Origin of the sequence: Sulfuricurvum sp. MLSB, assembly GCF_000747095.1 — a bacterium.
Lineage (GTDB): Bacteria > Campylobacterota > Campylobacteria > Campylobacterales > Sulfurimonadaceae > Sulfuricurvum.
Window position 1 is genome coordinate 1 of the sequence record NZ_JQGL01000041.1, and the last position, 55109, is coordinate 55109.

The 55109-nt window shown below is 48.7% G+C and carries 67 protein-coding genes and 6 tRNA genes (1 of these 73 running past the window's edge); 49 read left to right on the top strand and 24 right to left on the bottom strand.

The genetic code is table 11. The annotated features are described in order from the left end of the window. From era to JU82_RS04370, 9 genes are all read right to left on the bottom strand, one after another. Window positions 1-779, bottom strand: a 779-nt coding sequence (gene era, locus JU82_RS04330; RefSeq protein WP_037946954.1) for a GTPase Era, incomplete at its 3' end; no start/stop codon positions are given. A 9-nt stretch (window positions 780-788) separates the two neighbouring features. Then, window positions 789-2117, bottom strand: a complete 1329-nt coding sequence (gene hslU, locus JU82_RS04335; protein WP_294892123.1) for an HslU--HslV peptidase ATPase subunit — start codon at window positions 2115-2117, stop codon at window positions 789-791. A gap of 5 nt (window positions 2118-2122) precedes the next feature. Continuing rightward, a complete protein-coding gene (hslV, locus tag JU82_RS04340; RefSeq protein WP_037946956.1) occupies window positions 2123-2656 on the bottom strand; it encodes an ATP-dependent protease subunit HslV in 534 nt (177 codons plus the stop codon). A gap of 3 nt (window positions 2657-2659) precedes the next feature. Further along, on the bottom strand, window positions 2660-3106 hold the full coding sequence (gene rplI / locus JU82_RS04345) for a 50S ribosomal protein L9 (protein ID WP_037946957.1): 447 nt from the start codon (window positions 3104-3106) through the stop codon (window positions 2660-2662). 13 nt (window positions 3107-3119) lie between these two features. After that, on the bottom strand, window positions 3120-3851 hold the full coding sequence (locus JU82_RS04350) for a ferredoxin-thioredoxin reductase catalytic domain-containing protein (protein ID WP_037946959.1): 732 nt from the start codon (window positions 3849-3851) through the stop codon (window positions 3120-3122). 9 nt (window positions 3852-3860) lie between these two features. Further along, window positions 3861-5078, bottom strand: coding sequence for an argininosuccinate synthase (locus tag JU82_RS04355; protein WP_037946966.1), 1218 nt, complete (start codon window positions 5076-5078; stop codon window positions 3861-3863). A 91-nt stretch (window positions 5079-5169) separates the two neighbouring features. Continuing rightward, window positions 5170-5424 carry a hypothetical protein gene (locus JU82_RS04360; protein ID WP_037946976.1) on the bottom strand — a complete coding sequence of 85 codons (255 nt, stop codon included), beginning with the start codon at window positions 5422-5424 and terminating at the stop codon, window positions 5170-5172. Continuing rightward, window positions 5414-5788 (bottom strand): flagellar export chaperone FliS, encoded by a 375-nt coding sequence (gene fliS / locus JU82_RS04365; RefSeq protein ID WP_037946978.1) that lies wholly within the window; start codon window positions 5786-5788, stop codon window positions 5414-5416. The genes JU82_RS04360 and fliS overlap by 11 nt, the downstream gene beginning before the upstream one ends. A gap of 48 nt (window positions 5789-5836) precedes the next feature. Then, window positions 5837-6220 (bottom strand): flagellar protein FlaG, encoded by a 384-nt coding sequence (locus JU82_RS04370; protein WP_037946980.1) that lies wholly within the window; start codon window positions 6218-6220, stop codon window positions 5837-5839. Window positions 6221-6326: 106 nt separating this feature from the next. On the opposite strand from JU82_RS04370, the gene JU82_RS04375 reads away from it, so the two are divergent. Genes JU82_RS04375 through JU82_RS04385 form a run of 3 tightly spaced genes read left to right on the top strand, consistent with a single transcriptional unit; the run spans window position 6327 to window position 9130 of the window. Then, a complete protein-coding gene (locus JU82_RS04375; RefSeq protein WP_037946982.1) occupies window positions 6327-7532 on the top strand; it encodes an MFS transporter in 1206 nt (401 codons plus the stop codon). Then, window positions 7529-7813: a hypothetical protein gene (locus tag JU82_RS04380; RefSeq protein ID WP_294892124.1), complete on the top strand. Its 285-nt coding sequence runs from the start codon at window positions 7529-7531 to the stop codon at window positions 7811-7813. Before JU82_RS04375 ends, JU82_RS04380 begins: the two co-directional genes overlap by 4 nt. A 12-nt stretch (window positions 7814-7825) precedes the next feature. Further along, window positions 7826-9130 carry an MATE family efflux transporter gene (locus tag JU82_RS04385; protein WP_294892125.1) on the top strand — a complete coding sequence of 435 codons (1305 nt, stop codon included), beginning with the start codon at window positions 7826-7828 and terminating at the stop codon, window positions 9128-9130. Window positions 9131-9134: 4 nt separating this feature from the next. Here the strand turns inward: JU82_RS04385 and JU82_RS04390 are convergent, their stop codons facing one another. Then, the gene (locus JU82_RS04390; RefSeq protein ID WP_037946984.1) at window positions 9135-9548 is read right to left on the bottom strand and encodes a PAS sensor domain-containing protein; all 414 of its coding nucleotides are present in this window, start codon (window positions 9546-9548) and stop codon (window positions 9135-9137) included. Window positions 9549-9687: 139 nt separating this feature from the next. Between JU82_RS04390 and JU82_RS11730 the strand changes: the two genes are divergently transcribed. The 31 genes from JU82_RS11730 (at window position 9688) to JU82_RS04545 (ending at window position 34296) form a co-directional block, all read left to right on the top strand. Continuing rightward, complete coding sequence (locus tag JU82_RS11730; protein WP_294892126.1) at window positions 9688-11715, top strand: hypothetical protein; 2028 nt, start codon at window positions 9688-9690, stop codon at window positions 11713-11715. 10 nt (window positions 11716-11725) lie between these two features. Beyond that, a complete protein-coding gene (dapE, locus tag JU82_RS04400; protein ID WP_037946986.1) occupies window positions 11726-12826 on the top strand; it encodes a succinyl-diaminopimelate desuccinylase in 1101 nt (366 codons plus the stop codon). A gap of 29 nt (window positions 12827-12855) precedes the next feature. Further along, on the top strand, window positions 12856-13251 hold the full coding sequence (locus JU82_RS04405) for a DUF255 domain-containing protein (RefSeq protein WP_037946988.1): 396 nt from the start codon (window positions 12856-12858) through the stop codon (window positions 13249-13251). A gap of 31 nt (window positions 13252-13282) precedes the next feature. Continuing rightward, entirely contained in the window at window positions 13283-13654 is a 372-nt protein-coding gene (locus tag JU82_RS04410; protein WP_037946991.1) for a RidA family protein, read from the top strand. Window positions 13655-13716: 62 nt separating this feature from the next. After that, window positions 13717-14025 (top strand): 50S ribosomal protein L21, encoded by a 309-nt coding sequence (gene rplU / locus JU82_RS04415; protein WP_037946993.1) that lies wholly within the window; start codon window positions 13717-13719, stop codon window positions 14023-14025. A 38-nt stretch (window positions 14026-14063) separates the two neighbouring features. Continuing rightward, window positions 14064-14321, top strand: coding sequence for a 50S ribosomal protein L27 (gene rpmA, locus JU82_RS04420; protein WP_037946995.1), 258 nt, complete (start codon window positions 14064-14066; stop codon window positions 14319-14321). Between the two features lie 191 nt (window positions 14322-14512). Next, window positions 14513-15607, top strand: coding sequence for a GTPase ObgE (gene obgE / locus JU82_RS04425; protein WP_037946998.1), 1095 nt, complete (start codon window positions 14513-14515; stop codon window positions 15605-15607). Next, window positions 15608-16381, top strand: coding sequence for a glutamate 5-kinase (gene proB, locus JU82_RS04430; RefSeq protein WP_037947001.1), 774 nt, complete (start codon window positions 15608-15610; stop codon window positions 16379-16381). After that, window positions 16378-17289 carry a methionyl-tRNA formyltransferase gene (gene fmt / locus JU82_RS04435; protein WP_037947003.1) on the top strand — a complete coding sequence of 304 codons (912 nt, stop codon included), beginning with the start codon at window positions 16378-16380 and terminating at the stop codon, window positions 17287-17289. Before proB ends, fmt begins: the two co-directional genes overlap by 4 nt. Beyond that, on the top strand, window positions 17270-17905 hold the full coding sequence (locus JU82_RS04440) for a biotin--[acetyl-CoA-carboxylase] ligase (RefSeq protein ID WP_037947006.1): 636 nt from the start codon (window positions 17270-17272) through the stop codon (window positions 17903-17905). The genes fmt and JU82_RS04440 overlap by 20 nt, the downstream gene beginning before the upstream one ends. Next, the gene (locus tag JU82_RS04445; RefSeq protein WP_037947008.1) at window positions 17902-18684 is read left to right on the top strand and encodes an AAA family ATPase; all 783 of its coding nucleotides are present in this window, start codon (window positions 17902-17904) and stop codon (window positions 18682-18684) included. Before JU82_RS04440 ends, JU82_RS04445 begins: the two co-directional genes overlap by 4 nt. A gap of 9 nt (window positions 18685-18693) precedes the next feature. Further along, a complete protein-coding gene (locus tag JU82_RS04450; protein WP_037947009.1) occupies window positions 18694-19536 on the top strand; it encodes a ParB/RepB/Spo0J family partition protein in 843 nt (280 codons plus the stop codon). Window positions 19537-19604: 68 nt separating this feature from the next. Further along, window positions 19605-20027, top strand: a complete 423-nt coding sequence (locus JU82_RS04455) for an ATP synthase F0F1 subunit B' (protein WP_037947011.1) — start codon at window positions 19605-19607, stop codon at window positions 20025-20027. Between the two features lie 10 nt (window positions 20028-20037). Then, a complete protein-coding gene (locus JU82_RS04460; protein WP_294892127.1) occupies window positions 20038-20367 on the top strand; it encodes a hypothetical protein in 330 nt (109 codons plus the stop codon). A 109-nt stretch (window positions 20368-20476) separates the two neighbouring features. Further along, window positions 20477-21013: a F0F1 ATP synthase subunit delta gene (locus JU82_RS04465; protein WP_037947012.1), complete on the top strand. Its 537-nt coding sequence runs from the start codon at window positions 20477-20479 to the stop codon at window positions 21011-21013. A gap of 21 nt (window positions 21014-21034) precedes the next feature. After that, window positions 21035-22552: a F0F1 ATP synthase subunit alpha gene (atpA, locus tag JU82_RS04470; protein WP_037947014.1), complete on the top strand. Its 1518-nt coding sequence runs from the start codon at window positions 21035-21037 to the stop codon at window positions 22550-22552. Between the two features lie 8 nt (window positions 22553-22560). Continuing rightward, window positions 22561-23448, top strand: a complete 888-nt coding sequence (atpG, locus tag JU82_RS04475) for an ATP synthase F1 subunit gamma (protein ID WP_037947016.1) — start codon at window positions 22561-22563, stop codon at window positions 23446-23448. A gap of 14 nt (window positions 23449-23462) precedes the next feature. Then, entirely contained in the window at window positions 23463-24863 is a 1401-nt protein-coding gene (gene atpD, locus JU82_RS04480) for a F0F1 ATP synthase subunit beta (protein WP_037947019.1), read from the top strand. A 26-nt stretch (window positions 24864-24889) separates the two neighbouring features. After that, window positions 24890-25282, top strand: a complete 393-nt coding sequence (gene atpC / locus JU82_RS04485) for an ATP synthase F1 subunit epsilon (RefSeq protein WP_037947020.1) — start codon at window positions 24890-24892, stop codon at window positions 25280-25282. 4 nt (window positions 25283-25286) lie between these two features. Continuing rightward, window positions 25287-25850, top strand: a complete 564-nt coding sequence (locus JU82_RS04490) for a MotA/TolQ/ExbB proton channel family protein (RefSeq protein WP_037947021.1) — start codon at window positions 25287-25289, stop codon at window positions 25848-25850. A gap of 2 nt (window positions 25851-25852) precedes the next feature. After that, window positions 25853-26242: a biopolymer transporter ExbD gene (locus tag JU82_RS04495; protein ID WP_037947023.1), complete on the top strand. Its 390-nt coding sequence runs from the start codon at window positions 25853-25855 to the stop codon at window positions 26240-26242. A gap of 35 nt (window positions 26243-26277) precedes the next feature. After that, entirely contained in the window at window positions 26278-27027 is a 750-nt protein-coding gene (locus tag JU82_RS04500; RefSeq protein ID WP_037947029.1) for a TonB C-terminal domain-containing protein, read from the top strand. A 4-nt stretch (window positions 27028-27031) separates the two neighbouring features. Continuing rightward, a complete protein-coding gene (tolB, locus tag JU82_RS04505) occupies window positions 27032-28279 on the top strand; it encodes a Tol-Pal system protein TolB (protein ID WP_037947030.1) in 1248 nt (415 codons plus the stop codon). 54 nt (window positions 28280-28333) lie between these two features. Further along, on the top strand, window positions 28334-28888 hold the full coding sequence (locus JU82_RS04510; RefSeq protein WP_294892128.1) for an OmpA family protein: 555 nt from the start codon (window positions 28334-28336) through the stop codon (window positions 28886-28888). Continuing rightward, on the top strand, window positions 28889-29767 hold the full coding sequence (locus JU82_RS11735) for a tetratricopeptide repeat protein (RefSeq protein WP_294892129.1): 879 nt from the start codon (window positions 28889-28891) through the stop codon (window positions 29765-29767). A 73-nt stretch (window positions 29768-29840) separates the two neighbouring features. Further along, window positions 29841-30362, top strand: a complete 522-nt coding sequence (locus tag JU82_RS04520) for a peptidylprolyl isomerase (RefSeq protein WP_037947033.1) — start codon at window positions 29841-29843, stop codon at window positions 30360-30362. Then, window positions 30349-31119, top strand: a complete 771-nt coding sequence (locus tag JU82_RS04525) for a helix-turn-helix domain-containing protein (protein WP_037947037.1) — start codon at window positions 30349-30351, stop codon at window positions 31117-31119. The genes JU82_RS04520 and JU82_RS04525 overlap by 14 nt, the downstream gene beginning before the upstream one ends. After that, a complete protein-coding gene (fabD, locus tag JU82_RS04530; RefSeq protein ID WP_037947039.1) occupies window positions 31119-32054 on the top strand; it encodes an ACP S-malonyltransferase in 936 nt (311 codons plus the stop codon). Before JU82_RS04525 ends, fabD begins: the two co-directional genes overlap by 1 nt. Further along, window positions 32051-32809, top strand: a complete 759-nt coding sequence (locus JU82_RS04535; protein WP_037947041.1) for a nitrilase-related carbon-nitrogen hydrolase — start codon at window positions 32051-32053, stop codon at window positions 32807-32809. The genes fabD and JU82_RS04535 overlap by 4 nt, the downstream gene beginning before the upstream one ends. A gap of 16 nt (window positions 32810-32825) precedes the next feature. Next, window positions 32826-33557, top strand: a complete 732-nt coding sequence (locus JU82_RS04540) for a 5'-methylthioadenosine/adenosylhomocysteine nucleosidase (protein ID WP_037947049.1) — start codon at window positions 32826-32828, stop codon at window positions 33555-33557. Then, window positions 33541-34296 carry an ATP-binding protein gene (locus JU82_RS04545; protein WP_037947051.1) on the top strand — a complete coding sequence of 252 codons (756 nt, stop codon included), beginning with the start codon at window positions 33541-33543 and terminating at the stop codon, window positions 34294-34296. The genes JU82_RS04540 and JU82_RS04545 overlap by 17 nt, the downstream gene beginning before the upstream one ends. On the opposite strand, the gene JU82_RS04550 is transcribed toward JU82_RS04545, so the two are convergent. Both JU82_RS04550 and mutY read right to left on the bottom strand, forming a co-directional pair. Then, the gene (locus JU82_RS04550; RefSeq protein ID WP_294892130.1) at window positions 34286-34735 is read right to left on the bottom strand and encodes a hypothetical protein; all 450 of its coding nucleotides are present in this window, start codon (window positions 34733-34735) and stop codon (window positions 34286-34288) included. The two genes, JU82_RS04545 and JU82_RS04550, sit on opposite strands and share 11 nt — an antisense overlap. Next, window positions 34720-35706 carry an A/G-specific adenine glycosylase gene (mutY, locus tag JU82_RS04555; RefSeq protein WP_037947055.1) on the bottom strand — a complete coding sequence of 329 codons (987 nt, stop codon included), beginning with the start codon at window positions 35704-35706 and terminating at the stop codon, window positions 34720-34722. The genes JU82_RS04550 and mutY overlap by 16 nt, the downstream gene beginning before the upstream one ends. Window positions 35707-35744: 38 nt before the next feature. Between mutY and JU82_RS04560 the strand changes: the two genes are divergently transcribed. The 6 genes from JU82_RS04560 (at window position 35745) to JU82_RS04585 (ending at window position 40022) form a co-directional block, all read left to right on the top strand. Further along, window positions 35745-36320, top strand: a complete 576-nt coding sequence (locus JU82_RS04560; RefSeq protein WP_037947058.1) for a YigZ family protein — start codon at window positions 35745-35747, stop codon at window positions 36318-36320. Between the two features lie 76 nt (window positions 36321-36396). Further along, window positions 36397-36708: a hypothetical protein gene (locus tag JU82_RS04565; protein ID WP_037947061.1), complete on the top strand. Its 312-nt coding sequence runs from the start codon at window positions 36397-36399 to the stop codon at window positions 36706-36708. Between the two features lie 72 nt (window positions 36709-36780). Beyond that, complete coding sequence (locus JU82_RS04570; RefSeq protein WP_294892131.1) at window positions 36781-37116, top strand: copper-binding protein; 336 nt, start codon at window positions 36781-36783, stop codon at window positions 37114-37116. Next, window positions 37113-37367 carry a hypothetical protein gene (locus JU82_RS04575; protein ID WP_037947064.1) on the top strand — a complete coding sequence of 85 codons (255 nt, stop codon included), beginning with the start codon at window positions 37113-37115 and terminating at the stop codon, window positions 37365-37367. The genes JU82_RS04570 and JU82_RS04575 overlap by 4 nt, the downstream gene beginning before the upstream one ends. Then, window positions 37364-38713, top strand: a complete 1350-nt coding sequence (locus JU82_RS04580; RefSeq protein ID WP_037947067.1) for a TolC family protein — start codon at window positions 37364-37366, stop codon at window positions 38711-38713. The genes JU82_RS04575 and JU82_RS04580 overlap by 4 nt, the downstream gene beginning before the upstream one ends. After that, window positions 38700-40022 carry a copper oxidase gene (locus tag JU82_RS04585; protein WP_037947071.1) on the top strand — a complete coding sequence of 441 codons (1323 nt, stop codon included), beginning with the start codon at window positions 38700-38702 and terminating at the stop codon, window positions 40020-40022. The genes JU82_RS04580 and JU82_RS04585 overlap by 14 nt, the downstream gene beginning before the upstream one ends. Here JU82_RS04585 and JU82_RS04590 read toward each other — a convergent pair. From JU82_RS04590 to JU82_RS04625, 8 genes are all read right to left on the bottom strand, one after another. Next, window positions 40019-40603 carry a DUF2238 domain-containing protein gene (locus JU82_RS04590; protein ID WP_037947156.1) on the bottom strand — a complete coding sequence of 195 codons (585 nt, stop codon included), beginning with the start codon at window positions 40601-40603 and terminating at the stop codon, window positions 40019-40021. The two genes, JU82_RS04585 and JU82_RS04590, sit on opposite strands and share 4 nt — an antisense overlap. A gap of 41 nt (window positions 40604-40644) precedes the next feature. Beyond that, window positions 40645-40721: transfer RNA gene (locus JU82_RS04595), tRNA-Asp, on the bottom strand. A gap of 12 nt (window positions 40722-40733) precedes the next feature. Continuing rightward, window positions 40734-40809: transfer RNA gene (locus JU82_RS04600), tRNA-Val, on the bottom strand. Between the two features lie 31 nt (window positions 40810-40840). Further along, window positions 40841-40917: transfer RNA gene (locus tag JU82_RS04605), tRNA-Asp, on the bottom strand. A gap of 13 nt (window positions 40918-40930) precedes the next feature. Beyond that, window positions 40931-41006: transfer RNA gene (locus JU82_RS04610), tRNA-Val, on the bottom strand. 24 nt (window positions 41007-41030) lie between these two features. Then, window positions 41031-41106, bottom strand: a tRNA-Glu gene (locus tag JU82_RS04615). Window positions 41107-41119: 13 nt separating this feature from the next. Beyond that, window positions 41120-41195 (bottom strand) — tRNA-Lys (locus JU82_RS04620). An 80-nt stretch (window positions 41196-41275) separates the two neighbouring features. Beyond that, window positions 41276-42367 (bottom strand): CinA family protein, encoded by a 1092-nt coding sequence (locus tag JU82_RS04625; protein WP_037947074.1) that lies wholly within the window; start codon window positions 42365-42367, stop codon window positions 41276-41278. 109 nt (window positions 42368-42476) lie between these two features. On the opposite strand from JU82_RS04625, the gene ileS reads away from it, so the two are divergent. From ileS to JU82_RS04665, 9 genes are all read left to right on the top strand, one after another. Continuing rightward, window positions 42477-45251 (top strand): isoleucine--tRNA ligase, encoded by a 2775-nt coding sequence (ileS, locus tag JU82_RS04630; protein ID WP_037947077.1) that lies wholly within the window; start codon window positions 42477-42479, stop codon window positions 45249-45251. Next, entirely contained in the window at window positions 45248-45373 is a 126-nt protein-coding gene (locus JU82_RS11740) for a hypothetical protein (protein ID WP_294892132.1), read from the top strand. The genes ileS and JU82_RS11740 overlap by 4 nt, the downstream gene beginning before the upstream one ends. After that, on the top strand, window positions 45370-46710 hold the full coding sequence (gatA, locus tag JU82_RS04635) for an Asp-tRNA(Asn)/Glu-tRNA(Gln) amidotransferase subunit GatA (protein ID WP_037947080.1): 1341 nt from the start codon (window positions 45370-45372) through the stop codon (window positions 46708-46710). Before JU82_RS11740 ends, gatA begins: the two co-directional genes overlap by 4 nt. 2 nt (window positions 46711-46712) lie before the next feature. Further along, entirely contained in the window at window positions 46713-48158 is a 1446-nt protein-coding gene (gene guaB / locus JU82_RS04640) for an IMP dehydrogenase (RefSeq protein WP_037947083.1), read from the top strand. A 102-nt stretch (window positions 48159-48260) separates the two neighbouring features. Continuing rightward, window positions 48261-49526 (top strand): O-acetylhomoserine aminocarboxypropyltransferase/cysteine synthase family protein, encoded by a 1266-nt coding sequence (locus JU82_RS04645; protein ID WP_037947086.1) that lies wholly within the window; start codon window positions 48261-48263, stop codon window positions 49524-49526. A gap of 8 nt (window positions 49527-49534) precedes the next feature. Then, entirely contained in the window at window positions 49535-50632 is a 1098-nt protein-coding gene (locus JU82_RS04650; RefSeq protein WP_037947089.1) for a homoserine O-acetyltransferase, read from the top strand. Continuing rightward, window positions 50629-50823, top strand: a complete 195-nt coding sequence (gene xseB / locus JU82_RS04655; RefSeq protein ID WP_037947092.1) for an exodeoxyribonuclease VII small subunit — start codon at window positions 50629-50631, stop codon at window positions 50821-50823. Before JU82_RS04650 ends, xseB begins: the two co-directional genes overlap by 4 nt. Continuing rightward, window positions 50823-51632 (top strand): carbon-nitrogen hydrolase family protein, encoded by an 810-nt coding sequence (locus JU82_RS04660; protein ID WP_037947095.1) that lies wholly within the window; start codon window positions 50823-50825, stop codon window positions 51630-51632. Before xseB ends, JU82_RS04660 begins: the two co-directional genes overlap by 1 nt. Before the next feature lie 76 nt (window positions 51633-51708). After that, the gene (locus JU82_RS04665; protein ID WP_037947098.1) at window positions 51709-52386 is read left to right on the top strand and encodes a HesA/MoeB/ThiF family protein; all 678 of its coding nucleotides are present in this window, start codon (window positions 51709-51711) and stop codon (window positions 52384-52386) included. Between the two features lie 4 nt (window positions 52387-52390). Here JU82_RS04665 and JU82_RS12210 read toward each other — a convergent pair whose 3' ends face one another. The 4 genes from JU82_RS12210 to JU82_RS04680 form a co-directional block, all read right to left on the bottom strand. Next, window positions 52391-52885, bottom strand: a complete 495-nt coding sequence (locus JU82_RS12210; RefSeq protein WP_349678317.1) for a c-type cytochrome — start codon at window positions 52883-52885, stop codon at window positions 52391-52393. 124 nt (window positions 52886-53009) lie between these two features. Next, window positions 53010-53186, bottom strand: coding sequence for a hypothetical protein (locus JU82_RS11745; RefSeq protein WP_294892133.1), 177 nt, complete (start codon window positions 53184-53186; stop codon window positions 53010-53012). A gap of 314 nt (window positions 53187-53500) precedes the next feature. Continuing rightward, window positions 53501-54922 carry an efflux transporter outer membrane subunit gene (locus JU82_RS04675; RefSeq protein WP_294892134.1) on the bottom strand — a complete coding sequence of 474 codons (1422 nt, stop codon included), beginning with the start codon at window positions 54920-54922 and terminating at the stop codon, window positions 53501-53503. Further along, window positions 54915-55109 carry the 3' portion of an efflux RND transporter permease subunit gene (locus tag JU82_RS04680; protein ID WP_037947100.1) on the bottom strand. It continues 2937 nt past the right edge of the window, so only the last 195 of its 3132 coding nucleotides appear in the window; its start codon lies beyond the right edge, outside the window; its stop codon occupies window positions 54915-54917. The genes JU82_RS04675 and JU82_RS04680 overlap by 8 nt, the downstream gene beginning before the upstream one ends.

The following is a 55109-nucleotide window of genomic DNA, read 5'->3' on the forward strand; positions in this document are numbered from 1 at the left end:
CGTTCGATCTTTTCTCGGGCATTCCGGCCGATTCGTTTGATGGCGCTTCCGGCTTTGCCGATAATGATCCCCTTTTGGGTCTCTTTTTCAACGATAATCGTGGCACGTATATGTTCTACCGGACCGTCTTCGTCAATTTTATCGACTATGACATCCGATTCGTAGGGGATTTCATCGCTAATATTGTCGAAAATGGCTTCGCGAATGAACTCTTTGTAAATATCGCGCATCATTTCGGTTGTGAGGTTATCGGGATCGTAGAGGTAGGGTGATTCGTCAAGCTGTTTGGCTATAGCATTGAGAAGGTCGTTTTTTCCCACATTTTTGGTAACCGAAACCGGGATAAGGGCTTCGAAACGGTCGCTGAAACGGTTGTATTCGCCGATTTTTTTGAGGAGATCTCCTTGCGAGACCTGATCGATTTTACTGAGGACGATAATGTGTTTACGTTTTTGGTCATTCAATTCCAAAAAATTTTCGTAATGGACGGTCTTGTCTGAAGCCGGGGCGAGATAGACGACAAGATCACAATCACCGATCGCTTTAAGCGCTTCTTCGAGCATATACTGGTTGAGAAGTTTTTCGGCTTTGTGCAGCCCGGGGGTATCGACAAAAATGATTTGATCGTCGTTGTGCATGACGATGGCATTCGAACGTTTGCGGGTAGCGTTGGCTTTTTGGCTTACTAGGGCGATCTTTTCTCCAAGCAACCAGTTCATCATCGTGCTTTTGCCCGCATTGGGGCGTCCTACCAGTGCGACAAATCCGGCTTTACTCATGAAAATCCTTTAGAGAATGTAACGTGCGAGATCTTCATCTTCGACGACAGGCGATAGAATCGTGTTGACCGTGTCTTCGGTCACGGTCACGGTAGTGTTTTTGTACTTAAGGGCATTGAAACTGATCTCTTCGAGGACTTTTTCAACAACGGTATGGAGCCGTCTGGCCCCGATGTCTTCGGTTTTTTCGTTTGCTTTTTGAGAATAGCGTGCCATAGCCCGTACAGCGTTGTCTTCAAACTTGAGAGTAACTTGTTCGGTTGAAAGCAGTGCTTTGTACTGCTCCAATAATGAGTTCTTCGGTTTGGTCAGAATCTGGTAAAGCGCTTGCTCGTCGAGCGGTTCGAGTTCGACCCGCAGAGGAAAACGTCCTTGCAGTTCAGGGATCAAATCGCTGGGTTTGGTCAAGTGGAAGGCGCCTGCGGCAATGAAAAGGATATGGTCGGTTTTGATCGAGCCGAACTTTGTCGAGACGATGCTCCCTTCCACGATGGGAAGAAGATCGCGTTGGACTCCCTCTTTGCTCGGGTCGTTACGTCCGTCACTGCGGGAACTGACGGCAATCTTGTCGATTTCATCCAGAAAAATGATTCCCCCTTCTTCCGCTCTTCGTAGCGCTTCGCGCTTGATCTGATCTTGATTGAGAAGCTGTTCGGAAGCCTCTTGACGCAATATTTCTTTAGCCTCTTTGACGCTCGTCTCTTTTTTGGTCTCTTCTTTTCCCATTACGGAGAACATTTTGGAAAACGATTCCTGAACCCGTGCGATCTCCGGGGGCATGTTCGTATCGTTAAATTCGATATTTCCTTTGGAGATATCGATTTCGATCGTCCGTTCGTCCATTTCACCGAGGATGATGCGTTCTTTCATGCGCTCTTTGGAGAGGTTGTATTCCTCTTTTTTCGCATCGGATGCAAAATGGGACGGTTCTGGGAGGAGCTTTTTAAGGATGTTGTCCAGAATGTATTGATCGATGGCGTCTTTGTTGTTTTCGTTGTGTTCGGCTTTGACCATGGAAAGAGACGTCATCACGAGGTCTCTCACCATCGATTCGACATCCCGGCCGACAAATCCCACTTCGGTATATTTGCTCGCTTCGACTTTGATAAACGGCAGCTGCATCAGTTTTGCCAGACGGCGGGAGATTTCGGTTTTACCTACCCCGGTAGAACCGATCATCAGGATGTTTTTCGGCATGATCTCGTCTTGAATCGACGGATCAAGCTGCAAGCGGCGATAACGGGTGCGTAGGGCCAGCGCAATCGTTTTTTTGGCATTGGTCTGCCCGACAATATGTTGATCGAGGTAATCGACGATCTCTTGAGGGGTCATATCCATGTCATTCATCCGAGGGAAAGAGTTTTGATATTGTGGTTGGTGTAGATGCACAAATCGGCTGCGATGGAGAGGCTTTCTTTTACCAGTGCCTCTTCGTCAAGGCTGGAATGATGTTTTAAAGCCCGTGCCGCGGCAATGGCATAGCTGCCGCCGCTTCCGATGGCGGCAAGCTCTCCGTCTTCGGGTTCGACGACATCACCGTTTCCGGTAAGGATGAAAATATGCTCATTATTGAGGACGATCATCATCGCTTCGAGACGGCGCAGAATTTTGTCTTTGCGCCACGCTTTGGAAAAATCGATAACCGCTTTGATAAGTTCGCCTTTACGATGGGAGAGATGTTCTTCGAACATATCAAAAAGGTTAAAAGCATCTGCCGTGGAGCCTGCAAATCCGGCCAGAATCTCTCCGTTGTGGAGAGTGCGGATTTTGGTTGCATTGTTTTTGAGAACCGTAGTTCCGAACGTCACCTGACCGTCGCCGCCGATAACGGCTTTATTCCGACCTTTATACGCGAGTATGGTGGTGGCGTCAAACATAGGTTATGCCCCTTTGATTTCGACGCGAAGAATCGCGTGGATACCGTGACCGAGCTTGAGATCTAAATCGTGCAAACCGGTCGTTTTGATCCCGTGCTTGGCATCGAGTTCTTTCTTGTCGATTTCAATGCCGTGCTGCTCCAGCAAGGCCTGGGCAATTTCGTCTTTGGTAACGGCGCCGAAAAGATGGCCCGTATCGCCGAGTTTTTTGGCAATAACAACGGTAATATCGGCAAGTTGGGTTTTAATGCCGTTTAACCGTTCGATTTCAGCCGCTTCATTGGCCGCTTTTTTGCGCTGATCGGCTTCATATTTTTTCAATACTTCATTGGTGGCGGCGAGGGCAAGCCCTTTGCCGATCAGGAAGTTTTTGCCGTAGCCGTCGGCGACGTCTTTGATCTCGCCGGCCTTACCGACTCCTTTGACGTCTTTGGTGAGTAGGACTTTCATAATGCTCCCTTGGTTAACCGCGGACGATTTCGCCGCCGTAAGAGACGATACCGTGGGCCAGGTTGGATACTTTGGTGTATCCCATATCGGTTAGAATGCGTTGACAGTGCGCGCTTCGGCTTCCGACATGACAATAGACGATAACGTGCTCGTCTTTGCCGATATTCGCTTCATTGAGGGTCTGGAAGAAACTACTGGTAGGAACCAAAACATCCGCACCTGCGATGCGTCCCATTTTCCATTCCATCCATTCACGGACGTCAACGATTTTAAAGTTGACCATTCCCAGTTCTCGTGCTTCGATCAGTGCAGTAAGCTCGTCGCTGTCGATGTCGCTTTTGTTCAGCAACATTTGGCACTCTTCCGTGCTCAAGCCGCGTGAATGTTGATGCACGACGGCTTCTATCTCTTCATTTTTGAGCTGCGATGCCGCATATGCCGGGGTACAGAAAATCTGGCAATGGCAAACGCCGTCGGTCGGAATTTCATGTTCGAGTGCCGGTTTGCACGGGCAGATACGGTCTTCTTCTTTATTCCCTGTGATGAAAAAACATGGGCAGTAGCGTTTCCCGTGCATCAGTTTATTCCGCGTCAACCCAAACTGAATTCCCTGATTGATCTCAGGATCGGGATTGTAAACAAATCCGAATTGCGCGCATACTTTATCGGTGAATTTGATCGTTTTGTCGAGTTCTTCTTTAAATTCGACCGATTCAGGGTCGATTTTAGTAATCGTTCCGCTCATGAGTATTCCTTATTTGTTTTTACGCGCTTTGCCCGCAATGATAAAGCGCAATGCGTTCAGCTTGATGAATCCGGCCGCATCTTTTTGATCGTAGACGGCATCTTCTTCAAACGTGCAGTAATCGGCATTGAAAAGAGAAATATCAGAACTGCGTCCGACTACCATAACGTTGCCTTTGTAGAGTTTGAGGCGTACCGTTCCGCGGACGTTTTCCTGGGTTTTGTCGATGGCGGCTTGGAGCATTTCGCGCTCCGGTGAAAACCAAAAACCGTTATAAATCAGTTTGGCATAGCGTGGCATCAACTCATCTTTGAGGTGAGCCGCTTCGCGATCCAAAGTAATGGACTCAATCGCACGGTGCGCTCGGATCATGATCGTACCGCCCGGCGTTTCGTAGCATCCGCGGCTTTTCATACCTACATAACGGTTTTCGACGATATCGGCACGTCCGATACCGTGACGGCCTGCGATGATGTTCAGCTGTTCAAGCATTACGGCCGGAGAAAGGGTTTTTCCGTTCAAGCTTACCGGGTCACCTTTTTCGTATCCGATCTCGATGTATTCTGCTTCATCAGGTGCATTTTCCGGTGAAACCGTCCAACGCCACATACTTTCTTCAGGTTCGGCAGCAGGGTCTTCAAGAATCCCCCCTTCGTATGAAATGTGCAAAAGGTTGGCATCCATCGAATACGGGGATTTTTTGCCGCTCATTTCAATTTTGATGCCGTGCTCGGCAGCATAGGCAAGGAGTTTTTCGCGGGAATTGAGATCCCATTCGCGCCATGGAGCAATGATCGTCAGCGAGCTGTTTTGTCCAAGATAGCCCATTTCGAAACGGACCTGATCGTTACCTTTGCCGGTTGCACCGTGACTGACGGCATCGGCACCGGTGATACGGGCAATTTCCGCCTGGCGTTTCGCGATTAGCGGGCGTGCGATAGAGGTACCCAAAAGATATTCTCCCTCGTAAATCGCGTTGGCGCGGAACATAGGGAAAACGTAGTCGCGTACAAATTCTTCACGCAGGTCTTCGATGTAGACGTTCTCAGGCTTGATCCCAAGGCCGAGCGCTTTTGCACGGGCAGGTTCTACTTCTTCGCCCTGACCGATATCAGCGGTAAACGTGACAACTTCACATTTGTATTCATCTTGAAGCCATTTCAAAATAACACTGGTGTCCAATCCGCCTGAATAGGCGAGAACAACTTTTTTAACCTCTTTTTTCATAATCTGTATCCTTCTTAACTGATCCCCGGACTTCATACATCTGAAATGGAGTGAATACCGCGATTCTAGCAAAAAAAGAATGAGAATGGCGTTAAAGTTTGATATTTAATGAGGAGTCTGTGGGAGTCTGGGAGGATTTCAGGTAATCGATCGTACTCTTGAGGTGCTGAAGCGTTTGCGTAGTCTGACGTTTAGTGGATTCTGCCAATTCAGATGCCTGTTGTAGAAGATAGGCAGCCTGCTCTATCTCTTCGAGGGTTTCAAAGTGCGGTATTTCGTCTATTAGGGAAGAAATGGTGTCAATTTGTTCCAAAATAAGTGCGGCTTTGAACTCGTTAAGCCACATTGGTGCTGTCTTTCCATGCTTCGAGTAAACCTTTGATGACATTATTCACTTCGTCAATCTTTGTACTGTCTTGGTGAAGCGCCGCTTCCATCAATAATTGAAGCTGATAGGTGTACAGTCCGGCCAAATAATGGGCAACGTCACCGTGCGAGTAATCCAGAATATTGATCAATTCGGTTACAACCGCGCTGGAACGGTTAATCCAGTACGTTCGTTTCTCGATATCGCCTGTTTCAATACAACGTTTTGCCTGCATGTTGAAACGCAAAATCCCTTCGTACATCATTTGAATCAATTTTGCGGGTGATTCCACGACGATATCGTTTTGTCTATAGGTGTTGTAGGCAAGATTGTTGTTGTACATCGAAAATCCTTTAAATTATTTAAGTTGATAAAGTACTCTGAATGGCGATTATACGCTTTGGTCAAAAAGAAGACCGTTGATTTCCTGAATTTTCGGCAAAATCAATTCAGCTTCTTCTGCCGGAAACCGACGAAGCATACTGTTGTCTTTTGTGTCAATGACGGAAACATAAAATTCATCCGACGAATTGTCAAAACCGAAACGCAATGACGTATTAAACGGATTAAGCGAGCGGTTAAGCTTCATAACCAGGTCTTCCATCTGTTCTTGGTAATCGGCTTGAGAAACTTTTTGACCAGTGGCCGATTCAGAAGGTTTGTTTTCGTTCGTTTGAACTTTCTGCATTTGAGCGCTTTGCATTTCTGCACCGCTGCTCTTTGACATAGGCATCTGACTCTGCTGCATTTTAGCAGTCGTTTGCAAAATTTCCATTTTTCTCTCCTACTTTATTAGGTGGGACTATTGATATTTTCTAAATCGTCCAATGATCTAAAAACTTTAGGGCTTGTCTATAATAATATGTGATACCCTTGCGTTTATGAAACGATACTGGGCCCTTTTACGAGACGAACCGCTGCTTCGTCGTCTTTCTCTTATTCAGCTGATAGCCTATTTCGGGGCATGGTTCAGCAATGTTGCGATCTATACTCTGCTGATTCAGATGGGAGCCGATGCGGCAACGATCGCTTTGGTGGCAGCCTTGCATTTTCTTCCGGGGGTTTTTCAGGCTCCGTTGAGCGGCGTTCTCATTGATCGGATCAATCCGAAACGGCTGATGATTATTCTGACAATCATCGAAATCGTCTGTACCCTTTCTCTGGTAACGATCGATTCGGTCTCGATGTTGTGGCTGCTGTATATTCTGGTATTTATCCGTATGGGAGCATCAAGTTTTCATTTTACGGTGGAGATGTCGCTGCTTCCGCGTATACTGGAAGGGAAATCGCTTCAGACTGCCAATGAGATCCATTCCATTATCTGGTCGCTTTCCTATACCCTCGGGATGGCGCTGAGCGGTTTGGTTGTGTATTGGATCGGCGTGACGCCTGCTTTTTTGCTTGATGCGGGATTATTTGTCATTGTTTTGGTACTGGCATCGGGACTGCAGCTTGAAAAGACGATTGCGGCTCATCCTCCGCGTTTTATGATCATGATGGGCGAAGCGATGGTCTACATCGGTAAAAATAAGATCGTTTTGCATCTGATGATATTGCATGCGGTGCTCGGCTTTACGGCTTTCGATGCATTGGTGGCATTGGCGGCAAAACACTATTATGCCGACATTGTTGCCGTTTCGCTGGGGATCGGATTGCTCAATGCCGCGCGGGCATTAGGACTTGTGATCGGGCCGGTAGTGCTTGGGCATTGGATTAACAATGCACGACTGGGATGGCTCTTCGCGGCTGAAGCAGGCGCTATTGCCTTGTGGGCGGCGGTAATGGAAGACTTTTATGCGTCTCTGGCCGCATCCGTTTTAGTCGGATTCGTAACAACCACATTATGGTCGTATACCTATACTCTGCTTCAACATCATACCCGCAGCGAATTTTACGGTCGTGTTGTCGCCTACAACGATATGATTTTTTTGGGAGTAGGGGCATTTGCTTCTTTGCTGATCGGGCATTTGGCTCAGCAGGCGATCGGGTTGGGAACGATTGCCTTGATTTTAGGAGCCGTTTTTCTTTTGGCATCCATGTATTACCGTTGGATACGGCGTAATTTCAGATTGAAGGAGATCGAATGAAGGGTGAGATATGGTTTGAAGATGACGGAAAGAGGATCGATTTGTCCAAAGTGACTCGTCTTTATCCCGCCGTTATGATTCATGCCGGAGGAGACAGCGCGTCGGTTTCTCTTGAATGGGCCGAGCTCAAAGCGGATGTGGTTACCGTCGAAGCGTATGTGCTGATATGCGATTTTGATCCGGTAGGAGAAATTCCGGTCAATCGGGTTGAACTGCGTTACGCTACCAAAGAGGCGCTTTTTCAGGCGATGCAAGAGATTGCGCAAAAGCTGCAGGATTAAACGGTCTTTCTAATGAAGCAAAACGTTCTGCGGCTGGCGATACCTGCTGCGCTCAAACATCTTCTTGATATTATCCAGATACTTATCGATATGATCATGATCGGAGTGCTTGGGGCCGCAGCGTTGGCGGCAGTAGGGCTTTCAATGCAGTTCATGATGGTCATACAGGCCGTGATGAGCGTGTATGCCGTCGGATCAAGCGCTTTGATTTCCCGTTACATCGGCAGCGCTCGGCGTCACCGTGCATCGGCTGTCGTCTATATCGGCAGTTGGATCGCTTTGCTTGCATCTGCCGTCGTCGGGACGGTAGGATGGATTTATTCGGATGATTTTTTTCGTTGGATGGGTTCCGATGCGGAAGTCATAAGGCTCGGCAGCGATTATTTTCAGATTCTCTGTCTTGGTATGGGGCTTATTTTTCTGGATACGTTAGCGTACAATGCCCTTTCCGCCGCGGGCGACACCAAAAGCTCTTTAGCTATTAAGGTCGTTTCGGCATTTCTTAACGCCGGATTGAATTATTTGTTTATCTTCGGCCACGGGGGCTTTGACGCCATGGGGGTAGAGGGGGCGGCGTATGCGACCGTGTGTGCGTACGGGTTCACGGTTGTCGTGTACGGATGGCTTTTGCTCAAAAAGGGGGGAGTCCTCGGTGTCTATCCGATTCTCATGCTCGCCGATGTACGCCGATTGATCGCTGTCGGCTTGCCGGCCGCATTCGAAAGAGTGCTCGGAGTTTCTTCCTTTTTGCTGTTCGTCGTGATCATCGCTTCGTACGGCACTCAGGCATTGGCCGGGTATCAGATCGCTCTTCGGATTGAAGCGTTGGCCTTCATGCCGGGATTCGGATTTTCGGTTGCGGCGATGGTGCTGGCCGGACAATACATCGGAGCACGGCAATGGGACCATGCGTATCAGGCCGGAGTGCTGAGTTCCAAAATCGCGATTGTTTTTATGGGAAGCGTAGGCATCATTCTGGTGGCATTTCCCGAATATCTGGTGCGGTATTTTACGAATGATGCCGCAACGATCGAATACGCATCGATCTATCTCCGGCTGGTCGGAATTTCTCAGGTTCCTCTGGCTTTGACGTTCGTTCTCAGCGGTGCGTTGCGGGGAGCGGGAGCGACCAAAATGACGATGCGGATTTCGATCCTTTCTTTGTGGATATTCCGTATCATTCCTGCTTATGCGGTGATGAAAATGGGGCTGGGAATTTTCTGGGTTTATGTGGCAATGACGGTTGAAACATTTATCAAAGGGTGGTGGTTTTGGCGGGTTTACCGCCGGAAAGAGTGGCTGGAAACAAAAATTTGAAATGCTATAGTTCCGCCTTCATCATCTCCTCGTATTGCTCCTTGATGATCTTGAGGCGGTTTCGATCCGGCATTTTGCGTGATGCGATGTAGCCGATGACGCTGCCTTCTTCATCCAATTTGGGAACAATATGGACGACTACCCAGTAAAATTTTCCGTCTTTGCGTAAATTTTTGACGTACCCTTCCCAGATTTTTCCGCTTTGGATCACTTTCCACATTCCTTCAAATGCCGCTTTTGGCATGTCCGGATGGCGCAAAAGACTGTGTGGCTGCCCGACAGCTTCGACTGCCGTATATCCGGTCATTTCCGTGAATTTGCGATTGACGTACGTAATGATCCCTTGTGTATCGGTTTCGGAGATCAGACTGCGTCCGTCAAATAAAACTTCTTCATTCACCGGTGTTGGGCGTGTCATCTTCAAGGTTGTCCTAAAACTTAGATTAGTGTATAAGTATGCGATTATAACTCCATTCTTACTAAAATTAAAGTTAAACACCAATCATTCTTTATTGTGAGGGTATAATGGCATTCAATATAGTGTATGCGGTGACAACATGATAACAGAGCCTCAAGCCTCACTTTACCTTGATAACAGCGGCAACAACGGATACGCGATCGGCGTTGCCATGATGGAACCCTACGGGATGAAGGGGTGGCTGTGCGAAATCCCTTTCGAAGCGGCCCACCCGTATGCAGCCATTGACCGTGCGTTGCATTTGCTTTTTGTGATCGGTTGCCGACAAGTGATGATCGGAGCGTCCTCACGCCGTTGTTTTGATGAGATAGAGAGTAACTTTGCCATGTTTGAGTATCGGTACGAAACGTGCCGCTTTGATACGGCCGATCAAAACAGATTGTTCCAAGAAGCATTTGCCATCACGTCGTTATTAAGCCCCATCGAGCATCTGAGTCTGGAGGAGAGGCCGCTGTGCGCACAAGCGCTCTCAATGTTGTCACAAAGGCTTCTTGAAAGCGATAAAGCGCCTTTTGCCCTCCCGACGATTTTGGAAACCGAAACACTGATGGAAACGGGCAATAATGCCCTCGAGCAGCTGGAAGTGACCTCGATCGATCCAAAGCTTCCCAGCATCGCTAAAATCATGTTAATGATGTCGACGCCGATGGGAAAACGGCTGGGGCGCTTTCGTCTTTTCTTACCGATTCAGGATGCCGCCGAGCTGAATCGCCGCTACGATTGGATTCAGGCTGCGAATCCTCATGCGCGATGGCTTCAAAACGAGCTGCAAAACGTAGGGGATATCGAACTGGCCTGGTGGCATTGTCAGAATAATCAGGCATCGGCAGAAAGCATCGCGCAGCTTGCCGACTCTGTCACTCAGGCGGCGCAGATACGCGACTATCTTGCAAAGCATAAAGTCGCATCCCTGCTTCCGCCGGAGACTTTACTGAACGGATGGCCGCAAGAGGTAGCGTCGCGTTGTGCTCACCGCCAGTGGATCGATGAACAGATTCCCCATGTGCGCGAGCTGATAGAGTGGATCGCTAGGATTGACGTTGCCGTGACATCCGCGTTGGTAGCTGAAAAATACGCGCTTACCCGCCCGATGATCGTCGAAGGAGCCAAAGAGCATTTTTTGCAGGCGATGGGATTGCGCCATTTGCTGGTCGAAGCACAGGGGATTGCGTATGTTCCCAATGACATCGTTATGGGTCAGCGCGATTATCTCGATCTGCCGTATCCGACTACGGTCATGCTGGATTCCCGCGTCCATGACGGTGCCGACATCAGCGGGTTATTGCTGTACGGCATCAATTCGAGCGGAAAATCATCCTTAATGAAAAGCATCGGTATCGCCGCCGTACTCGCGCAAGCCGGCTTTTTTGTTCCCGCCAAATCGATGAAGTTTTCCCTTTTTGACGGGGTTTATACCCGTATTATGTCCCGTGACAACGTTGCTAAGTCGCTCTCGACCTTTGGAGTGGAAATGTTGGAACTCAACACGATCTTCAGCCGTGCCACGTCCCGTTCGCTTGTTATCGGGGATGAGATCAGCCATGGTACAGAGACTCTTTCCGCGGTAGCTATTGTCGCTTCGACCATTATAGAACTGGCGCGGAAAGGGGCTTTATTTCTTATGACGACTCATTTGCATCAGTTGTCGATGATTCACGAATTAAGTCGTTTACGCGAAGTCGTCAGCCTCCATTTAAGCGTCCATTATGACGAGAAAAGCGATAAGTTGGTGTATGACCGTATTCTCAAACCGGGGCGCGGGAGCAGCGTATACGGGCTAGAATTCGCCGAATCGCTTCATATGAATCAGCGATTTTTGGATAATGCCAAGCGCCTGCGGGAAAATCTGGCCAAAGAATACGATGTTCTGGAACTGGGACACCAAAAGGAATATATCAAACGCTATCGCGAGATCAGTGCCTGCGAATGTGTCATTTGCGGTTCTCTAATCCGCAACAAAGCGGCGATGCCTTCGGCCAAAGAGCACCATCATCTGATACCGCTTTGTGAAAAGCATCGTACCCAGATCGCTGAAGGCAAAATCAAACCAAGAGGGCTTATAATGACGCCGCAAGGTTTGCGTCTGGAATACGAGACGCAGTTATAGAGGAATACGCTTGAACGTTATCGAACTTTTTAAAAAGCTGCTTGAATCGCACAGTGTCACGCCGGATGACGGAAAAATTTTTGATTTTCTGGAAGGGTATCTGGACGGTTTTACGTTTATTCGCATCGATTATGCGGAGGTGAAAAACGTGTTTGCCTACCGCCGCTTCGGGGAGGGTCCCCATCTGTGTTTTGCAGGGCATGTCGATGTCGTTCCTGCGGGAGAAGGGTGGGAGAGCGATCCGTTTGTCGCAACGGAAAAAGAGGGATATATTTATGCCCGAGGCGCACAGGACATGAAAAGCGGCGTAGCGGCATTCGTTCAGGCGCTCAAAGATGCCGAACATTTTAAGGGAACGCTTTCCGTGCTCCTGACGTCCGATGAAGAGGGGCCGGCCAAACACGGCACCGTTGAAGTCCTTAAATACCTTAAAGAACGCGGTATGCTGCCCGATGCTGTGGTCGTTGCAGAACCCACTTGCGAAACGTCGTTCGGGGATGCAATTAAAGTGGGACGCCGCGGTTCGATCAATGGGGTAATTGAGCTCGTCGGCAAGCAAGGGCATGCCGCGTACCCTGAAAAAGCGGTCAATCCAGTACATCAGATTGCTTCGGTATTGCCGAAAATCGCCGGGGCATTTTTGGATGAAGGGGATGAATATTTCGCTCCAAGCCAGATCGTGATTACCGATATCCGTGCAGGAATAGAGACGACAAACGTCTCTCCGGGCAAACTGAAGATGATGTTCAACGTCCGTAACTCGACCCGAACCGATGTATCGGCGATCGAAGGGTTCATGGCGCAGCACCTTGAGGGATTAAATTATACGCTTCGGCTGGAGCCGTCGGCCATGCCGTTTGTGACCGATGCCGAAACTCCGATTGTGAGAGCGTTATCAGCATCAATCGCCGAAGTGTGCGGCATTACACCCAAGCACTCGACTGCGGGGGGAACATCGGATGCCCGCTTTGTCGCGGCATACGGAATCGATGTGATCGAATTCGGTGTCATCAATGATACGATTCATGCTCCGAATGAGCGGACATCGATTCATGAAGTAGAGCAACTGCATCGTGTTTTCGGACGACTAATCGAACGATTTGGATTATAATTACGTTTTTAGAATGCAAAAGGGTTAACATGAAAAAGATGGTACTGTGGCTTGCAATGCCGTTGTGGCTTATGGGGGCGGAGATCAACTGGAACAGCAGCTTTGCTGAAGCACAAGTCAAAGCGAAAAAAGAATCCAAGCCGATGCTGGTGATCATCACGACCGAACAGTGCCGATGGTGCCGCAAGCTTGAAGCGACAACGCTTGAAGACGATACGATCATCTCTACGATCAATAGCAAATTTTCTGCCGTACATGTGACGCGGGACAAAAGCGTTTATCCGAAAAATCTGACCGCTAAAATGGTTCCGATGAGCTATTTTCTCGATCCGAACGGCAAAGTACTCTACTCGATGCCGGGATATTGGCCGACCGAGGATTATCAATCGATTTTAAACGATGCCTTGAGAAAATACAAGAAATAATTCATTCATCACAAATATCAAAAGGAAAATAATGCAAATAGTTCACACTCCCAATGCTCCTGCGGCCATCGGGCCGTATTCGCAAGCCATGATCGCGGGCGGAATGGTTTTTACTTCCGGACAGATCGCTTTGAAACCTTCGGGTGAGATGGTGGATGGGGACGTCAAAGCCCAATGTGCGCAGGTTTTATCGAACCTTAAAGCCGTTTTGGAAGCTGCGGGAAGTTCGTTGGATAAAGTGGTCAAAACAACCATCTTTTTGGACAGCATGGATGATTTTGCCGCAGTCAATGAACTCTACGGTGCGGCATTCGGAAATCATAAGCCTGCACGTTCTACGGTTGCGGTAAAAACGCTACCGAAAAATGCGCTTGTCGAGATTGACGCGATCGCTTTAATCTAAGCTTAAATAAAGTTCGGCTACAATTCGCCACTTTTTGTAGACTTGTAAAGTAAGGAACAGTAATGTACGCAATTATCAAAAACGGCGGAAAGCAGTACAAAGTTCAAGAGGGTGATATCCTTTTGTTCGATAGAATGGGTCTTGAACCTAAAGCAACCGTCGAAATCAAAGAAGTTCTTGCCGTAAACAACGGTGAACTTAAAACCGGTACTCCATTTGTAGAGGGTGCTGTCGTCACTGCAGAAGTTATCAATGAAGGTCGTGACCGTAAAGTCGTGATCTACAAAAAACGTCGCCGTAAAGACAGCAAACTCAAACGTGGTTTCCGTAGAGATCACACACGCGTTCGTATCACTAAGATCGCCGCGTAAATTCTTTTAGAAATCTTAGAAGGTAAGAGGAGAATACAATGGCTCATAAGAAAGGTCAGGGTAGTACACAGAATAACCGCGATTCAGCGGGACGTAGACTTGGTGTCAAAAAATACGGCGGAGAATTCGTAAGAGCGGGTAACATCATTATCCGTCAACGTGGTACGAAAGTTCACCCGGGTAAAAATATCGGTATGGGTAAAGACCACACTTTGTATGCGTTGGTTGACGGCGTCGTTGCGTTCGAGCGCAAAGACAAAAAACGCAAACAAGTTTCTATTATCCCTGCTGCTTAATTTCTTTTATCGGGCTCACGCCCGATCCCTGGTAATTTTTCCCCAATCCTAGTAAAATTTATTTTCTTAACGGTGTGCTTTTTTGAGTGCTATGAGATGCTGTAAAAGTATAGTTTTAAGTAAATATAATTTGACAATACCGTCAAAGGGACTATGCCCTTTGACTTTTTTTAATGTGAAAAGGAACATCCATGTTTAGCGATAGCGTAGAACTTACCGTCTCATCCGGAAAAGGGGGAGCAGGGTGTGTTGCTTTCCGCAGGGAAAAATTCGTCATTCAAGGCGGTCCCAACGGCGGCGACGGCGGTCGCGGCGGGGATGTCTATTTCAAAGTCGATAACAATACGCACACGCTGGCTCATTTCCAGGGGAATAAAAACCTCAAAGCCGAAAAAGGGCAGCAGGGCATGGGGTCAAATATGGCCGGCAAAGCGGGTAAACGGCTCGTTGTCATTGTTCCGCCGGGGACGCAGGTCGTGGATGTCGAAACGGGCGAAGTACTGCTGGATCTGGTAGAAGACGGCAAAGAGGTTTTATTTCTTACCGGCGGACGCGGCGGACTGGGGAATGTCCACTTCAAATCCTCAACGAACCAAAAACCGATGTATGCCCAACCGGGCGAACCGGGTGTGACCCGTGTAGTCAGACTTGATCTGAAGCTGATTGCCGATGTCGGTCTGGTCGGATTTCCGAATGTCGGAAAATCGACCCTTATATCGACCGTCTCCAATGCACGTCCCGAAGTCGCAAACTACGAATTTACGACATTGACCCCAAAGCTTGGACAAATCAATATCGGCGATTATGATTCGTACATCATGGCCGATATTCCGGGAATTATCGGCGGGGCATCGGAAGGAAAAGGGCTGGGGCTCAAGTTCCTGCGTCATATCGAGCGTACCAAAACCCTCCTTTTCATGATCGATCTGGCATCGTATCTCGAACTGGATTACCAGTATGAGACACTGAAAAAAGAGCTCGAAGCATTTTCGGCGCTTTTGTCCGAGCGCAATTACGCGATTGCGCTGACACGGGCTGACGCTATGAGTCCTGAAGAAGCGGTTGAGAAAACCAATGCCTTCTTGAAGATGCTCGATCTTGCTCCCGTTGCGAAAAGCCGGTTCGGTTTTGACGAGGGGTATCCTGTTTACGAGCAGGAACACTTTGAAAAAGAGTTTTACGATCCATCAAAGCCGGCCTTCGTCGCACCGATCTCATCGGCTATTCATCTGAATATCAAGCCTCTTACGTATGCACTTTATCATTTGATCGTCACGGAGCGCTAAATGAAACGGATTGTCGTCAAAGTCGGCAGTGCGGTTTTAAGCGAACAAAACCGTATAGCCAAAGACCGGATGAAAAATCTTGTCGACTTGATCGCTGAACTGAAAACCAGATACGAAATCATCCTCGTCTCTTCCGGTGCGGTTGCTGCCGGGTATACCGAACTTAAACTCGATAAAAAAGTATTGGCGAACAAGCAGGCGCTTGCATCGATCGGCCAGCCGATTCTGATGAATAAATACCGTAAAATGTTTGATCAATACGGACTTCTCCCCTCGCAGGTGTTGGTAACGGCAGCCAATTTTAATACGCTTGAAGAATCCCAGAAAGCAAAAGATACGATCGAAACCTTGCTTCAGCACAATGTCGTCCCCATCATCAACGAAAACGATGCAACGGCAACGGAAGAATTGATCCTTGGGGATAACGATCAGCTCTCTGCCTATGCGGCATACCATTTTGGCGCCGATTTGTTGGTGATTTTGTCCGATATCGACGCGTATTACGATAAAGACCCCCGTAACTATGAAGATGCGTCCGTCCGGACGCGTATCGAGTTTATTACCCCCCAGGAATTGGCCATGGAAGTAAATCCAAACCACAATTTCGCCACGGGGGGGATCGTTACGAAACTTAAAGCGGCCGATTTTCTCCTCAAGCGGGGCGGAGCGATGTTTCTAGCCAGCGGGTTTGACCTAAATGACGTACGCAGTTTTTTGATGGAAGGCAAACATCTGGGCGGAAGTCTATTTAAAGCTGATGAAGGGCAGGTATGACCCGCATTGTTTTTATGGGGACACCCGATTATGCCGCTTCCATTTTGCACGGATTGATTGACGCGGAAGACATTGATGTTTGTGCCGTATATACTCAGCCTGACAAACCGGTAGGGCGCAAAGCGGTGTTGACGCCGCCGCCGGTGAAGGTACTGGCAGAAGAATCGGGGATCCGGGTTATTCAGCCTTCGCGTTTGAGAGATTCTGATGCCATTGAAGAACTATTGTCGATTGAATGCGATTTGATCATCGTAGCCGCATACGGGCAGATTTTGCCCAAAGCGGTTTTGGAACACGCTCCGTGCATTAATCTGCACGCCTCGATTCTCCCTCAGTACCGAGGGGCGAGCCCGATTCAGCAGAGTCTGCTGAATAACGATGCAAAAACAGGTGTCACGGCGATGAGGATGAATGAGGGGCTTGATACGGGCGCCGTCATTCAAATCCGCGAAATTCCGATCGGGCCGGATGAGATGGTGGAATCGTTGTATAAAAGGTTGACGGATACGGCTGTCGATCTGACGCTGGACGTTGTCCGCCAGTGGGACCGCCGCACCGCAATACCTCAGGATGATGCCGAAGCGACACTTTGCCGAAAGATAACCAAAGCGGAAGGTTTGATCGATTTTGCCGATGCACGGGAGATTTATAACCGCTATCGGGCATTTACCCCATGGCCGGGAATCTATCTCGAATCCGGATTAAAACTAAAAAGCATGATCCTTGAAGACGAAGAGAGCACCGGCACACCCGGAGAAATAACCCGTATTGATAAAGATAGCATCGTGGTACAGTGCTCCAAAGGTTCATTGAAGGTATTGAAAGTACAGGCGCCTTCGAAACAGGAATCATCGGTCATTGATTATCTTAACGGCAAACGGATAGGGTGTGGAAATACACTGGTTTGATTCGATCGAATCGACACAAGCCTATTTGATGGATGAGCTGAAAGCCTCCCGATTGCAAGCGCCGGTGTGCGTCGGTGCGGGTATTCAGATGACGGGGACAGGTTCACGGGGAAACCGATGGATTGGAACGGAAGGAAACCTTTTTATTTCGGTAGCGTTTCCGCGCAACCGTTTCCCGTCGGATCTGAAAATCGAATCGGCATCGATCTACATGGCTTTTCTTATGAAGAATATTTTGAGTTCACTTGGCTCAGCCGTATGGCTCAAATGGCCCAACGATTTTTATATGAGTGAGAAAAAGATCGGCGGCGTCATCACCAATCTGGTTGGGGATACGCTTGTATGCGGGATCGGGCTTAACCTGTGCAGCGCACCTGAAGGATTCGGCAAAATGGACATTAGCGTTTCGCCATATGATTTAACAAAAAGGTATTGCGAAATGTTTAAAAATTTGCCTTCATGGAAGCAGATTTTTAGTAAATACCAGTTAGAATTTGAGCAGAGTAGAGCTTTCTTTACGCATCATCAAGATGCAAAAATCGCATTGGACGAAGCTGTTTTGCTTGAAGACGGTTCGTTAATGTGCAAAGGTCAAAGGATATTTAGTTTACGATGAATGAAGTTATTGTAATTGCCAATCAAAAAGGGGGGGTGGGTAAAACCACTACCGCGGTCAATCTAGCTGCTTCTTTAGCCGTTGCCGAAAAAAAAGTTCTTTTGATCGATGCCGATCCGCAAGCCAATGCGACAACATCGCTCGGGTACCACCGCAACAACTATGAGTTCAATATTTACCATGTTTTGATCGGTGCCAAAAAACTGCGGGAAATCATTCTCAAAACATCATTGCCCAAACTTTTTCTGGCCCCTTCGAATATCGGTTTGGTCGGAGTCGAAAAAGAGTACTACGATGCAGGCAACGCCAAGGGGCGCGAATTGATCCTCAAACGCGCTATTGCTCAGGTAAAAGACGATTACGATTACATCATTATCGATTCGCCTCCCGCGCTTGGACCGATGACAATCAATGCATTGTCGGCATCCAATTCGGTCATTATCCCGATTCAATGCGAGTTTTTTGCATTGGAAGGGCTTGCACAGTTGCTCAATACGGTCAAACTGGTGCGCAAAACAATCAATCCGAAATTGACAATCAAAGGATTCCTGCCGACGATGTACAGCGCACAGAATAATCTTTCGCGTCAGGTTTTTGCCGATTTGCGTCAGCATTTTCAAGGGAAACTTTTTAAATCGCTTACCGATGACTTCATTGTCATCCCGCGTAACGTCAAACTTGCGGAATCACCGAGTTTCGGGAAACCGGCGATTCTTTACGATGTAAAATCGAGCGGTTCGGTAGCATACCAAGAATTGGCGCACGCCATTATCGCTTAAAGGAGCATCATGGCGAAAGCATCTGCACTCGGTCGAGGTCTTGGAGCGCTGCTCAGCGAAATCGAAGAAGCGTATGAAAACGAACTCCCCAAAAAAGGCGGGGTTGAAGAAATCCCTCTCGTCAAAATACGCCCCAATCCGTATCAGCCCCGTAAACATTTTGATCCCGAATCACTAGCAGAACTCAGTGAATCGATCAAAACGCACGGATTGCTTCAGCCGATTGTCGTCAAGGAAGATCTCGACGGCTATATTTTGATTGCCGGTGAACGCCGTTTACGGGCCAGCAAACTTGCCAAAACAAAAACGATCAAAGCAATCGTCGTTTCGGTCAGTGACGATCAGATGCGTCAGCATGCGCTGATCGAGAATATTCAACGCGACGAACTTAATCCGATCGATTTGGCGCAAGCGTATCAGGAGCTGATCGAGATTCATGAACTGACGCACGATCAGCTCTCGCATACCGTCCATAAAAGCCGGGCACAGATCACGAACACTCTTCGTTTGCTCCAATTGGGAGATAAAGGACGCAAAGCGCTGGCTGATGGCAAGATCACCGCAGGACACGCCAAAGTGATCGTTGGTCTTGAGCCTTCCGAACAGGCGTTGATGATCGATTCGATTATCGGGCAGAAGCTGAGCGTCCGGGATGTCGAGAGCATGGTCAAAAAGATTAAACTTCCTTCGGCTTCCGTTTCGCCGCAGGTGCCTGTGAATGAATTAAATTTTGCTTCGTTGAAAAAGCGTTTGAATGAGTTTGGTTATAAATGTGGCACCAAAGGTGACAAGTTAACCATCGAATTTGAAAATAATGCCCAAATTGAATCATTTTTAGACCTACTTTCCTAATATCTGCCCGCGTTTAACTGTCCCTTCAATTTACTAGTTGTATAATCACGCAACTTTTAGGAGGTGGTATGTTAGATATAAGTCCGATGCTGCTTGGCAGCACACTGATTGTCTTCCTTGTCCTTATTGCCGTACTAAACAGTTTGCTTTACAATCCTCTTTTCAATTATATGGAAAAACGGGATGCGGATATTAAACACGATTTGGAGCAAGTTGGAAACAACGACTCTGAAATCGCCGCATTTCACGCCAAAGCCGAAAAGATTATGAGTGATGCCAAACTGGAGGCCGCGGCTTTAAGAGAAAAAGTTATTGCTGAGGCCAAAGCGCTGGCAAATAGCAAAATCGAGGCAAAGCGTGCTGAACTGGCACTTGAGTACACGAAGTTCGAAGAGGCACTCTCGGAAGAACGTGCACGATTGAAGGAAGCACTGATGAGTGATGTTCCTTCATTCCAATCTGCTGTATCAGCAAAACTAAATCAAATTTGAGGGGGACGCCATGAGTAAAATTATCGTAACGGTATTGATGCTGGGCGCCTATCTTTTTGGATCGGAAGCTGGAGCAGAGGGTTCGACGGATATCGTTCAAAGAACGGTCAACTTCCTTATTTTTGCCGGAATTCTTTATTACATTTTAGCGGAGCCGGTCAAAAATTATTTTAGCGGGCGAAGTGCGGAAATTGCCGATGAACTGGATAAAGTTCAAGAGCGTCTTCGTGAATCAAAACGTCTTAAAGAAGCGGCTGAGCATAAAGTAGAAGAAGCTGTACGTTTCGCAAATGAACTGAGCGAAATGGCTAAAAAAGAGAACAAAATTTTGAGAGCGTAAAATGGTTCGTGAAGTCGTTACAGAAGTGATGAATGACGTCATGAACAGCAGCAGTGATGCTCTTGGCAAAGAGGCTATGACCGAAATCTTGAAAAAGAAGGTGGCCTAAATGCAGTATGAGCTAATTGCCAAACGCTATGCCAAGCCGTTGATCGACATGTGCGATCAAAGCGCTTTGGAAAATCTTTCTGAGCTTTTGAACGGAGTTGCTGAATCATTCAAGAATGAAAAATTGATTCGAATCATGAACAGCGGCGATGTCAAAAGCGAAGCAAAGACGCAATTGATCCTGGATATGGTTGCTCCGGCAAAAAGCCAGACCGTCAATAACCTGATCAAATTGCTGGCTGAAAACGGCCGCCTTCCACTTATTCCTGCTCTGGCAGCTGAATTGAAGCGGGAAATCGCACGTTCAAAACGGATGTACAAAGGACGAATTTACAGCGACAGCGCAATCGATCAAGCATCGGTTGACGCCATCGCGCGTGATCTTGGAAACAAAGTCGGTGCAACCATCGCTTTGGAATACGTTCCTGCACAATACGACGGCATCCGTGTCGAAGTGGATGAGCTGAATGTTGAGATCAATTTTTCAAAAAGCCGCCTCAACGCTCAGTTGGTTGAGCACATTTTAAAAGCAATTTAACCCTCGCGAAAGGAGAAACTAGTGGTAGCAAAAGTACAAGCAGATGAAATCAGTTCGATTATTAAAGAGCGGATTGAGAATTTCGAACTTAACGTAGATATTAATGAAACCGGTAAAATCGTCTCATATGGAGACGGAATTGCTCAGGTATACGGCCTAAACGACGTTATGGCTGGTGAAATGGTAGAATTTGAAGACGGTACACGCGGTTTGGCAATGAACCTCGAAGAGAGCAGCGTAGGGATTGTTGTTCTTGGTAAAGGTAAAGAACTCCGTGAAGGAATGTCAGTCAAACGTCTTGGACGTTTGTTGCGTGTTCCTGTTGGCGATGCACTTCTTGGACGTGTAGTCAACGCCCTCGGTGAGCCTATCGACGGTAAAGGTCCTATCGAAACAACGGAAGTTCGTTTCGTAGAAGAAAAAGCACCTGGTATTATGGCGCGTAAATCGGTTCATGAACCGATGGCAACCGGTATTAAAGCGATCGACGCCCTTGTTCCGATCGGCCGTGGACAGCGTGAGCTTATCATCGGTGACCGCCAAACCGGTAAAACAACGGTAGCACTCGACACCATTATCAACCAAAAAGGTAACGGTGTTGTTTGTATCTACGTTGCAGTAGGTCAAAAAGAATCGACAGTGGCTCAGGTTATCCGCCGTCTTGAAGAGCATGGCGCCCTTGAGTACACGATCATTGTATCGGCTACTGCTTCTGAAGCGGCAGCACTTCAATTCCTTGCCCCGTATACCGGTGTAACGATGGGTGAATACTTCCGTGACAATGCTCGCCACGGTCTTATCATTTACGATGACCTCTCTAAACATGCGGTAGCATACCGTGAAATGTCATTGATCCTTCGCCGCCCTCCGGGCCGTGAAGCGTATCCGGGTGACGTTTTCTATCTACACTCTCGTTTGCTCGAGCGTGCAGCGAAACTCAATGATGAAATGGGTGCGGGTTCATTGACGGCTCTTCCAATCATTGAAACACAAGCGGGTGACGTTGCGGCGTACATCCCAACCAACGTTATTTCGATCACAGACGGTCAGATTTTCTTGGAAACAGACCTGTTCAACTCAGGTATCCGCCCTGCGATCAACGTCGGTCTTTCAGTATCACGCGTCGGTGGTGCCGCTCAAATCAAAGCGACCAAGCAAGTTGCCGGAACACTCCGTCTTGACCTTGCACAATACCGCGAACTTCAAGCATTTGCTCAGTTTGCTTCTGATTTGGACGAAGTAAGCCGCAAACAGCTTGAGCGTGGACAAAGAATGGTAGAAGTTCTCAAACAACCTCCATACTCTCCGCTCGGTGCTGAAAAACAAGCGTTGGTTATTTTTGCGGGTAACGAAGGGTATCTTGATGATATCTCTGCTTCTTCAGTTGTAAAATTTGAAGCAGATCTTTATCCGTTCGTAGAGGCGTCATATCCTCAAATTCTTGAAAATATCCGTAGCTCTTCTAAAATCGACGACGAGACTATGGCTCTGATGAAAAAAGCGCTCGAAGAGTTTAAATCTACTTTCGTTGCTGAATAAGGATCTTTATGGCTAACTTGAAAGAGATTCAAAGACAGATCAAGAGTGTTTCGAACACGCAAAAAACTACGCGTGCCATGAAGCTCGTTTCGACGGCGAAACTTCGCCGTGCGGAAGAGCTTGCGAAACGTTCTCGTCTGTTTGCACAAAAAACGAATCAAGTAATAGCTGAAATCGCGGCACGCATCCAATGCAATAAAATCGGCGGAATTGAAAACCGCTGCTTTCTTGAAAACGATGCGCCCGAAATGATCGACATTATTTTTGTCACTGCTGACAAAGGTCTGTGTGGCGGTTTTAATATTCAAACCATCAAAGCGGTTAAACGCGTAATGGCAGAATACAAAAATAAAAAAGTCAAAATTCGCCTTCGCGGTATCGGGAAAAAAGGGATCGAGTTTTTTAACTACAATGAAGTAGAAATGCTTGACGAAGTTAAAAACCTTAGCTCTGCACCTGATATGCAGCGTTCCAGCGAATTCATGGCACGCTCGATCAACGATTTCAAAGAGGGGAAAATTGATGCCGTTTACATCATCTATAATGGATATTTGAACGTTATCACCCAACAGTTGCATGTCAACCGCGTGTTGCCGGTCGATATCTCTGCGTATCAATGCGAAGTTGAAAAAGACACGATGCTTGATCTTGAAGCACAAGATGAAGAAAAAATGCTCGATTCACTCGTCAGCAAATACGCCGAGTATAACATGTACTATGCATTGATCGATTCGTTAGCAGCCGAGCACAGCGCCCGTATGCAGGCAATGGATGCTGCAACGAACAATGCAAAAGAGATGGTTAACTCGTTGAAAGTCAAGTTTAACAAAGCACGTCAAGAGGCTATCACGACTGAACTTATCGAGATTATCAGCGGCGTCGAGTCGATGAAATAATTATGGAGGAAAGAATGATTGGTAAAATTGCTCAAGTAATTGGTCCGGTTGTTGACGTTGATTTCCAAGGGTATTTGCCTGCTATCAACGAAGCGATCGAAGTAAATGTAAGTGTTGAAGGGAATACGACTCGTCTTATTCTTGAAGTAGCATCTCACCTCGGAAACGGTCGTGTGAGAACGATCGCTATGGATATGTCAGAAGGTCTTGTTCGCGGTATGGATGCTCGCGCAACAGGCGCACCGATCAAAGTTCCGGTTGGTGAAAAAGTTCTCGGACGTATCTTCAACGTTATCGGTGAAACCATCGACGGCGGAGACCAAATCACTGATTGTGACACATGGTCTATTCACCGTGATCCTCCAGCACTGGTTGATCAAAGCACTAAAACGGAAATGTTCGAAACAGGTATCAAAGTTGTTGACCTTTTGGCTCCGTACGGTAAAGGTGGTAAAGTCGGTCTGTTCGGTGGTGCCGGTGTCGGTAAAACCGTTATCATCATGGAATTGATCAACAACGTTGCTCAAGGACACAGCGGTCTTTCTGTTTTCGCCGGTGTCGGTGAACGTACTCGTGAGGGGAACGACCTTTACCACGAGATGAAAGAATCAAGCGTTTTGGACAAAGTAGCACTGTGCTACGGACAAATGTCAGAGCCACCGGGAGCACGTAACCGTATCGCGTTGACGGGTCTTACCATGGCGGAATACTTCCGTGATGAGAAAGGTCTTGACGTATTGATGTTCATCGATAACATCTTCCGTTTCGCGCAATCGGGTTCTGAGATGTCAGCACTTCTCGGACGTATCCCATCAGCTGTTGGTTACCAACCGACTTTGGCTCGTGAAATGGGTGCTCTCCAAGACCGTATTACATCAACCAAAAAAGGTTCAATCACGTCGGTTCAAGCGGTATATGTACCTGCGGATGACTTGACTGACCCGGCTCCCGCTTCGGTTTTTGCTCACTTGGACGCGACAACGGTTCTTAACCGTAAAATCGCTGAGAAAGGGATCTATCCTGCTGTTGACCCATTGGATTCGACATCACGTCTGCTTGATCCGCAAATCATCGGTGAAGAGCACTACAGCGTTGCACGCGGTGTTCAAAAAACACTTCAAAAATACAAAGATTTGCAAGATATCATTGCAATTCTCGGTATGGATGAGCTTTCTGAAGACGACAAAGCGACGGTTGAACGCGCACGTAAAATCGAGAAATTCCTTTCTCAACCTTTCCACGTTGCGGAAGTATTCACCGGTGCTCCTGGTAAATATGTTAAACTTGAAGACACTATCAAAGGATTCAAAGGAATTCTTGAAGGCGAATTCGACCATATGCCAGAAGGTGCTTTCTACATGGTCGGTAATATGAACGAGGCGATTGAAAAAGCGGCTAAAATGAAAAGCAAGTAATTGCTTCTCGCCTTAAAGGAAACACTATGGAAACACTCCAACTAGAAGTGCTTACGCCGAGCGGACCGATCTATAACGGTCCGGCTAAAAGCGTCACCCTGCCGGGTGAAGAAGGGGAATTTGGCGTTCTCCCTGAACACGTTTCTCTGACAACTTTGCTTCAAGCAGGTGTTGTCGATATCCAAAACGAGAGCGGTAAAACCGAATCGATCGTCGTAAATTGGGGGGTAGTGCAGATTACCCACAATAAAGTGGTCGTTTTGGTTGACGGTGCCGTTGCGATCCGAGGCGAAAGCGAAGGCGATATCGCTAAAGCGCTGGATGAAGCAAAATCACTGATCAACAGTGTTGCCGATTCAAGTACGATGATCGCTTCCGTGTCGGCACGTATCGAATCAGCAGCTCACAGCCTCGTCTAAAACAATGTTTCAGACATTTGCCGAGTTTTACGACAAAAGCCATCCGGTAACACTTTTTGTGTTGCTGGTCCTCTCTTTCTACTTTATTGCCATCAACTGGGTTTTTTTCTACCGCTTTTTTTCGCTTAACCAATGGATTTCCAGCGAAAACCAATCTTTAGAGTCACTTTTGATGGGTCAGCACAAAATTCCCGATTATGCTTATTTGAGTCATTTTACAAAAACGTCACATCTATCCAAAGCACTTTTCGATCTGGCATCGTATGCTTCAACCAAAGAAGCGACGAAAGGGCTTATGTTCTTGTCGGTGGTTGCTTCAACTACGCCGTTTATCGGTCTTTTCGGAACGGTTGTATCGATTCTGGATACCTTTGACCATATCGGTCAAGCCAGCGGCACGATGAGTATTATTGCCGCAGGGGTATCGGATGCGCTTGTAGCAACGGCATCCGGTATTTTCGTGGCGATTTTCGCCTATACCTATCATCAGGTCTTGAAACGCAAATCCTACGAGCTGTCCGGACTTATCCGCATGCAGGGCGATGCGCTCCTTTCAAAAGAGCTGTAATTATGTTCGATTGGGATGAAAAACCGGAACTGAACATCACGCCCCTTGTGGATGTGATGCTTGTTTTGCTGGCCATCTTGATGGTTATTTCTCCCAATATCGTCTACGAAGAGTTGATTCGTCTTCCCAAGGGTTCGGCGCAAAAGGAACTCTCCAAACTTCCTCCCGTTAATATTACCATTACCAAAGAGGGAGAGATCAAAGTCAACAAAGAGACATTCAAAACAGATTCTTTTGCCGACAATTTTTACCGCTATGCCCAGACATTAGACACCGAAGCTACGGTCATGATCAGCGCGGATGAAAGTTTGGGATATGGAGAGGTAATGTCAGTCCTTTCAACCGTTAAGCGGGCAGGTTTTCGTGAAGTTTCTTTGGCTACGGCCGGTTAAAACTATTTTAGAGTCTCTGAAACGGATGCTGTAAAATGGGTTTGCACAATGAACGTTATTTTTTTCTTAGCGGCCTTATCTCTCTCTCGCTATTTGCTTTTTTGGTCATATTGATCGGATACAGTGTCCTCACATCGGCTAAAATCGAGCAATTCGCCATGACTCAAAGCGAATTCGTCTCTGTCTCGATCGCCGTTTCAGAACAGAATGCCCAAACTGAGATGATGAGCGAAACGCCTCAGACTGTTACTCAACCGCTTGAAGAGAAGCTTGTTCCCGTAGAAGAGAAGGCACCCGAAGCCGCTCCCGAAATATCCGATCTCTTTTCACAGGTCAAACCTCGCAGCGAACCGAAAAAAAATCCGGAGAAGGCCAAGCGCAGCGAAGAACTGAGCGCCCTCGAAAAAGATATTATGACACTGGCTCAAAAGCAGCGTTTTACCGACAAAGTCAAAAATATCGAACTGGTGAAGCCGGGATTGAAAATGGTAGTGCAGGGAGGATCTTCGGGGCCGATCGTTAACGAATACCATGCTAAGATTCAGGGACTGATTTATGCCCATTTCCATCCTCCGACCGGATCGGAGGGGCAGGCGGCACGCGTACGGATCAAGATCAGTCCTGCGGGTAAATTGATCTCGTATAAAGTCATCGCCTATTCGGGGAATGCATCATTGAATAGTGAAATCGATTGGTTGAAAGAGCGGCTGGGATCGGTTCTTTTTCCCTCGCATCCTGAGAGAAGAGATGCGGTTTTAGAATGTATATTGACGGCCAAGGAGTAGCCATTTGAAATTTATTTTTGTTTTATTTGCGGCAGTTTGTTTTCTTCGGGGTGCCGATACGACGATTGAAGTGGTTAAAGGGGTAGAAGCTTTGCCGAAACTTGTGGTAGAAGATGCTTCGCCCATGAAAAACGATACCAGTCTGAAAATGGCCAAAATGCTGGCAGCCGACATGGAAGTCGTTTCGCTGTTCAACGTTGATGATAGTTACGCGGCGGCTCCTTTTGAAGCACTTTCTCCGGCACCGAGCCACAAAGACGCACAATATGTTCTTCGATACCGTCTGAATAATGACGGTGCAGGCGGGATTAAAGCAGACATCAAGCTGATGCAAAACGGCACAGATATTTTCGTGAAATCATATGTATTGAAACAAACAGAAATGGCAGTGTTTTTAGCGCATTCGATTGCGTATGACATCAATGCAAAAATGGGCGGTGCACCGATGGAATGGATCAAACGTAAAGTATTGCTGATCCGACTGACCGCACCTCGGCGTGCGGATATCATTGCCGCGGACTATACGCTTTCGTATCAGAAAGTGATTTTGACGGGTGGAATGTACGGCTTTGCCAAATGGGCAAACCGCGAACAGACGGATTTGTATTATACGTCGCTGTCGGATTTCAAGCCGACGATTTACAAAATGAACCTCTCCAGCGGCAAACGAGAAAAACTGATCGCTTCGGACGGGATGGCGGTATGTTCGGATGTCAGCGAAGACGGCAAGCGTCTTTTGCTGACACTTGCGCCCAACGGCCAGCCGGACATTTATCTGTATGAAACACTGACGCAGAACAAGACGCGGCTGACGGATTACACGGGCATCGATGTCAACGGGCAATTCATGGGGACGGACGGAATCGCATTTGTCTCAAACCGCATGGGATATCCGAATGTGTTTGCAAAAAAATTCAACAGTTCGGCCGTAACGCAGCTGGTTTATCAAGGGAAAAATAATTCTTCTTTGAGCTCCTACAGAAATTTTCTGGTTTACAAAGCCCGTGAAAATACCGCTACATTCGGAGGGAATTCTTTTAATCTGCATCTATTGTCGCTCAATTCAGGAAACATCAAACGCCTGACGGCAAGCGGAGAAAACGACTTTCCCCGTTTTTCACCCGACGGGGAGGCTGTTTTATATATCAAACAGGAAGGCTCGCGCAGCTCTGTAGGCGTTATCCGGCCAAGTATCAACAAAAGTTTTGCCTTTCCGTTGAAAATGGGGCGGATTCAGTCGATTGATTGGTAATGTTAACCGTTTTTTCGATACCATAACACCATATTGTAATAAAGAGGTGATAGCATGATGAAAAATGCAGCTTTGATTAGTGCCGCAGTAGCACTATTGGTTTTGAGTGGATGTAGCAGCAAGGAGCCTGCAATTGATGCGACGGCGTCTTCGGCGTCGGCAACAGGCGCGAGTTCAAGTACTGCGGGTACTACAGGCACAGATTCCAATGCGGTTATCGCCCCGATTACCAGTGCAAGCGCGACAGACGCTACGGCTTCTGCAGCAGTCGGAACAAACGGTTCTGAAGGCGGGTTGGTGAACATTTTGTTCGATTACGACAAATTCGATATCCGTGAAGACATGCAAACGGCGATGAAAAACAACAGTGCGCAAGTGAAAGACAAATCGGTCAAACTTGAAGGTAACTGTGACGAATTCGGGAGCGACGAGTACAACTATGCGTTGGGTCTTAAACGTGCCAATGCCGTTAAAGCAGCTCTTGTCAACGACGGTATGAATCCTGATTCCATCACGATGGTCAGTTTCGGAGAAGGCAATCCTGTCTGTCTGGAAAAAACGCCTGAATGCTGGCAAAAAAATCGTCGTGTTGAATTCAAACTTCCCTAAATGCGTACATCCGTTACGTTTTTAACTCTACTTTCTCTAGCCCTGTCCGCATCGGAGCCTTCGGTCTTCGGGGCAGGCAATCTGAACAGTCCCAATCCATACGGCTTAACCAACGAAGAAAAACTGATTCTTGAAAATAAAAAAGAGATTCAGACAGTCATGCAGAAGCACAACGTGCAAAATGCTAAAGTTGAGACGGTGACCGAGCGTCTGGACGGGCTGCAGACGATTATCGAAGGGTTGGCACAAACCACCAACGAGCATAAGCAGATACTGCAGCGTCTCGGTGATACTTCTGCGGAAAACAACACGACGCAAAGCATCGGCGAGCTAAAGAAGCAAGTTGACGCCAATACGCAAAACATCGCGCAATTCAAAACATTGCTCGAGGAACTTTCGGTTGTTGTGGACGGGATTAACAGCAATTACGTTACGAAAGAACAGTTCGGTTCACTGATTAAACAGCTTAAACTCAAACTTCCCGCAGCCGAGGCTCCGAAAGCCTCGACAAAAATGAGTGCCACGGCGATCGAAAAAGAAGCCGCCCGTTTATTCGGTGAAAAACAATATGCCGAAGCGCAGGTTTTATTCGAACAGATGATTCAAAAAAAGCATAAGACGGCGGAAGCGTATTATATGCTCGGAGAAACCCATTTTGAACGTAAAGCATACAAAGAGGCAGTCTTAAGTTATAAAGAAAGTGCCTCCCGTAACGAAAAAGCGCTTTACATGCCGACTTTGCTCCTTCACTCTGGGATTTCGATGGAAAAAACGGGTGACAATGCAATGGCAAAAGCGTTTTACCAAGCGACTGTATCCAAATACGGCGGCAGCGGGGCTGCCAAGGAAGCACAAGAACGGTTAGCTAAGCTAAAATAGCTATCGGCTCACTTTCAGCATTGCTATAGGTAAATGTGCTAAAATCGCAAAATCTTAAAAGTAAGGCTATATTATGGCAATTGAAACCAATCAAATCGTATCGCTTGAGTACGAAGTACGTGACGGCGGTACGGTAGTAGACAGCAATGTAGGCGGGCACCCGCTTGTATTTATGTTCGGTAAAGGACAAATCATTCCGGGTCTTGAATCAGGAATCGCTCACATGAATATCGGTGACAAAGGAGACGTTCTCGTTAAAGCGGCAGACGCATACGGCGATTACAATCCTGAAGCGCAGCAGGAACTTCCGCGCGAACAATTCGCCGGGATCGATCTTAATGTCGGTATGACGCTTTACGGCCAAGGCGAAGACGGCGGTACGGTGCAAGTTGTCGTTAAAGACATCCAAGACGATTCTGTCATTATCGATTTCAATCACCCGCTTGCCGGGAAAGATCTGATGTTTACCGTTACGATCCACAATGTTCGTGACGCATCGGCGGAAGAGGCAATGACCGGTATTCCAGCTGAAAACAAAGTAGAGAGCAGCGGGTGCTGTGGAAGCGGCGGAAACCACGGCTGTGGATGTCACTAACTTTTTAACGGCGTCAAACGCTTCAATCGAAGCGTTCAAGACGGCCAATCTGCTCAAGGGGTTGGGTGTCAATGCCGTCATTTTTGGGGAAAAGGGGACAGGAAAACTGACCCTTGCCCGCTACATACTTCCGCATGCGCCGGTTATTGACGCGAGCCGTTTCGATGAATTGCTCGATGCGATCGAGTCACACAGCGAGGTGATTATTTACCGGCTGGACAACGTTGCCAATCTCAAGCGGTTGATCGAAGCGCTTCAAAAAACACGCACCCGAGTCGTCGCTACGGCGGGCTTTCGATATTCTCAAGATCAGCTGGATGAAATTTTTACGATTCGTCTGGCATTGCCGCCGCTTTCTGAGCGGAGCGAAGACGTTGACGTATTGATCGATGTCTTTGTCAAAGAAGCACGGCATACGCTTGGCAAGACGGAACCGTTTGATTTGAACGGATTTATTCCCGATCTGAGCGAGAACGCTATTTCCCTGCGTCGGCAGGTCTATCTGCATTATCTCTTTGACAGCATCGGCGAAAATGACTTGATGGAGATAATGGAGCATTATCTGACCGAAAAACTCGGAAGCAACAACGACTATCGAGCTTTTTTGCATTTGTATGAAGTTCCGCTGATCCGGGCGGGGATCAAGCGATTCAAATCACAGCTGCAATTGGCCGAACGGCTTGGGCTCAACCGTAATACCCTGCGTAAAAAAATTGCGGATCATTCAGAATATCAATTAGAAACCAAGGAGCATTAATGTCCAAAAAAATTGCGATGATATTTCCCGGTCAGGGGAGCCAAAGCATTGGAATGGGAAAATCGTTTTACGAAAACTCGCCGCTAGCGCGCGAGATGTTTGAGAAAGCCGGAGAACGGATCGGCGTCGATTTCGCCAAGCTCATGTTCGAACCCAACGATCAGCTTGATCAAACCGCGTATACGCAACCCGCCATATTGCTGGTATCCTTGATCGCTTACCGTCTTTTTCAGGAAGCGCGTCCGACCGACGCGGTGATGTTCTTGGGACACTCTTTGGGTGAATTCAGCGCATTGGCCGCAGCAGGTGCCATCGATTACGTCGATGCGGTCGAATTGGTCCACAAACGCGGTGCGTTGATGCAGAGTGCGTGCGAATCGATCGAAGCGGGGATGATGGCGATTTTGGGGCTGGATGACGCAATAGTCGAAGAACTGTGTGCAAAAGCTCAGGGCGAGGGAAAAAAAGTGTGGCCGGCCAATTACAATCAAGCCGGACAGCTTGTCGTTGCGGGCTTAAAAGCCGATTTGCAAGCCATGGAAAGCGTCTTTAAAGAAGCGGGAGCCAAACGGGCATTATTGTTGAACATGTCGATCGCAAGCCACTGTCCGCTTCTTTCATCTGCGCAGGAACCGCTGGCGGATGTCATGGAAAAAATGGTAAACGATTCGTTCACGGCACCGGTCATTTCCAACGTAACCACCGCCAAATACGCTACGAAAAAAGAAGCGGTCGAACTGCTGAAAGAGCAGCTGATCAAACCGGTCAAGTACAAGCAGTCAATCGAAGCGATTGCAGGCGAAATCGATGCGATGATCGAATTTGGAAACGGTGCGGTGCTCAAAGGTCTGAACAAACGCAACGCTCCGGATGTCGAAACGTACGGGGTATCGGACATGGAAACACTTGCGAAGGTTTGTGAAGCGCTCGCATGAAAGTCGCTCTGATCCAGTCCGCGCCAAAGCTTAACCGTTCAAACCTCGCTGAGGCGGTGGCGTTGATTGAACAAAACCGCGAAGCCGATGTCGTGGTTTTTCCCGAACTTTTCCTCAGCGGCTATCTGCTTCAGGATAAGCTGTTTGAAGATGCGTGGCAGATAGAGGAACTGGATCTTCTGGTGCAGGCTAGTCGGCACTGTGACATTGTCATCGGCGCAGCGCTTTGGGATGGCGGCAAAGTGTATAACAGCGCTTTGTACTTCTCACAAGGGAAGCTCCTTCATATTCATCACAAAAAACATCTCCCGACATACGGGATGTTCGAAGAGGGGCGCTATTTCGCGGCAGGCGAAACGATCAACGCGTTTTCAACCCCTTTCGGAAAAGCCGTTATGGTCATTTGCGAAGATCTGTGGAGGGCTGAAACAATTGCGGCAATTGAAGGGACGGATGCAGAGATTGTATACGTTCTTGCCGCATCTCCCGCCCGCGGGTTCGAAGATGAAGGGATCACAATCGAATCGCAATGGGATGCGCTGCTCAAATCCGCCGCTTTGCTGACGCACAATTACGTCGTCTTTGCAAACCGTGTCGGATTTGAGGACGGTTTGGGTTTTTGGGGCGGCAGCCGGGTCGTGACTCCGATGGGGACAATCGAGCACAAGCTGAAGATTTTCGAGTCTGAAACCGCTTTGGTCACGTTGAACCATCAGCTGCAAAAACTCGGACGTTATTTGGCAAAAAATTTTTAACACGACAAGGAAGAGAATGAAAATCGCAATTATGGGCGCTATGCTCGAAGAAGTTGAACCGTTTCTGGAATTGGCGGAGCATGAACCGCTTTTGAAGTTTTTTAAAAAACACAGCGACACTTTTTACGGCGGCAACACGTATCACGAAGCCAAGTACAAGGGGCTAGACATCGTTTTGGGTTACAGCAAAATCGGTAAGGTCAATGCCGGGCTGACGGCGGCGACGATGATTGAAAAATTCGGTGCCGAAAAGCTTCTGTTTACAGGTGTCGCCGGTGCGGTAAACCCCTCTTTGAAGGTTGGTGATCTCATCGCCGCTACACAACTTTGTCAGCACGATCTTGATATCACGGCTTTCGGCCATCCTCACGGTTATGTCCCGGAGGGGAAAGTATATGTCGAGCCTTCGCGCGAGTTGCTCCATATCGCCAGAAAGGTTGCGGAGGAAAAAGGTATTCCTCTCAAAGGGGGGATCATCGCTACCGGGGATCAGTTTATCGCCGATCCGGTGCGCAAAGAGTGGATCGGAAAAACGTTTGATGCGGATGCGCTGGAGATGGAAGGAGCGGCTGTTGCGGTTGTGTGCGATGCCTTAAACGTTCCGTTTTTCATATTGCGTTCGATCAGCGATGCGGCTGATTCTGACGCTACTTTCGATTTTGACGAGTTTTTGAAGCACTCTTCGCAGGTAAGCAGCAGTTTTATTCTGGCCATGCTCGAAGAGATCGCAGATGATCAAGCTCAGTAAAAAAATCATGCGTCAGATCGGACGGACCAATGCGGCGTTCGCTCTGATCGACGAAGGGGATAAAATCCTCGTCGGGTTGAGCGGAGGGAAAGATTCGCTCACTATGGTTCATGCCCTGATGGAACAGCAGCGGCGTGCCCCTTTCCGTTTCGAGATCCTTGCCGTTACGGTCACGTACGGGATGGGCGAAGACCTCTCCTCCCTTGTGGCTCACTGTGCTGAACACGGTATTCCCCATCAGGTGTATGCAACCAATACGTATGAGATCGCGGGAGAGAAGATACGTCAAAACTCGTCGTTTTGCAGCTTTTTCTCACGAATGCGCCGGGGAGCGCTGTATACGGCGGCTCAGCAGTTCGGATGCAACAAAGTGGCTTTGGGGCACCATCTTGATGATGCGGCGGAGAGTTTTTTCATGAACCTGATTTACAACGGGCATCTTCGCTCTTTGGCCCCAAAGTACAAGGCAGGAAACGGTCTGATCGTCATTCGCCCTCTGATCCAGCTGCGCGAACGTCAATTGGCGGCGTGCGCATTGGAAAACGAAATGCCTACCATCGGGGACGAAGCGTGCCCTTCCATGCGCTTTGATGTCAAGATGCCCCATGCACGAGCCTCTATGAAGACGATGCTGCATGAGATGGAAGAGAAATATCCCGACCTGTTCGTCTCAATCAATTCGGCATTCGGCCACATCAGCGACGACGCTTTTTTTGATCCGGCACGCTTTAATGTCTGATCTCTTCGAAATCGAGCCGTTTTTGATTTAAGAAATCGATGATTCTGTCCTGATAAATTTTAGAATCTTTTTCCTGCGTGCATGATTGCAGTTTTCGAAGATGTTCGGATTCTATTTTCTGAGCGTAGCGGGGCATCAGGCGCAGTTCTTGGATAATATCGTTCAACAAGGACTGATGATCGATCATTTTTTTGGCATGTACGGTAGATACGTACTCTTGGACCGTCATTACAAGCGTTGCGGCTCGATCCGATTCGGAGTAAATCTCGGATGCGATCTCTTCAAGCGCCGAATGGTAATGGTGAATCGGTTCGTCGGTGCTTGCGATCATAAGGGCATATATCTTGGCCCGGAATTCAAGCGACGTGTGATGATAGACGAAAATTTCGCGAAATGCGCTGAAAAAGTGGTTTCGGATTGTTCTTAGTACGACTCGCACCCGCTCTCCTTTTTTTCCAGATTATACCGTAATAACGTTACCGCTTTTTGATCGGCTCGGCTCATCGAAAGTGCGGCAAACTCGTCAAGCCCAAACCACTCATACCCCTCCGGTTCCGTTTCATCGCCTGATAAATAGACATCCGCTTCGAGGGTAAAATGGGAATAGTGCTGGGTGATATGGCCTAAAAAGTTTCGGTTGCCGAGTGCTTCATCTGTTTCAAAAAATCCCCATAGCCCATGTAAAAAGCGGCTTTGTCGCTGCATAAGGGCATAACGGCCGTTACGTTGATGGATGACGATAGATCGTCGGCGTACCGGTTTGGCTTTTTTCATTTTCGCTTCGGGAAAAACGTGCGGGGAGGTTTTGCCTTGGCAGGTTGTTTCCAACGGACAGGTATCGCACAACGGATTTTTGCTTACGCAGACCAAAGCGCCTAAGTCCATCATGGCTTGATTGTATTCGAACGGATGAACGGGATCGAAGAGAAGATAGGCATATTCCCACAGCTTTTTTTCGTTTCGTTTAGGAAGAGCGAAATAGCGGTGGAGTATCCGTTTGACGTTCGCATCCAGAATCGGAAGGCTCTCGCGATAGGCAAACGCCGCGATCGCGTGGGCGGTTGAACGACCGATTCCGCTGAGTTGGATGAGGCCATGCGCATCTGTTGGTAGAATACCTTCGCATTGACGTGCGGCATTGTGGAGATTTCTGGCCCGCGTGTAGTACCCAAGCCCTTCCCACCGTTTCAATACGTCGTCAAGCTCCGCATCCGCTACGTCCAGCAGTGTGGGAAACCGCTCCAGAAAAGGGAAGTAGAACCGCTCCAGCACGGTTTTAACTTGAGTTTGCTGCAGCATAATTTCGCTCAGATAAATAGCGTATGGATCGTCGGTATTCCGCCATGGCAGATCATGACGGCCGTTGTGCTCGTACCAGTATAAAAGCGACGCTTGAGGGGTGAGTTTCATGGCGATATTATATAATTACACGATTAAGAAGGGGTTTTATGGTTACGGTAAATACGATGTATTCAGATACGATCGAGATCAAAGGATCGAAATTTATCGCCCATCTGATGCCTATGGCGATGTACGAAAACGAAATGAAACGCTTGCGCGAAGAACACCCCAAGGCCGTTCACTGGGTAAGTGCCTACCGAATGTTGAATGAGTTTGACCAGATCGTCGAATACGCCGGGGATGACGGCGAACCCAAAGGGACGTCCGGGAAACCGACGCTTTCGGTCTTGCAAGGGCATGAGCTGATCAATGCGGCGATCATTACCGTGCGCTATTTCGGCGGGACGAAACTGGGACCCGGCGGTTTGGTTCGGGCTTATGCCGATTCGGCCAACGCGGCGGTAGCGGTTGGCGAACTTGAGCCGTATGAAAAACTGTTCGTTCAAACATTTGAGTGCGACTACAAAAACATTTCGGTCGTTGAGTACGAAATGACCCAAAACAGCGTCCGATGCATTGCTAAAATATTTGGGGAGCGAGGGGCGGAGTTTACCGTCGAAGCGACGGCGGAACGCCTCGAAAAACTGTATGCGGCGCTGGGGCGAATGATTGAAAAACGCTAAAAGATAGTTTCGGAACTTAATCATTTTTTGAGTTTCTTGGGAGTAAATTTACTGTATCCAAGAAGAGGAGGGAGCAATGGTTATTAGTTCATACCTTTTCCAAAGCCCTCACAGCCAGCCTGTTCAGATAGGGCGGCCCGATCCGGCGATGCTTAAAGCACAAGAGGAAGAGTCGCAAAAAGAACAGCAGCAGGTAAAATCAGAATCTCAGACGTTGTCGGAAGACTATTCCGCGTATGAGAAAACAGGGTTGAAAATCAAATCCGCCGCTGTATATGCGGGAAGCGAAGGATTCGCCTTGAGTGCAGATCAGGTAGCAAAGCTTTCCGATGCGTCGTTCAAAACCAATCAAAGTGATTACGTAAAGGTGTACACGCAAGAGAGCTGATATTAATACCGTTAATATTTTATTCATACAGAACGCACAAAGCTTTGTTAGACTTGTTAAAAAGGAGTTCTGATGAAAATTGTTTTGATGGCTGTCGCATTGCTTGTTTTTCCATTGGCCGTTTCAGCGATGGGAAGTGAGCCTCATGAAGATAATACCTGCGCTTACCCGGCAGAAGCAAACCAACAAGTGTATAAAGCAACGGGTAAAATAAAATCGATTGCAGAAGATCATATGTCTTTGCGAATTTTTCACGATCCGATACCTGAGCTCAAATGGCCTGCAATGAATATGGCTTTTGATGTTATTGATCATGATTTGACCCATCCGCTCGAAGTGGGAGATACCGTTCGTTTCGAGTTTATCCAGAAAGAGGGTAAACAGATCATCACCAAGATATCCAAATGAAACGCCTGATCTTTATTGCAGTTTTGGCAGGTTCTCTCTGGGGCGGTGATGCGAAGGAAAAAGCACTTCCGCCTCAGTCGGTTGAAGCACCGGGCGGAAAGTCTCTTTATCAGCCTGTCCGTGAACCCGTCAATGCCGCAGAAGAGATTCGTATGCAGCAGGAGAACGGTGTGATCGGAGGGCGAGGGGTGCCGATGCACAGCTACAGCGATGCAAAAGACGAACCTACGGCACACGGAGATCATAGATGAAATCGGCAGTGTTTTTTTCGGTAGGGATGTTGCTGATACTGAGCGGATGTTCGGTTACGAGTCAGGAAGATGCGTTTCGTGCGGTGAATGATTCGGTGAAAAAAGATTTGGTCTGGATCAAAACTCCCGAACAGGCACGTGAAGTCGAAACAAGAGTGTATGCGTTGCTTGCACAGCCGTTGAACGAAGAGAATGCCGTTCGGATCGCTCTGATCAATAACCGAATGTTACAGCAAACGTACGAAGAGATCGGGATCGCTCATGCGGAGCTGGTGCAATCAGGATTGATGAGCAACCCGATTTTAGGCTACTCACTCGGGCGAGGGGGCGGCATGACGACCAAAACGCTGACGGTCGAACTGGCCTTTCTTGATTTGCTGTGGATTCCGTTGCGTCGCGAACTGGGCGGAATCGCCTATGAGGAAGCGAAACTGCGTGTCGGGGATGAGGTACTTCGAACCGTGCGGGACACAAAAAAAGCTTTTATTGAGGCCCGAATCGCTCAAGAGATTGCCGCTATACAGGACGAACGACTCAAATCCAACGAAGCTTCGGCACAACTTGCTATACGTCAGTTTGCTGCCGGCAATCTTTCCAAACGAGATAGGCTGAAGATTCAGGAAGCCTACGCCCATGTACGAACGGAAGCGATAAAAGCGCATCAAAATGCCGCTTCGGCACGTGAAGAGCTCAATAAAATGATCGGAATCTACGGTTCGGCCACCCGATATACTTTTGGAAAAGAAGGATGGGCGCTCACGGAACCTCCGGCATCATCGGAAGTGTTGGAACGTACCGCCATTGAAAAGCGTTTGGATGTCGCGGCTGCCAAAAAACGGCTCGAATATGCCGCCAAAGAGGCAGGAATTACCGAAAACACCCGGATGCTTGATAATTTGACCTTGGAATACGAGCGTGAAAAAAGCACCGGAGAAGCCCATAAGAACACATTGGGCGTAAAAATCCCCTTGCCTATTTTCGACATGGGGCAAGCAAGAGTGGGAATGGCGCAGGCCAGATACAATCAACGCTATCATCAGCTTTACGCATTGGCGGTGAATGTCCGCAGCGATGTTCGCCGCTCCCATGCCGCACTCCGCTATGCTTACGACATAGCTCGGGAATACCGTGAAACGATTGTCGGGCTCAATCAGGGCATTTTGGAGCAAACCGGACTCTTTTACAACGGAATGCTGGATGGGATTTACGAACTTCTCGAAGATCAGCGCCGTTTGAGCGAAGCAAAAATAGCCTCGCTTGAAGCAATGGCGGAATATCAGATAGCCGCTGCCGATTTGGCGTATACGGTCGGTGCGGCATCGGAGGAAAGCAATGAAACAAAATAGACGCGATTTCTTAGGACTGGCTTCCGCTTTTTTGGCATCAACCGCACTGGCAGGCAACGAACACGATCACGCTGCGCACGGCTCGCCAAAGCGGCGGCTGAGCATGGTTGAGAATCCCAAGCAAGTGCTTTCTCCTGCTACGATCATTACGCCGAATAAAGGAAAAAATTACAATCCCGTCGTGACGCTTAACGGCTGGAGCCTTCCGTATGAGATAAAAAAGGGAGTTAAAGAGTTTCATCTGATTGCCGAACCGGTCGTACGGGAATTCGCTCCGGGGATGGTGGTCAATTGCTGGGGATACAACGGAACCTCTCCGGGACCGACGATCGAAGCCGTTGAAGGGGATCGCATTCGTTTGATCGTGACGAACAAGCTCCCTGAACATACGACGATCCATTGGCATGGGCTGATTCTTCCCAACGGAATGGACGGGGTCGGCGGACTGACGCAGCCTCAGATCAAACCGGGCGAGACGTATGTGTATGAGTTTACCCTGCGTCAAAGCGGATCGTTCATGTACCACCCCCATGCGGACGAGATGGTGCAGATGGCCATGGGGATGATGGGAATGTTTATTATCCATCCCAAAAATCCTGCGGCTCACCGCGTCGATCGAGATTTTTGTTTTTTGCTTTCCAGTTACGACATAGCCCCCGGAACGTATACCCCGAATCCTTCGACGATGACCGAGTTTAACCTTTGGACGTTCAATTCCCGCGTTTTTCCGGGGATCGACCCCATGGTGGTGCGTAAAGGGGATCGTGTCCGGATACGGGTCGGAAATCTGACGATGACGAATCATCCGATCCACATGCACGGACATACATTCGAAGTGACCTGCACCGACGGCGGATGGGTTCCCAAAAGTGCCCGGTGGCCCGAAGTGACGTCCGACATTCCCGTCGGATCGATTCGGGCCATCGAGTTTACCGCTACGGAAGAGGGAGATTGGTCGTTTCACTGCCACAAATCGCATCACACGATGGGGCCGATGGGGCATAATGTCCCAAACATGCTGGGGGTGAAGCAAGACGACCTGACCGAAAAGATCAGCGATCTCATGCCCGAGTACATGTACATGCCGATGGGGCGTTCGGGGATGTCGGAGATGCAGGATATGGCCGAAATGGGGATGGCGCTGCCGGAAAATACGCTGCCGATGATGAGCGGGAAGGGACCGTTCGGGCCGATCGAAATGGGCGGAATGTTTACGGTTGTCAAAGTGCGTAAAGACCAACCCCGGAATGATTATTCGGACCCGGGATGGTTCAGGCATCCGAAAGGAAGCATTGCTTATAAATATTAGCGCTGTTTCAAGAGCCGCCGATGCCACAAAAGGGCGGCTGAAAGGCTTCCGAGATAGCACAAAAACATATCTTTTTGCGCATCCCATTGATCCCCCTGCGTTCCCAAAAAGGCCGTTCCCAGTTCCGCATGGGTCACTTCAGTAGCCAGCCATTCGAGTACTTCGTATACCCCCGATGCCGAAATCATGAAAACCAGCGTAAAAGCAAACACCTGTTTTTTGGAGTGACCGAAAGAAGCAAACAATTCGCCAAACGGCACTAACAGCAAAAATCCGAAGAGAAAATGGGTAAGCCGGTCGTAATGGTTGCGTTCAAACCCGAAATAACGGGTCAGGGATTCAAACCACGGCATTTCGCTGTAGGTGTAGTGGGCGCCGATCGCGTGCAAAACAAAAAAAACAAACAGCATGCAAACGCTTAGATTTGAAAAACCGAAGCGGCGTTCGCTCCAGAGGATAACGGGGAGAGCGACAAAGACAAGGATATTTTCGAGTAGCCAATCTTCCCGATACCACGGATCAATCGCGAGATATAACCATAAAATAACATAGGTGATAAAAAGGACGGGTTTTAGCTTCATGGGAGAATGATAACATAGATAAAAGAAAGGGGATGAAAAGATGGCGCAGCGGACGGGACTCGAACCCGCGACCTCCTGCGTGACAGGCAGGCATTCTAACCAACTGAACTACCGCTGCAGCGCCAAATAATGGTGGGAATTACAAGACTCGAACTTGTGACATCTACCTTGTAAGGGTAGCGCTCTACCAACTGAGCTAAACTCCCGAGAGTTTTTTAATAATAAATCGAAATAACATGGCGCAGCGGACGGGACTCGAACCCGCGACCTCCTGCGTGACAGGCAGGCATTCTAACCAACTGAACTACCGCTGCAGCGCCAAATATATGGTGGGAATTACAAGACTCGAACTTGTGACATCTACCTTGTAAGGGTAGCGCTCTACCAACTGAGCTAAACTCCCGAAAATCGAAATATCTCGAACAAGTGGCGACCCCTAAAGGATTTGAACCTCTGTTCCTACCATGAAGTGATAGTGTCCTTGGCCACTAGACGAAAGGGTCACTGAACCAACCATGGTGTCCCGTGATGGATTCGAACCATCGACCCCCTCATTAAAAGTGAGATGCTCTACCGGCTGAGCTAACGAGACCTCTGCAACCAACCAAAACGGCGATTGTGAGGGCGAAATTATAGGGGAAATGTCCTGTTTTGTCAAGGAGAAATCAGTGATTAGGTAAAAAACAATTCTCGATCAATGTTGAGCAACATTTTGACGGCCATCAAAACGCTTTGTTCCTGAATGTAGTTGCGATCTCCTTCGAAATGGAAGCGTTCGGTATGAACCGACGTTTTGGACCGGGCACTGATGTAGACGGTACCGACCGGCTTGGCATCGCTCCCGCCGGTGGGACCGGCAACTCCGCTGATGGCGAGGGCAAAATCGGCATAGCTGACGTTCATAGCCCCTTCGGACATCTCTAAAACAACCTCGGCACTTACGGCTCCGAACGCCTCAAGCGATTCGTCCTCAACCGCAAGCCAATTGGCTTTGAGCGTGTTCGAATAGGTGATGAGCGAGCCGTCGAAGATAGCCGACGAGCCGCTGTGTGCCGTGAAAAAATGGGCGAGAGAACCGCCGCTGCAGCTTTCGGCAAAAGAGAGTTTTTTCTTATGGTGCGAGAGGCGCTCGATGATAAAGGCGGCAATGTTGGAAGCGCTGATCACTTTATGATGCATCAGCCCTTTGGCCGAGGCGATAAACTGGGAAAGATTCCCGTGCCGGCGGGTATGAATCCGTATTTTGATCCACCCCTCGACGAGCTGGCTGAATTCGAGCCGTACGTCAAAGTTTTGGGCCAAAGGTTCGAGCAGCGTTTGGGCGCTTAGAAGCTCTTCGTTAAAGAGATGGATGGTTGCGAGACGCGACTCGTCATCGATCAGGATCGGCGGAAGCGTTTTGCCTTCGGTTGCCAGAACAACATTGATTTCAGAGCTGTTATGGTTCAGCAGATAGCTGCCGTTTTCGAGGATGTTTGCCCGGGAAGGAATCAGCATATTGTCCTTGAGAACCTGGTTGTCAGCCGTGACAGTACTGAGCAGTTTTCCAACAATCGTAAACGTACTTTTGGTGGTGATAATGATGAGTTTCGATTCGTGTTTTAGCAGCCCGTCAAGGTGGAGAAACAAGTCTTTGTCCGATTCGTCGAAATAGCTGATCGAATCGATCGAAGCGAGCTTGCTTTTGATGTTTCGGAGAATGTAGCGCTCATACGCTTCATTGAGAATGAGGCGGTTTCCGACAAAAATAACGTCGCGTTTCATAGTCCAACCCTGTATAAAATTGGGGTAGTATAGCACAGCGACAGCAAAATTTAATCCCCTTGAAGCTATAATGCAGCACTTTTTATATGCTCATTATTAAGGGATCCGAATGGATTATAAAGATACCCTCCTATTACCTCAGACCGAATTCCCGATGCGCGGAAATTTGGTCCAGAATGAACCTGCACGTTATGCGGCGTGGATAGCCAAAGACGTTTACGGCCGGATGAAAGCTGCTCGGACGGGCGCACAAACGTTTACCCTCCACGACGGCCCTCCGTATGCCAACGGTCACACGCACATCGGTCATGCACTGAACAAAATTCTCAAAGACATTATCGTCAAATACAACTATTTCAACGGCAAATCGGTTCGTTTTACTCCGGGCTGGGATTGCCACGGGCTTCCGATCGAACAGCAGGTCGAGAAAAAACTGGGCGGAAAACAGAAAAAAGAGCAGCTCAGTACGGCTGAAGTACGCCGTCTTTGCCGTGAGCATGCGAGCGAATTTATCGATATTCAGCGTGAAGAGTTTAAAAAGCTCGGCGTCGTCGCCGATTGGGACAACCCTTATCTGACGATGGATTACAAATTTGAGGCCAACATTTACCGTACGTTGTGCGCGGTGGCGAAAAAAGGGCTGTTGATCGAGCGTTCCAAACCGGTCTATTGGAGCTGGGCGGAGCGTACGGCACTGGCCGAAGCCGAAGTGGAGTACGAGGACAAAGAGGACTATTCGATCTATGTTGCGTTCGAACTCTCCGATGAAGCCAAAGTCCGCGTTGGAATCGAAGGAAACGCTGCGATCGTCATTTGGACGACGACACCGTGGACGCTGCCGGCCAATACCGGTATTTCACTCAACCCGGATGAAATGTACGTCCGCACTTCCGATGGTTACATCGTTGCCGAAAAACGCTACGAAGCGCTTCTGGAAGAGGGCGTTTTCACCGGAACGGTCGTTCAGAAGATCGAAGCAAAAAAATTCGAAAATCTGTATGCGATCAATCCGCTCAACGGACGCGGATCGCATCTGGTCCTCGGCGAGCACGTCTTGATGGACAACGGTTCGGGATGCGTCCACACCGCACCGGGACACGGGGAAGACGACTACCGCGTGGGGCTGCGCTACAACCTCGAAGTGGTAATGCCGGTCGATGAAACGGGGTGCTACGACGCCACCGTCGTTCGTGAAAAGCTTCTTCCCGATGCCGAAACATTTGTCGGGATGCACATCTTCAAAGCGAACGAGCCGATCATCGAACTGCTCGGCGACAAAGCGCTCAAAGTATCCAAATTCCGCCACTCCTACCCGCATTGCTGGCGTTCGCATACGCCGCTCATTTACCGTGCGACGAAGCAGTGGTTTATCAGCGTGGACGGCACTCCTGATGGCGAGTCCAAAACGCTTCGCGAAATTGCCAAAGACGAAGTGGCAAAAACGGCGTTTTATCCCGAATCCGGACGCAACCGTCTGGGGTCCATGGTCGAAAACCGTCCCGACTGGTGTATCTCCCGTCAGCGTGACTGGGGGGTCCCTATCGCATTTTTCCGCGTCAAGGCAACGGGGGAAGTGATTCTGGACGAGAAAGTCCTCAATTTTATCGCGATGATTTTCGAGATGCACAGCACCGATGCGTGGTATTCGATGAGTATCGAAGAGCTTCTCTATCCCGGCGCTCCGTATAAGCCCGAAGAGCTTGAAAAAGTTTCCGACATCCTCGATGTCTGGTTCGACAGCGGTTCGACGTGGAATGCGGTACTCAAATCACGCAACTACGATGCGGGAACCTATCCGGCAGACCTTTACATCGAAGGAAGCGATCAGCACCGCGGATGGTTTCAATCCTCGTTGTTCCTAAGTGCGTCGGTCGAACACATCGCTCCGTACAAAGCGCTTCTCACCCACGGATTCACCGTCGATGAAAAGGGCGAGAAGATGTCCAAATCCAAAGGCAACGTCGTCGCTCCCGAAAAGGTCCTTGGGCAGTACGGGAGCGAGATTCTGCGTTTGTGGGTCGCTATGAGCGATTACCAGGGGGATTTGAAGATCTCCGACAACATCCTCAAGCAGACGGCGGAACAGTACCGCAAACTGCGCAATACGTTTCGGATCATGCTCGCCAACCTCGACGGGCTCGACGCGATTGTTCCTTACAGCGAAATGGGAGAGGTCGATAAATGGATCGTCGCGAAAGCCAAAGAGGTATTCGACGAAACGCACCGTTTGTTCGGCGAATACAATTTCGTTCACGGGATGAGCGGACTGAATTATTTCATCGTCAATGAACTCAGCGGTATTTATATCGACATCACCAAAGACCGTATGTACTGCGACGACGCAAATTCCGCAGAGCGCCGCTCAAGCCAGAGTGCGATGGCGATCATTGCCCGCTCTATGCTGGGGTTGATCGCCCCGATCCTCACCTATACGGCCGATGAGATTTTCGAGCATGCTCCTTCGGTCATCAAAGGCGGAGCCGCCGATATTTTCGATCTTGTGTACACGTCGATCGATCCGGTTGAAAGTACGTGGAATGAAGAGTACATGAAAGCGGTTCGCGAAGCGCTCAACGAAATCGTTGATACTCTCAAAAAAGAAAAAGTGATCAAAAACACCCTCGAGCTGGTGGTATCTACTAATGATCCAAAAGCCAAAACACTCAAAAAAGCGGATGCCGAAGAGTATTTGGTGATCTCGAAATGGTGCGGATGCTCATTGAACGATATCCTCGGCGAGTTTGTACTGGACGGGGAAAAATACTCCATCGCGCTGGCGACAAAAGCCAAATGTCCCCGCTGCTGGAAATACCATAGTGAGAGTGAAGATATGGTATGCCCGCGATGCGCAACGGTCGTTTCCGGATGGATGGTCGCTGAATGATCGACGTGACGCAGCCGGTAGCGATGGGTTTTATCCTCGAAACGGTCGGTTTTATCTTCCTGATTATCGGCGCAGGTATTTATAGGGTAAAAAAAGCAAAACGAACAAAGGAAGGTGCATGATAACACTCAAAGAGGCGTTAAAGCTCTCCAGGGAAGAGGTCGCCAAGCTTAAAGAGGAACTGAAAGCGAAGATAGAAGCGAACAGCAAACTCAACGCTTACATCGACGTTCTCAATATAGGAGAGGGGATTCCGATCGCGATCAAAGACAACATCCAGGTCAAAGGATGGTCGATCACCAGCGGCTCGAATATCCTCAAAGGCTATATCGCCCCCTACAATGCGACTGTCGTTGAAAAACTTCTGGATGCGGGCTTCAGCCCATTCGGACGGACCAATATGGATGAATTCGCGATGGGATCGACGACCGAGAGCAGCTGTTACGGGAAAACGCTCAATCCTCTCAACCATAACTGCGTTCCCGGCGGAAGCTCGGGCGGTTCGGCTGCGGCAGTTGCGGCAGGAATTGCGGTTGCGGCTTTGGGAAGCGATACCGGCGGATCGATCCGCCAGCCTGCGGCGTTTTGCGGTATCGTGGGGATGAAACCTACTTACGGACGGGTAAGCCGCTACGGACTTGGGGCATACGCCAGTTCACTCGATCAGATCGGGCCGATGACTCAGAACGTTGAAGACGCGGCAATCCTGTACGACATCATCCAAGGATATGATCCTAAAGATTCGACAAGCGCCGAACGCGAAGACGGCAAAGTCAGTGACAAGCTTGATGCCGGCGTCAAACTGACGATTGCGATTGTCCCCGATTATGTCAAAGACGCATCTCCTGATGTACGCAAAGCGTACGCTAAAGCGGTCGAAGCGCTTAAAAATGGGGGCCATACGATCGTCGAAAAAAGATTGATGGACCCGAAATACGACATTTCGGCGTATTACATCACGGCAACGGCGGAAGCAACGACGAACCTTGCCCGTTACGACGGTATTCGTTACGGTAACCGCGTGGAAGGGGAAAACCTGAAAGATACGTTTCTCCAAACGCGTTCCCAAGGATTCGGAAGCGAAGTACAACGCCGTATCATGCTGGGAAATTTTGTCCTTTCATCAGGCTACTATGATGCCTATTACGTCAAAGCGCAAAAAGTACGGTCGTTGATCCAACAAGAGTATAATAAGCTTTTTGAAGAAGCCGATTTGATACTTACCCCGGTTGCACCGCGTACAGCGTATGAATTCGGTGCATTGAGCGATCCGCTCGAAATGTATTTGAGCGATATTTATACGATTTCGGTCAACCTCGCAGGACTTCCCGCCCTGTCGTTGCCGGTTGATACCGCTTCGAACGGCATGCCCGTCGGCCTTCAGCTTATTGCCGCTCCGTATGCGGAGCAAACCTTGTTCAACGGGGCGCTCAGTCTCGAAACTCAACTCAAAGGATAATTATGAACATTCGTAAACGCGCTCTTACTTTTGAAGATGTATTGCTCATCCCTAAATACTCGGAGGTCCTCCCGAAAGAGGTGAGTTTGAAAACGATGCTGACCCGCAACATTCCCCTGAATATTCCGATGGTCTCTGCAGCGATGGATACGGTTACCGAATACCGTGCGGCGATTGCGATGGCGCATCTGGGCGGGATCGGGATCATCCATAAAAACATGGATATCGAAACGCAGGTGAAACAGGTCAAAAAAGTTAAAAAATCCGAAAGCGGTATCATCATCGATCCGATTTACGTTCTGCCCGATGCGACGCTTGCCGATGCAGAACAGCTGATGAGTGAGTTCCGTATTTCGGGTGTTCCCGTCGTTGATGCGCATAACAAGCTGCTTGGTATTCTGACCAACCGCGATATGCGTTTTGAAAAAGATCTCAAAAAACAAGCACACATGGTCATGACTCCGATGCCGCTCGTAACGGCAAAAGCGGGAATCACCCTCGAAGAAGCTGAGCAGATCATGCACAAAAACAAGATCGAAAAACTTCCTATCATCGACGATGAGGGATGCCTCAAAGGGCTGATTACGATCAAGGACATTAAAAAACGGATCGAATATCCGCACGCCAACAAAGACGATTTCGGCCGTCTGCGTGTCGGTGCGGCCATCGGCGTCGGTCAGCTTGACCGTGCTCGCGCCCTCGTGGATGCAGGTGTTGACGTTTTGGTTCTTGATTCCGCACACGGTCACTCCAAAGGGATTCTCGATACCGTCAAAGCAATCAAAAAAGAGATGGTTGTCGATATCATTGCCGGAAACGTTGCAACAGGTGAAGCGACAGAAGCGTTGATCGAGGCGGGTGCGGACGGCGTCAAAGTCGGTATCGGGCCGGGATCAATCTGTACGACCCGTATCGTTGCCGGTGTCGGCGTACCGCAAATCTCGGCAATTGACGAATGTGCGGCCGTCGGACGCAAGTACGGAGTACCGATTATCGCCGACGGCGGTATCCGTTACTCGGGCGATATTGCTAAAGCGTTGGCGGTCGGGGCAAGCGTTATTATGGCCGGATCGCTTTTGGCCGGAACGGAAGAATCTCCGGGTGATACGATCATGTATCAGGGCCGTCAGTACAAAGCCTACCGTGGGATGGGGTCTATCGGTGCGATGACCAAAGGCTCAACGGATCGTTATTTCCAGGAAGGAACCGCTGCGGACAAACTTGTTCCTGAAGGGATCGAAGGGCGTGTTCCGTATCGCGGAACGATCGCGGCGGTTGTGCATCAGATGATGGGCGGTCTGCGTTCATCTATGGGATATTGCGGGTCTGAGAGCATTCCGATGTTCTGGGACAAAGCCGAATTCGTAGAGATTACCAGCGCAGGGCTGAAAGAGTCTCATGTCCACGACGTTATTATTACGCAGGAAGCGCCGAACTACCACGTATAAAAACCATTTCTTATCGGGATAATCATGATTAAACCGTTAGGAAAACACGGGAAAACGTGTGGGATGAAGATACAATTGCACCAAACAACCTAAAGGATGAATATGCAACTCCAAACCGACGCGATTCACGCCGGATATGACAAAGATACCCAAAGCACGATGGCGGTTCCCATCTATCAGACTACCGCGTATGAGTTTCGCGACGTCGAACATGCCGCGAATCTCTTTTCCCTCAAAGAGCTGGGAAATATTTATACCCGTTTGAACAACCCGACAACCGATGTATTTGAAAAACGGTTTGCCGCCCTTGAAGGAGGAGCAGCTGGTTTAGCGACCTCCAGCGGTATGGCGGCGATTTTTTATGCGATTGCCAATGCAGCAGAGGCAGGAGACAATATCGTTTGCGCCAAACAGCTTTACGGCGGTACGCTGACGCAAGCGGCGCATACGCTTAAACGTTTCGGTATCCAGGCACGCTTTTTTGATGTGCATAATCCGGAGGCGATTGAAGGGCTGGTCGATGATAAGACCAAAGCGATCTTTTTCGAGACTCTGACCAATCCGAGCATCGATGTTGCCGATATCGGTGCCATCACAGCCATCGCCAAAAAACACGGAATCCTCACCATCGTCGATAACACGGTAGCGACTCCCGTATTGTGCCGTCCACTTGAGCACGGTGTCGATGTTGTCGTTCACAGTGCGAGCAAATACACGACGGGGCAGGGGCTTGCCATCGGCGGTATCATGGTCGAGCGCCACGGGTTGATCGATCTGATCAAATCCAATCCGCGTTATCCGCAGTTCAACGAGCCGGACGGGAGTTATCACGGGTTGGTGTACGTGGACGTTCCATTGCCGCTTTATACGCTGCGTGCACGCTTGTCGCTTCTGCGCGATCTGGGTGCGGTCGTATCGCCGTTTAACTCATGGCTCTTTATTCAGGGAATTGAAACCCTGAGCTTGCGTATGCGCGAGCATTCCCGCAACGCATTGGCCGTAGCGGAGTTTTTGGAAAGCCACCCCAAGGTGAACAAAGTCAACTATCCCGGGCTTAAAAGCAACGCGAATTATGCCGATGCACAACGCTATTTCGACGGCGGCATGTCAAGTGGGCTGCTGAGCTTCGAGGTGGAAAGTTTCGAGTCGGCGAAAAAAATCGTCGATGCGACGAACCTGTTCTCGCTGGTCGTGAACATCGGCGATTCGAAATCGATCATTACTCATCCTGCATCGACGACCCATCAGCAGCTTTCGGAAGACGAACTTGTCGCATGCGGCGTACCCTCCGGCTTGATTCGTCTTAGTATCGGGCTGGAAGCATCCGAGGATCTGATCAATGACCTCAAACAGGCATTGGGCGCGTAAAGGAAGTTATGTTAAACCTGCAGATTCACACTGAACATTTTACCAATCCCCTCTATCTGGAGAGCGGACGTATTTTAGAACCGTATGATATCGTCTACGAGACCTACGGAGAACTAAACGACGCGCGGGATAATGTAATTGTGATCACGCACGCACTCACCGGGTCGCACCATGCGGCCGGGACGTATGAAGGGGACAATAAAGCCGGTTGGTGGGACGCTCTTATAGGTCCGGGGAAAGCGGTCGATACCGACCGTTTTTTCGTGATCTGTACCAACGTGATCGGAAGCTGCTTCGGCTCGACGGGACCCATGTCGCCGCGTTACCCTTACAACGAACCTTATCGTTATAAATTCCCCGTTATCACGATCCTTGATATGGTCAAAGCGCAACGTATTTTGTTTGACCGTTTGGGAATCCATCAAGTCCATGCGGTGATCGGCGGTTCGATGGGAGGAATGCAGGCGTTGGCGTTCGGCGTCTTCTTCCCTAATTTTGCCAAAAAGATTATCGCGATGGCGACGACGGCCGCGACACAGCCTTGGGCAATCGCTTTTAACAAAGTGGCGCAGGAAGCGATTCTCAAAGACCCTGATTTTAAAAACGGCTATTATGACCCCGAAGTTATCCGCGAAAACGGTCTCTCTGGGATGGCAATCGGACGTATGGCGGGACATATCAGCTTTTTGTCCCATCAGTCCATGACCAAAAAATTCGGGCGCGAATACCGTCGAAATGACGGATTGTTTGAACTTTTCGGGAAGTTCCAGATCGAGTCGTATCTGGAATACAACGGTTACAATTTCACCAAATGGTTTGATCCGCTGTCGTATCTGTACATCACCAAAGCGATCAACATCTACGACCTCTCGCGGGGGTTCGATTCGCTTGAAGAGGCACTCTCGAAAATCAATGCCGAACTCTATCTGGTCAGCTTTGAAAAGGACCTTCTGTTCCTTCCGGACGAGATGGAAAGTATTTACAATGCGATGAAATCGCAGGGAAAAGAGAATGTTGATTATCTTGCGGTGCAGAGTGATTACGGGCATGATGCATTTTTAGTCGAAATCGATAAAATCGATCAGTATGTACGGGAGGCATTATGAGCCAGGAAGAGAGTTTTGAAACGAAGATTGCCAAAGCCAAAGAGATCTTGGAAAAACTGATGGATCCCGCTTTGCCTATGAACGAGAGTATAAAGGCGTACGAAGAGGGGATGAAAGAGCTAAAATCTGCCGAAAAAATGCTTGAAGAAGCTCAGTTGCAGATTCAAATTATTAAAAATCAGGAGCAATGATGCGTTGTGCCCTTTTGCAACTCCCATCGATCGGTATGGGGAGTAACAAGCTCGATAATTATGCCCGTGTCGCCCATCAAAAAGGGGTTAATCTGGTGGTCATGGGAGAGTATCTGCTGAACCCGTTTTTTAAAGAATTGGTTCATACCCCTGTTTCGATGATTGCAGAGCAAAGCGCACATCAGATCGAAACGCTGAAATCGTTGGCAGAGAAATACAATTTGGTGTTTATCGCCCCTATCGTGACGGTGAAGAAAAAAGAGTGTACGAAAATGATTGTCAAGGTCGGACCGCGCAGCGTCACCTATTACCCGCAGCAGTTTTTGATCAACTATCCCCATTGGAACGAAGAGAAGTTTTTCAATAACCCGATCGAAGCCCTCAAACCTCCGATGATTTTTGCTGTCGGCGGGTTTAAATTTGCCGTGATGGGCGGATTTGAAGTCCATTTTGATTCGATGTGGGACGCTGTGGACGCAAAAAGCGTCGATGCGGTTCTGATCCCAAGCGCATCGACGTTCGAGTCGCACAACCGATGGAGAGAGCTTCTGAAGACCCGTGCTTTTACTCACAACTGCTATATCCTTCGCGCCAACCGGGTCGGTGAATATTTCGACGAGAAACATGCATGGAAATTCTACGGCGATTCGATGGTGATTTCTCCTGATGGAGAGATCGAAGCCGATCTTGGGAATACCGAAGAACTGCTGATCGTCGATCTCGACCGAAAAAGCCTCATTGAATCGCGCAAAGGATGGGGTTTTAAAGAAGCCATGCGCAAACGAAACGCACATCGTATGAATACCTGAGCCGAGCAATCGGAATAGGGACAGTTTTAACGAAAACGATGCTACAGTAAATCATCATTAGAGGAGGACTTCGGATATGATGCATTATTTCCATCGTCAGGTGCAATTGTGGGGCGAAGAGACGCAGCGTACTTTGCAATCCAAACGAATTGCCGTTATCGGAAGCGGAGGATTGGGATCGTCATTGGCGTTTGCACTCGGAGCCTCAGGTATCGGTGAGATCCATATGATTGACTTCGATACGGTCAGTCTGCATAACATCCATCGTCAGATCGCTTTCAAGTCGGGAGATGAGGGAAAAAACAAGGCCGAAGTGGCGTGCGCGCTGATCGAATCGCGCTGCCCTTACGTTAAAGCGTATCCGCATACCTGCCGGTTTGAAGAATTTACCGAAAAAAATATCGACGTCGATTTGATCATCGATGCGACCGACAATCTTCCCACGCGCGGAATGATCAATACGTACGCGAAATCCAAAGGGTTGCCGTGGGTATACGGTTCGGTCGAAGCGTTCAACGGACAAGTCTGTTTTTTCGAAAACGCATCGTTTAACGAACTGTTTAAAATCACCCAAAAAACACCCGCCGGGATCGCTGCGCCGATCGTCATGCATATCGCATCCTTGCAAGCCAATCTGGCCTTGCGCTATTTGGCAGGATTGAGTGTTAAGAAAGACTTTTTGTATTATGTGTTTTTCAATGACGAAGGGGAACTGGTAACGCAAAAATTCGCGTTACCAAAAAGCGAAGGCTGATTGTTTACAGCCCGGAGATATGTTTGGCGAGCGCATCGATCTGAGCATCGCTAAGCGGCTTGGCTTGCCCCTGCATCAACGCTTTCATCTCTTTGCCGTACGTACCGGCCTGATACCCTTTTAAAGCCTCTTTGACTTTCTGTTCGCTCCATCCCGCAATGATTTGTGATTTTCCCAAAGCGGATTTCTCGGCTTTCATACCGTGGCATGAAGCACACTTCTGGCCGAAGAGAGCATTGCCGTCGGCAGACACGGCTATCGTCTTCACCGGAGCCGGTGTTTTGCTCTCAGCGGCGCTTACAGCAGCAGGTGCTGCTGCAACAACCGGTGTCGCAGTCTCGGTTACAGCCGTTGAGAGTTGTGCGGAAGCATTGGCTTCGGTTGCCGTTGCGACGACAGGCTGTGTTTCGTTTTGCGATACGGCAGACGTGTCGGTTTGTGCCGAATCACCGCATCCGATCAAGAACAAAGAACAGACGAATGTTAGAAAGTATTTCATAGAGGTTCTCCTAAATAAATTTCAGGATATTGTACGATTTTTAGTTTGAATGGAGTTGAAAGAAATAAAGAAAGAGGGAAGGGCGTTTCGCACCGAAGTGCAAAACTAAGCTGTAAGTCGAAACTTATTCAGCAGTAGCGTTTGCTTCAGTAGCGTTTGCTTCAACAGTAACGTTTGCTTCTTCAGCAACTGGTGCAGCAACTTCTTCAGCAGTAACGTTTGCTTCTTCAGCAACTGGCGCAGATTCGCTGCATCCGATGAACATAGCAGCAAGCAACAAAGCAGAAAAGATTTTCAACATGGTAAGGCTCCTTAAAAATTTATGGCGGAAGTATATCACTACCTCCCCCATACTTGTCAAGAGGTTTTGACAAATTTTTGAATATATTTTTATGAACTCCATGAAATAGGGGCTTCGACGGCATCACAAATTTTTCAAAATAGCCTGTTTTTCGCTAAAAATAGTAACATCGGTAGAGGCAAAAAAAGTATTTTTTGCCCTTTTTGAGTACCTATTTACTTTTGATTAGCTTTTGGATGGCATTTCGGGAAAGGAAAAGAAATTCATTTTTGCTCCGCAAACGAATCCGTTTGCGAAATAACGAGAGGAAAATATTATCTCCCTGAAGGGAGATAATCAAGAGCGAGAGCCGTGTTTTTTTCTTCCCAACCGCCGCCGAGAGCTTTATACACGTTGACGGTTGCGGTAAGGCCGTTTTGTTTGGCGATCAGATAGCTTTGGTGTGCCGCAAGCCATTGCTGCTGGACCGTCAGCATCTCCGTATAGGAAATGGCGCCTACCTGATAACGGAGCTTGGCTTGTTTCAATGCCTGAGCAATCGCGAGCGAGCGTTTGTTTTGATACGTTATTTGCTCATTGGCCTTGAGCGTTTGGCCCAAAACACTGTCCGTATCGTTAAAAGCGCTCACAATGGTTTTGCGGTACGCAGCCAGAGTAGCGTTATGTTCGGCTTCGGCTGTTTTGATTTCACCGGCAATACGTCCGGCGCTAAAGATCGGTACGGAGACGGACGGAACAATTTCCCAAAGTCTGGTCGGGTTGGAGACAAAGTCACTCAACTCCAGGCTTTGAACCCCGAGCATGCCGGTCAGTTTGATACTGGGAAAATAGGCGGCGCGTGCGATACCGATCTGTGCGTTGGACGCGATCAGATTCTGTTCCGCCGCAGCGATATCGGGGCGGCGTGCCAACACCGAACTTGGGATGGCGGCAGGAACGGTCGGAAGCATGATCGATTCAAGAGATGCCGTGGAGACGCTTTGAGGATTTCGTCCGAGCAGGACGTTATAAACGGCCTCTTCGGCGATTTTCGACGCTTCCAGCTGCGATAATGTCGCTTTGGCGCTTTCATATTCGGATTCGGCTTGTAAATAGGTACTTTCGTCGATGACGCCGTGACGGTATTTAAGCCCTGTCAATTCATAAAGATCGCGGCTGATGGAGAGGTTCTCTTTGGCCAGATCGATTTGGCTTTGCAGCGCGGCGAGTTTGAAATACGATGCGGAGACGGCGGCAGTGACGGAGAGCTTGACCGTCTCTTTGGCATAAACGCTGGAGAGGAGCAGCGCCCGGGCCGCTTCATTGGCACGCCGTACTTTTCCGAACAGATCGATTTCGTAGCTCGCCAGCGAAAGCGAAGCGGCATAGGTGGAGGTGACGCCGTCGTGGAGGTTGGATCCGGTCGCATCATAAACCCCTTTGCGGGTCATTGAACCGTTGCCGTTGATTTGCGGATAGAGATAGGATTTGGCTTGATCGAATTTTCCCAGCAGCGCGTCGACCTGAGCCTGTGAGGACTGCAGGTCGTAATTGGTCCGCAACGCATCCTCTACCGCTTCGGAGAGTCGGGGGTCGTTAAAATGTTTCCACCATTGTGCGTCTATGGCTGCCGAGCCGTTAGCGTCCCGAAACGATTCGGGCACGGCGACGGCAGGTTTGACGTAATCGGGACCGATCGTACAACCGCCCAGAAGAAACGTTAAAAGGAGTGAACCGTAGGTTGCGTGCTTAGTCATGGGATACCCCCTTTCGCTCGATAAATTTTTCCTGAGCCGTAGCGACCCAGTAGTAGAGATACGGAATGAAATACCGTTCGATGAACGTGGCGGCCAACATACCGCCGAACATCGCTACCCCGATGGAGAAGCGCCCGGCGGCTCCTGCACCGGAACTGAATATCAGCGGGAGCATTCCGGCCAAAAA

Coding starts and splice junctions, on each gene's coding strand:
- gatA (WP_037947080.1), top strand. CDS start 45,370: ATGATAACACTCAAAGAGGCGTTAAAGCTCTCCAGGGAAGAGGTCGCC.
- xseB (WP_037947092.1), top strand. CDS start 50,629: ATGAGCCAGGAAGAGAGTTTTGAAACGAAGATTGCCAAAGCCAAAGAG.
- JU82_RS11745 (WP_294892133.1), bottom strand. CDS start 53,186: ATGTTGAAAATCTTTTCTGCTTTGTTGCTTGCTGCTATGTTCATCGGA.
- JU82_RS04565 (WP_037947061.1), top strand. CDS start 36,397: ATGGTTATTAGTTCATACCTTTTCCAAAGCCCTCACAGCCAGCCTGTT.
- JU82_RS04490 (WP_037947021.1), top strand. CDS start 25,287: ATGTTTCAGACATTTGCCGAGTTTTACGACAAAAGCCATCCGGTAACA.
- JU82_RS04535 (WP_037947041.1), top strand. CDS start 32,051: ATGAAAGTCGCTCTGATCCAGTCCGCGCCAAAGCTTAACCGTTCAAAC.
- JU82_RS04410 (WP_037946991.1), top strand. CDS start 13,283: ATGCAAATAGTTCACACTCCCAATGCTCCTGCGGCCATCGGGCCGTAT.
- JU82_RS11730 (WP_294892126.1), top strand. CDS start 9,688: ATGATAACAGAGCCTCAAGCCTCACTTTACCTTGATAACAGCGGCAAC.
- mutY (WP_037947055.1), bottom strand. CDS start 35,706: ATGAAACTCACCCCTCAAGCGTCGCTTTTATACTGGTACGAGCACAAC.
- JU82_RS04540 (WP_037947049.1), top strand. CDS start 32,826: ATGAAAATCGCAATTATGGGCGCTATGCTCGAAGAAGTTGAACCGTTT.
- JU82_RS04545 (WP_037947051.1), top strand. CDS start 33,541: ATGATCAAGCTCAGTAAAAAAATCATGCGTCAGATCGGACGGACCAAT.
- JU82_RS04510 (WP_294892128.1), top strand. CDS start 28,334: ATGATGAAAAATGCAGCTTTGATTAGTGCCGCAGTAGCACTATTGGTT.
- JU82_RS04585 (WP_037947071.1), top strand. CDS start 38,700: ATGAAACAAAATAGACGCGATTTCTTAGGACTGGCTTCCGCTTTTTTG.
- rpmA (WP_037946995.1), top strand. CDS start 14,064: ATGGCTCATAAGAAAGGTCAGGGTAGTACACAGAATAACCGCGATTCA.
- JU82_RS04405 (WP_037946988.1), top strand. CDS start 12,856: ATGAAAAAGATGGTACTGTGGCTTGCAATGCCGTTGTGGCTTATGGGG.
- fmt (WP_037947003.1), top strand. CDS start 16,378: ATGACCCGCATTGTTTTTATGGGGACACCCGATTATGCCGCTTCCATT.
- obgE (WP_037946998.1), top strand. CDS start 14,513: ATGTTTAGCGATAGCGTAGAACTTACCGTCTCATCCGGAAAAGGGGGA.
- JU82_RS04560 (WP_037947058.1), top strand. CDS start 35,745: ATGGTTACGGTAAATACGATGTATTCAGATACGATCGAGATCAAAGGA.
- ileS (WP_037947077.1), top strand. CDS start 42,477: ATGGATTATAAAGATACCCTCCTATTACCTCAGACCGAATTCCCGATG.
- JU82_RS04660 (WP_037947095.1), top strand. CDS start 50,823: ATGCGTTGTGCCCTTTTGCAACTCCCATCGATCGGTATGGGGAGTAAC.
- JU82_RS04500 (WP_037947029.1), top strand. CDS start 26,278: ATGGGTTTGCACAATGAACGTTATTTTTTTCTTAGCGGCCTTATCTCT.
- JU82_RS12210 (WP_349678317.1), bottom strand. CDS start 52,885: ATGAAATACTTTCTAACATTCGTCTGTTCTTTGTTCTTGATCGGATGC.
- rplU (WP_037946993.1), top strand. CDS start 13,717: ATGTACGCAATTATCAAAAACGGCGGAAAGCAGTACAAAGTTCAAGAG.
- JU82_RS04465 (WP_037947012.1), top strand. CDS start 20,477: ATGCAGTATGAGCTAATTGCCAAACGCTATGCCAAGCCGTTGATCGAC.
- JU82_RS04385 (WP_294892125.1), top strand. CDS start 7,826: ATGAAGCAAAACGTTCTGCGGCTGGCGATACCTGCTGCGCTCAAACAT.
- JU82_RS04455 (WP_037947011.1), top strand. CDS start 19,605: ATGTTAGATATAAGTCCGATGCTGCTTGGCAGCACACTGATTGTCTTC.
- hslV (WP_037946956.1), bottom strand. CDS start 2,656: ATGTTTGACGCCACCACCATACTCGCGTATAAAGGTCGGAATAAAGCC.
- atpD (WP_037947019.1), top strand. CDS start 23,463: ATGATTGGTAAAATTGCTCAAGTAATTGGTCCGGTTGTTGACGTTGAT.
- JU82_RS04450 (WP_037947009.1), top strand. CDS start 18,694: ATGGCGAAAGCATCTGCACTCGGTCGAGGTCTTGGAGCGCTGCTCAGC.
- JU82_RS04495 (WP_037947023.1), top strand. CDS start 25,853: ATGTTCGATTGGGATGAAAAACCGGAACTGAACATCACGCCCCTTGTG.
- JU82_RS04575 (WP_037947064.1), top strand. CDS start 37,113: ATGAAACGCCTGATCTTTATTGCAGTTTTGGCAGGTTCTCTCTGGGGC.
- JU82_RS04675 (WP_294892134.1), bottom strand. CDS start 54,922: ATGACTAAGCACGCAACCTACGGTTCACTCCTTTTAACGTTTCTTCTG.
- JU82_RS04360 (WP_037946976.1), bottom strand. CDS start 5,424: ATGTGGCTTAACGAGTTCAAAGCCGCACTTATTTTGGAACAAATTGAC.
- atpG (WP_037947016.1), top strand. CDS start 22,561: ATGGCTAACTTGAAAGAGATTCAAAGACAGATCAAGAGTGTTTCGAAC.
- JU82_RS04375 (WP_037946982.1), top strand. CDS start 6,327: ATGAAACGATACTGGGCCCTTTTACGAGACGAACCGCTGCTTCGTCGT.
- JU82_RS04350 (WP_037946959.1), bottom strand. CDS start 3,851: ATGAGCGGAACGATTACTAAAATCGACCCTGAATCGGTCGAATTTAAA.
- JU82_RS04580 (WP_037947067.1), top strand. CDS start 37,364: ATGAAATCGGCAGTGTTTTTTTCGGTAGGGATGTTGCTGATACTGAGC.
- fabD (WP_037947039.1), top strand. CDS start 31,119: ATGTCCAAAAAAATTGCGATGATATTTCCCGGTCAGGGGAGCCAAAGC.
- JU82_RS04520 (WP_037947033.1), top strand. CDS start 29,841: ATGGCAATTGAAACCAATCAAATCGTATCGCTTGAGTACGAAGTACGT.
- proB (WP_037947001.1), top strand. CDS start 15,608: ATGAAACGGATTGTCGTCAAAGTCGGCAGTGCGGTTTTAAGCGAACAA.
- JU82_RS04650 (WP_037947089.1), top strand. CDS start 49,535: ATGTTAAACCTGCAGATTCACACTGAACATTTTACCAATCCCCTCTAT.
- hslU (WP_294892123.1), bottom strand. CDS start 2,117: ATGGATATGACCCCTCAAGAGATCGTCGATTACCTCGATCAACATATT.
- JU82_RS04445 (WP_037947008.1), top strand. CDS start 17,902: ATGAATGAAGTTATTGTAATTGCCAATCAAAAAGGGGGGGTGGGTAAA.
- JU82_RS04590 (WP_037947156.1), bottom strand. CDS start 40,603: ATGAAGCTAAAACCCGTCCTTTTTATCACCTATGTTATTTTATGGTTA.
- JU82_RS04570 (WP_294892131.1), top strand. CDS start 36,781: ATGAAAATTGTTTTGATGGCTGTCGCATTGCTTGTTTTTCCATTGGCC.
- JU82_RS11740 (WP_294892132.1), top strand. CDS start 45,248: ATGATCGACGTGACGCAGCCGGTAGCGATGGGTTTTATCCTCGAAACG.
- JU82_RS04355 (WP_037946966.1), bottom strand. CDS start 5,078: ATGAAAAAAGAGGTTAAAAAAGTTGTTCTCGCCTATTCAGGCGGATTG.
- JU82_RS11735 (WP_294892129.1), top strand. CDS start 28,889: ATGCGTACATCCGTTACGTTTTTAACTCTACTTTCTCTAGCCCTGTCC.
- JU82_RS04380 (WP_294892124.1), top strand. CDS start 7,529: ATGAAGGGTGAGATATGGTTTGAAGATGACGGAAAGAGGATCGATTTG.
- JU82_RS04665 (WP_037947098.1), top strand. CDS start 51,709: ATGATGCATTATTTCCATCGTCAGGTGCAATTGTGGGGCGAAGAGACG.
- fliS (WP_037946978.1), bottom strand. CDS start 5,788: ATGTACAACAACAATCTTGCCTACAACACCTATAGACAAAACGATATC.
- guaB (WP_037947083.1), top strand. CDS start 46,713: ATGAACATTCGTAAACGCGCTCTTACTTTTGAAGATGTATTGCTCATC.
- JU82_RS04460 (WP_294892127.1), top strand. CDS start 20,038: ATGAGTAAAATTATCGTAACGGTATTGATGCTGGGCGCCTATCTTTTT.
- JU82_RS04370 (WP_037946980.1), bottom strand. CDS start 6,220: ATGGAAATTTTGCAAACGACTGCTAAAATGCAGCAGAGTCAGATGCCT.
- JU82_RS04390 (WP_037946984.1), bottom strand. CDS start 9,548: ATGACACGCCCAACACCGGTGAATGAAGAAGTTTTATTTGACGGACGC.
- rplI (WP_037946957.1), bottom strand. CDS start 3,106: ATGAAAGTCCTACTCACCAAAGACGTCAAAGGAGTCGGTAAGGCCGGC.
- JU82_RS04625 (WP_037947074.1), bottom strand. CDS start 42,367: ATGAAACGCGACGTTATTTTTGTCGGAAACCGCCTCATTCTCAATGAA.
- JU82_RS04645 (WP_037947086.1), top strand. CDS start 48,261: ATGCAACTCCAAACCGACGCGATTCACGCCGGATATGACAAAGATACC.
- atpC (WP_037947020.1), top strand. CDS start 24,890: ATGGAAACACTCCAACTAGAAGTGCTTACGCCGAGCGGACCGATCTAT.